56 protein-coding genes and 1 pseudogene (2 of these 57 only partly in view) are annotated in these 57,671 nt (G+C 66.0%); 15 read left to right on the top strand and 42 right to left on the bottom strand.

Annotated features, from left to right (window positions below; all coding sequences use genetic code 11):
* Positions 1-1,322 carry the 5' portion of a PLP-dependent aminotransferase family protein gene (locus tag HYG77_RS28240; RefSeq protein ID WP_208961272.1) on the bottom strand. 124 nt of this gene lie to the left of the window's left edge, so the window shows 1,322 of its 1,446 coding nt (coding positions 1-1,322); it begins with the start codon at positions 1,320-1,322; its stop codon lies off the left edge, out of view.
* Positions 1,323-1,383: 61 nt separating this feature from the next.
* On the opposite strand from HYG77_RS28240, the gene HYG77_RS40755 reads away from it, so the two are divergent.
* Positions 1,384-1,509 carry a hypothetical protein gene (locus HYG77_RS40755; RefSeq protein WP_280123286.1) on the top strand — a complete coding sequence of 42 codons (126 nt, stop codon included), beginning with the start codon at positions 1,384-1,386 and terminating at the stop codon, positions 1,507-1,509.
* 22 nt (positions 1,510-1,531) lie between these two features.
* A complete protein-coding gene (locus tag HYG77_RS28235; RefSeq protein ID WP_208961271.1) occupies positions 1,532-3,280 on the top strand; it encodes an NTP transferase domain-containing protein in 1,749 nt (582 codons plus the stop codon).
* A gap of 4 nt (positions 3,281-3,284) precedes the next feature.
* Here HYG77_RS28235 and HYG77_RS28230 read toward each other — a convergent pair whose 3' ends face one another.
* From HYG77_RS28230 to HYG77_RS28205, 6 genes and pseudogenes are all read right to left on the bottom strand, one after another.
* Entirely contained in the window at positions 3,285-3,989 is a 705-nt protein-coding gene (locus tag HYG77_RS28230) for a sirohydrochlorin chelatase (RefSeq protein WP_109331202.1), read from the bottom strand.
* The gene (locus HYG77_RS28225) at positions 3,986-5,143 is read right to left on the bottom strand and encodes a uroporphyrinogen-III synthase (RefSeq protein ID WP_109331214.1); all 1,158 of its coding nucleotides are present in this window, start codon (positions 5,141-5,143) and stop codon (positions 3,986-3,988) included. Before HYG77_RS28225 ends, HYG77_RS28230 begins: the two co-directional genes overlap by 4 nt.
* A complete protein-coding gene (nirD, locus tag HYG77_RS28220; RefSeq protein WP_109331215.1) occupies positions 5,140-5,595 on the bottom strand; it encodes a nitrite reductase small subunit NirD in 456 nt (151 codons plus the stop codon). Before nirD ends, HYG77_RS28225 begins: the two co-directional genes overlap by 4 nt.
* A gap of 81 nt (positions 5,596-5,676) precedes the next feature.
* Entirely contained in the window at positions 5,677-8,187 is a 2,511-nt protein-coding gene (gene nirB / locus HYG77_RS28215; RefSeq protein ID WP_208961270.1) for a nitrite reductase large subunit NirB, read from the bottom strand.
* Between the two features lie 54 nt (positions 8,188-8,241).
* On the bottom strand, positions 8,242-9,648 hold the full coding sequence (locus tag HYG77_RS28210) for a nitrate/nitrite transporter (RefSeq protein WP_244373290.1): 1,407 nt from the start codon (positions 9,646-9,648) through the stop codon (positions 8,242-8,244).
* Between the two features lie 89 nt (positions 9,649-9,737).
* Positions 9,738-11,020: pseudogene (locus HYG77_RS28205) on the bottom strand (MFS transporter).
* Positions 11,021-11,031: 11 nt separating this feature from the next.
* Here HYG77_RS28205 and HYG77_RS28200 point away from each other — a divergent pair.
* On the top strand, positions 11,032-11,697 hold the full coding sequence (locus tag HYG77_RS28200; protein ID WP_109331218.1) for a FadR/GntR family transcriptional regulator: 666 nt from the start codon (positions 11,032-11,034) through the stop codon (positions 11,695-11,697).
* A gap of 24 nt (positions 11,698-11,721) precedes the next feature.
* On the opposite strand, the gene HYG77_RS28195 is transcribed toward HYG77_RS28200, so the two are convergent.
* The 3 genes from HYG77_RS28195 to HYG77_RS28185 form a co-directional block, all read right to left on the bottom strand.
* Complete coding sequence (locus tag HYG77_RS28195) at positions 11,722-12,576, bottom strand: TIGR02569 family protein (protein ID WP_109331219.1); 855 nt, start codon at positions 12,574-12,576, stop codon at positions 11,722-11,724.
* Positions 12,577-12,642: 66 nt separating this feature from the next.
* The gene (gene moeZ, locus HYG77_RS28190; protein WP_208961268.1) at positions 12,643-13,845 is read right to left on the bottom strand and encodes an adenylyltransferase/sulfurtransferase MoeZ; all 1,203 of its coding nucleotides are present in this window, start codon (positions 13,843-13,845) and stop codon (positions 12,643-12,645) included.
* A 140-nt stretch (positions 13,846-13,985) separates the two neighbouring features.
* Positions 13,986-15,077 (bottom strand): DUF3152 domain-containing protein, encoded by a 1,092-nt coding sequence (locus HYG77_RS28185; RefSeq protein ID WP_109331221.1) that lies wholly within the window; start codon positions 15,075-15,077, stop codon positions 13,986-13,988.
* A 269-nt stretch (positions 15,078-15,346) separates the two neighbouring features.
* On the opposite strand from HYG77_RS28185, the gene HYG77_RS28180 reads away from it, so the two are divergent.
* On the top strand, positions 15,347-16,018 hold the full coding sequence (locus HYG77_RS28180) for a TetR/AcrR family transcriptional regulator (RefSeq protein WP_109331224.1): 672 nt from the start codon (positions 15,347-15,349) through the stop codon (positions 16,016-16,018).
* A 58-nt stretch (positions 16,019-16,076) separates the two neighbouring features.
* Here HYG77_RS28180 and HYG77_RS28175 read toward each other — a convergent pair whose 3' ends face one another.
* Together HYG77_RS28175 and HYG77_RS28170 are read right to left on the bottom strand one after the other, a co-directional pair.
* Positions 16,077-16,307 carry a DUF3107 domain-containing protein gene (locus HYG77_RS28175; RefSeq protein ID WP_109331225.1) on the bottom strand — a complete coding sequence of 77 codons (231 nt, stop codon included), beginning with the start codon at positions 16,305-16,307 and terminating at the stop codon, positions 16,077-16,079.
* A gap of 121 nt (positions 16,308-16,428) precedes the next feature.
* A complete protein-coding gene (locus HYG77_RS28170) occupies positions 16,429-17,109 on the bottom strand; it encodes a ferritin-like fold-containing protein (RefSeq protein ID WP_208961267.1) in 681 nt (226 codons plus the stop codon).
* 324 nt (positions 17,110-17,433) lie between these two features.
* Here HYG77_RS28170 and HYG77_RS28165 point away from each other — a divergent pair, with 324 nt between their 5' ends.
* Positions 17,434-19,026 (top strand): DEAD/DEAH box helicase, encoded by a 1,593-nt coding sequence (locus HYG77_RS28165; protein WP_208961266.1) that lies wholly within the window; start codon positions 17,434-17,436, stop codon positions 19,024-19,026.
* A 9-nt stretch (positions 19,027-19,035) separates the two neighbouring features.
* A complete protein-coding gene (locus HYG77_RS28160; RefSeq protein WP_109331227.1) occupies positions 19,036-20,250 on the top strand; it encodes a hypothetical protein in 1,215 nt (404 codons plus the stop codon).
* Here HYG77_RS28160 and HYG77_RS28155 read toward each other — a convergent pair.
* Positions 20,242-20,655 carry a VOC family protein gene (locus HYG77_RS28155; protein WP_208961265.1) on the bottom strand — a complete coding sequence of 138 codons (414 nt, stop codon included), beginning with the start codon at positions 20,653-20,655 and terminating at the stop codon, positions 20,242-20,244. The two genes, HYG77_RS28160 and HYG77_RS28155, sit on opposite strands and share 9 nt — an antisense overlap.
* A gap of 139 nt (positions 20,656-20,794) precedes the next feature.
* Here HYG77_RS28155 and HYG77_RS28150 point away from each other — a divergent pair, with 139 nt between their 5' ends.
* Positions 20,795-21,625 carry an SDR family oxidoreductase gene (locus tag HYG77_RS28150; protein WP_208961264.1) on the top strand — a complete coding sequence of 277 codons (831 nt, stop codon included), beginning with the start codon at positions 20,795-20,797 and terminating at the stop codon, positions 21,623-21,625.
* Here the strand turns inward: HYG77_RS28150 and HYG77_RS28145 are convergent.
* A complete protein-coding gene (locus tag HYG77_RS28145) occupies positions 21,597-22,394 on the bottom strand; it encodes an AAA family ATPase (protein ID WP_109331233.1) in 798 nt (265 codons plus the stop codon). The genes HYG77_RS28150 and HYG77_RS28145 overlap by 29 nt on opposite strands.
* Before the next feature lie 69 nt (positions 22,395-22,463).
* On the opposite strand from HYG77_RS28145, the gene HYG77_RS28140 reads away from it, so the two are divergent.
* Positions 22,464-23,078 carry an acid phosphatase gene (locus HYG77_RS28140; protein WP_109331234.1) on the top strand — a complete coding sequence of 205 codons (615 nt, stop codon included), beginning with the start codon at positions 22,464-22,466 and terminating at the stop codon, positions 23,076-23,078.
* Positions 23,075-23,554, top strand: coding sequence for a GNAT family N-acetyltransferase (locus tag HYG77_RS28135; RefSeq protein ID WP_208961263.1), 480 nt, complete (start codon positions 23,075-23,077; stop codon positions 23,552-23,554). The genes HYG77_RS28140 and HYG77_RS28135 overlap by 4 nt, the downstream gene beginning before the upstream one ends.
* 3 nt (positions 23,555-23,557) lie before the next feature.
* Here the strand turns inward: HYG77_RS28135 and HYG77_RS28130 are convergent, their stop codons facing one another.
* Positions 23,558-23,971 carry a hypothetical protein gene (locus HYG77_RS28130; RefSeq protein ID WP_109331244.1) on the bottom strand — a complete coding sequence of 138 codons (414 nt, stop codon included), beginning with the start codon at positions 23,969-23,971 and terminating at the stop codon, positions 23,558-23,560.
* A 75-nt stretch (positions 23,972-24,046) separates the two neighbouring features.
* Between HYG77_RS28130 and HYG77_RS28125 the strand changes: the two genes are divergently transcribed.
* Positions 24,047-25,000, top strand: a complete 954-nt coding sequence (locus HYG77_RS28125) for a diacylglycerol kinase family protein (protein ID WP_208961262.1) — start codon at positions 24,047-24,049, stop codon at positions 24,998-25,000.
* Positions 25,001-25,240: 240 nt separating this feature from the next.
* Positions 25,241-25,495, top strand: coding sequence for a WhiB family transcriptional regulator (locus HYG77_RS28120; protein WP_005240099.1), 255 nt, complete (start codon positions 25,241-25,243; stop codon positions 25,493-25,495).
* Between the two features lie 80 nt (positions 25,496-25,575).
* On the opposite strand, the gene HYG77_RS28115 is transcribed toward HYG77_RS28120, so the two are convergent.
* The 4 genes from HYG77_RS28115 to HYG77_RS28100 all read right to left on the bottom strand — a co-directional run bounded on the left by HYG77_RS28115 (position 25,576) and on the right by HYG77_RS28100 (position 28,577).
* On the bottom strand, positions 25,576-27,087 hold the full coding sequence (locus HYG77_RS28115; RefSeq protein ID WP_208961261.1) for a histidine kinase N-terminal domain-containing protein: 1,512 nt from the start codon (positions 27,085-27,087) through the stop codon (positions 25,576-25,578).
* 24 nt (positions 27,088-27,111) lie between these two features.
* Positions 27,112-27,327, bottom strand: a complete 216-nt coding sequence (locus HYG77_RS28110) for a biotin/lipoyl-binding carrier protein (RefSeq protein WP_005240095.1) — start codon at positions 27,325-27,327, stop codon at positions 27,112-27,114.
* A 237-nt stretch (positions 27,328-27,564) separates the two neighbouring features.
* The gene (gene rsrA / locus HYG77_RS28105) at positions 27,565-27,846 is read right to left on the bottom strand and encodes a mycothiol system anti-sigma-R factor (protein WP_109331247.1); all 282 of its coding nucleotides are present in this window, start codon (positions 27,844-27,846) and stop codon (positions 27,565-27,567) included.
* Complete coding sequence (locus HYG77_RS28100; RefSeq protein WP_109335199.1) at positions 27,843-28,577, bottom strand: sigma-70 family RNA polymerase sigma factor; 735 nt, start codon at positions 28,575-28,577, stop codon at positions 27,843-27,845. The genes rsrA and HYG77_RS28100 overlap by 4 nt, the downstream gene beginning before the upstream one ends.
* Before the next feature lie 123 nt (positions 28,578-28,700).
* On the opposite strand from HYG77_RS28100, the gene ybaK reads away from it, so the two are divergent.
* Positions 28,701-29,195, top strand: coding sequence for a Cys-tRNA(Pro) deacylase (ybaK, locus tag HYG77_RS28095; RefSeq protein WP_109331250.1), 495 nt, complete (start codon positions 28,701-28,703; stop codon positions 29,193-29,195).
* Here the strand turns inward: ybaK and HYG77_RS28090 are convergent.
* Positions 29,182-29,934 carry an SOS response-associated peptidase gene (locus HYG77_RS28090; protein ID WP_208961260.1) on the bottom strand — a complete coding sequence of 251 codons (753 nt, stop codon included), beginning with the start codon at positions 29,932-29,934 and terminating at the stop codon, positions 29,182-29,184. The two genes, ybaK and HYG77_RS28090, sit on opposite strands and share 14 nt — an antisense overlap.
* A gap of 101 nt (positions 29,935-30,035) precedes the next feature.
* On the opposite strand from HYG77_RS28090, the gene aroA reads away from it, so the two are divergent.
* Positions 30,036-31,352: a 3-phosphoshikimate 1-carboxyvinyltransferase gene (gene aroA, locus HYG77_RS28085; protein WP_109331252.1), complete on the top strand. Its 1,317-nt coding sequence runs from the start codon at positions 30,036-30,038 to the stop codon at positions 31,350-31,352.
* The gene (gene rsgA, locus HYG77_RS28080; RefSeq protein ID WP_109335200.1) at positions 31,349-32,338 is read left to right on the top strand and encodes a ribosome small subunit-dependent GTPase A; all 990 of its coding nucleotides are present in this window, start codon (positions 31,349-31,351) and stop codon (positions 32,336-32,338) included. The genes aroA and rsgA overlap by 4 nt, the downstream gene beginning before the upstream one ends.
* A gap of 34 nt (positions 32,339-32,372) precedes the next feature.
* Here the strand turns inward: rsgA and HYG77_RS28075 are convergent, their stop codons facing one another.
* The 6 genes from HYG77_RS28075 to HYG77_RS28050 all read right to left on the bottom strand — a co-directional run bounded on the left by HYG77_RS28075 (position 32,373) and on the right by HYG77_RS28050 (position 38,660).
* The gene (locus HYG77_RS28075; protein WP_159925893.1) at positions 32,373-33,611 is read right to left on the bottom strand and encodes a fatty acid desaturase; all 1,239 of its coding nucleotides are present in this window, start codon (positions 33,609-33,611) and stop codon (positions 32,373-32,375) included.
* Positions 33,612-33,722: 111 nt separating this feature from the next.
* The gene (locus tag HYG77_RS28070; RefSeq protein ID WP_109331254.1) at positions 33,723-34,979 is read right to left on the bottom strand and encodes an acyl-CoA desaturase; all 1,257 of its coding nucleotides are present in this window, start codon (positions 34,977-34,979) and stop codon (positions 33,723-33,725) included.
* A 64-nt stretch (positions 34,980-35,043) separates the two neighbouring features.
* Complete coding sequence (locus tag HYG77_RS28065) at positions 35,044-36,159, bottom strand: ferredoxin reductase (RefSeq protein ID WP_109331255.1); 1,116 nt, start codon at positions 36,157-36,159, stop codon at positions 35,044-35,046.
* A 108-nt stretch (positions 36,160-36,267) separates the two neighbouring features.
* On the bottom strand, positions 36,268-36,777 hold the full coding sequence (locus tag HYG77_RS28060; RefSeq protein ID WP_109331256.1) for a hypothetical protein: 510 nt from the start codon (positions 36,775-36,777) through the stop codon (positions 36,268-36,270).
* A 30-nt stretch (positions 36,778-36,807) separates the two neighbouring features.
* Positions 36,808-38,229 (bottom strand): wax ester/triacylglycerol synthase family O-acyltransferase, encoded by a 1,422-nt coding sequence (locus HYG77_RS28055; protein ID WP_208961259.1) that lies wholly within the window; start codon positions 38,227-38,229, stop codon positions 36,808-36,810.
* Entirely contained in the window at positions 38,223-38,660 is a 438-nt protein-coding gene (locus tag HYG77_RS28050) for an HAD-IA family hydrolase (RefSeq protein ID WP_109331258.1), read from the bottom strand. Before HYG77_RS28050 ends, HYG77_RS28055 begins: the two co-directional genes overlap by 7 nt.
* 104 nt (positions 38,661-38,764) lie before the next feature.
* On the opposite strand from HYG77_RS28050, the gene HYG77_RS28045 reads away from it, so the two are divergent.
* Positions 38,765-39,286, top strand: a complete 522-nt coding sequence (locus HYG77_RS28045; protein ID WP_109331259.1) for an Rv3235 family protein — start codon at positions 38,765-38,767, stop codon at positions 39,284-39,286.
* Between the two features lie 9 nt (positions 39,287-39,295).
* On the opposite strand, the gene secA is transcribed toward HYG77_RS28045, so the two are convergent.
* The 16 genes from secA to HYG77_RS27965 all read right to left on the bottom strand — a co-directional run.
* Entirely contained in the window at positions 39,296-42,163 is a 2,868-nt protein-coding gene (gene secA, locus HYG77_RS28040; RefSeq protein ID WP_208963549.1) for a preprotein translocase subunit SecA, read from the bottom strand.
* 151 nt (positions 42,164-42,314) lie between these two features.
* Entirely contained in the window at positions 42,315-42,998 is a 684-nt protein-coding gene (gene raiA, locus HYG77_RS28035; RefSeq protein WP_109331261.1) for a ribosome-associated translation inhibitor RaiA, read from the bottom strand.
* A gap of 212 nt (positions 42,999-43,210) precedes the next feature.
* Positions 43,211-43,909, bottom strand: a complete 699-nt coding sequence (locus HYG77_RS28030) for a ComF family protein (RefSeq protein WP_208961258.1) — start codon at positions 43,907-43,909, stop codon at positions 43,211-43,213.
* A 44-nt stretch (positions 43,910-43,953) separates the two neighbouring features.
* Entirely contained in the window at positions 43,954-45,738 is a 1,785-nt protein-coding gene (lpqB, locus tag HYG77_RS28025) for an MtrAB system accessory lipoprotein LpqB (protein WP_109335202.1), read from the bottom strand.
* Positions 45,738-47,552, bottom strand: coding sequence for an MtrAB system histidine kinase MtrB (gene mtrB, locus HYG77_RS28020; RefSeq protein WP_208961257.1), 1,815 nt, complete (start codon positions 47,550-47,552; stop codon positions 45,738-45,740). Before mtrB ends, lpqB begins: the two co-directional genes overlap by 1 nt.
* Positions 47,549-48,226, bottom strand: a complete 678-nt coding sequence (mtrA, locus tag HYG77_RS28015; protein WP_005240059.1) for an MtrAB system response regulator MtrA — start codon at positions 48,224-48,226, stop codon at positions 47,549-47,551. The genes mtrB and mtrA overlap by 4 nt, the downstream gene beginning before the upstream one ends.
* A 45-nt stretch (positions 48,227-48,271) precedes the next feature.
* Positions 48,272-48,970 (bottom strand): dTMP kinase, encoded by a 699-nt coding sequence (locus HYG77_RS28010; protein WP_244373287.1) that lies wholly within the window; start codon positions 48,968-48,970, stop codon positions 48,272-48,274.
* Between the two features lie 56 nt (positions 48,971-49,026).
* Entirely contained in the window at positions 49,027-50,511 is a 1,485-nt protein-coding gene (gene ahcY / locus HYG77_RS28005; RefSeq protein WP_109331264.1) for an adenosylhomocysteinase, read from the bottom strand.
* An 84-nt stretch (positions 50,512-50,595) separates the two neighbouring features.
* Positions 50,596-51,222: a TetR family transcriptional regulator gene (locus HYG77_RS28000; protein ID WP_109335204.1), complete on the bottom strand. Its 627-nt coding sequence runs from the start codon at positions 51,220-51,222 to the stop codon at positions 50,596-50,598.
* A 76-nt stretch (positions 51,223-51,298) separates the two neighbouring features.
* The gene (locus tag HYG77_RS27995) at positions 51,299-51,481 is read right to left on the bottom strand and encodes a rubredoxin (RefSeq protein ID WP_109331265.1); all 183 of its coding nucleotides are present in this window, start codon (positions 51,479-51,481) and stop codon (positions 51,299-51,301) included.
* Positions 51,478-51,663, bottom strand: a complete 186-nt coding sequence (locus HYG77_RS27990) for a rubredoxin (RefSeq protein WP_208961256.1) — start codon at positions 51,661-51,663, stop codon at positions 51,478-51,480. Before HYG77_RS27990 ends, HYG77_RS27995 begins: the two co-directional genes overlap by 4 nt.
* Positions 51,660-52,883 (bottom strand): alkane 1-monooxygenase, encoded by a 1,224-nt coding sequence (locus HYG77_RS27985; RefSeq protein WP_109331267.1) that lies wholly within the window; start codon positions 52,881-52,883, stop codon positions 51,660-51,662. The genes HYG77_RS27990 and HYG77_RS27985 overlap by 4 nt, the downstream gene beginning before the upstream one ends.
* Positions 52,884-53,079: 196 nt before the next feature.
* Positions 53,080-54,588 (bottom strand): amino acid permease, encoded by a 1,509-nt coding sequence (locus tag HYG77_RS27980; RefSeq protein WP_208961255.1) that lies wholly within the window; start codon positions 54,586-54,588, stop codon positions 53,080-53,082.
* 136 nt (positions 54,589-54,724) lie between these two features.
* On the bottom strand, positions 54,725-55,957 hold the full coding sequence (gene manA, locus HYG77_RS27975; protein ID WP_208961254.1) for a mannose-6-phosphate isomerase, class I: 1,233 nt from the start codon (positions 55,955-55,957) through the stop codon (positions 54,725-54,727).
* The gene (locus HYG77_RS27970; RefSeq protein WP_109331271.1) at positions 55,957-57,030 is read right to left on the bottom strand and encodes a tobH protein; all 1,074 of its coding nucleotides are present in this window, start codon (positions 57,028-57,030) and stop codon (positions 55,957-55,959) included. The genes manA and HYG77_RS27970 overlap by 1 nt, the downstream gene beginning before the upstream one ends.
* A gap of 85 nt (positions 57,031-57,115) precedes the next feature.
* Positions 57,116-57,671 carry the 3' portion of a phosphomannomutase/phosphoglucomutase gene (locus HYG77_RS27965; RefSeq protein ID WP_208961253.1) on the bottom strand. The gene runs 812 nt beyond the window's last position, so only the last 556 of its 1,368 coding nucleotides appear in the window; its start codon lies off the right edge, out of view; its stop codon occupies positions 57,116-57,118.

Raw genomic sequence — 57,671 nt, 5'->3', positions numbered from 1 at the left:
TCGAACAGATGACCCGTACCGAAGCGGGGTCCGGGCGCGAGCAGAAGATTCCTTGCGCGTGCGGCTGCTACGAGTTCGCTCGAACCGATCCCCGCCGGGAGGCGGCACCACAACGACAGCCCGCCGGACGGCAGCTGGAAGCTCCAACCCGGCAACCGCTCGGTGACGGCCGCTGCGAGGGCGTCACGCTGCCCCCGCAACTCATGGCGACGACGTACCACCAGCCCTTCGTGCTGCGCGAACAGCCGCACTGCAGCGAGTTGGTCGAGAACGGAGACCGACAATTGTCTCCGCGCCATGATCTTCGCCATCTGCGCGGTGCGGGCGGCCTCGGCGCGCACCCAGCCGATGCGGATACCTCCCCACACGGTCTTGCTGAGGCTGCCGATCGCCACGGTCGCCGATTCCGGGACCGGGACACCGAACGGCTCGAGGTCGCCCGAACCGTCCAGCACGAGTTCCGCCGCAACCTCGTCCACGACGGTCACCACGCCGTGGTGGGCCATGGTCGCGGCCAGCCGCCGCCTCCCGTCGGGAGTCGCCCTGGCTCCCGACGGATTGGAGAAGTCCGGCATCAGGTACGCCACGGTGGGAGCGCTCTGCCGGGCAGCGCGATCCGCCTCGGCGATGAAGGCGTCGGGATCCCTCGCATCGATCGGCACAGGGACAGGGCGGCCCCCCGCCGCCTGCACGGACTCGACCGCTCCGGGATAGGTCGGATGTTCGACCAGGACCCGGTCGCCCGTCTCGACCAAAGCCTCGAACACCACTTCGGTCGCATCACCCGCGCCGCCGGTGACGAGGATCTGGTCCGGGGTGGTCGGGCGACCCCTGCGGGTGTAGTGGCCTGCTATCGCCGCACGCAGCGTCGTCAGTCCACCGGGGTGGTAACCGTGCTGAGGCATGAAACGGGGCAGCTCGTCGACGGCGTCCAGATAGGCCTCCCTGAGCTCAGGGGCCGCGGCCGGCGCGGCGTTGACGAGGTCGATGACACCGTCGACGGGCGCACCCAGCATGCTTCCCCACGCCGGCGGACCGGAGGGCATCGCCACGTACGTCCCTGATCCGTGTCGCGCCGACGCCCAACCGGCCTCGCGTAGTTCGCGATACGCGGCACTGACGGTCACCCGGCTGAGCCGGAGTTCCTCCGCGAGGGCCCGTTCGGCGGGCAGTCGGACTCCCACGGCCATCGATCCGTCGGCGACCCTCTCGCGGAGGGCGTCGGCTAGTCCGCGGTACAGCGGTTGCCCACCGATGGGCGCCGCGCCGAGCAGTACCGCCAACTCGGCTGCTGAGACGGTTCGGACTGGTTCACCACTCATACAGGCCACTTTCCCACAGAGGACTGGAAATCACGGTCCACTTTGCACCGACAATCGATACATGCTGGTTATTGGAATCCTCTTGGCCCTCAGCCTGGCCTCGGTGGCCTGGCTCTGCGTCAGCACCACGCACGGCGGACGGTCCGGGCTCGCCGGACCTCCGCGCAGCCACCTGCACAGCGATTGAGGGTGTGCGGCAGCATGAAGGAATGAACCCTGCCGCACCCGTTCACGCGATCGTCCTCGCCGGTGGACGAGCCACTCGGATGGGCGGCGTCGACAAGCCTGCCGTGGTGGTCGGCGGACGCCGGATGCTCGACACCGCTCTCGATGCCGTCAATGACTGTGCGCGCATCGTCGTCGTGGGACCGCGGCGCTCCGACCTCGATTCGACGGTGCTCCAAACGCAGGAGACCCCGCCGGGCGCCGGGCCGGTGGCGGGGGTGGCCGCCGGACTGGCGGTGCTCGACGCCGAACCGGGAGACCGGGTGATTCTGCTCGCGTCGGATCTTCCGTTCGCGGAACCCACGATGGTGGAGGCTCTCGCCGCCGCCGTGCAGGACGCCGACACCGTGTTCGCGGTCGACGAGTCGGGCCGCTTGCAGTTCCTGTTGTCCGCGTGGCGCATCGGCGCGTTGACCGACCGTGTCCGCTCGCTCGGGTCGACGGTCAATCAGCCCATGAAGGCGCTCGTTCCCGAAACGTTCGACACGGTCCTGTTCCGCGGCGTCACCGACTGCGACACACCGGAGGACGTCGAGCGGGCCCGCGGCCGGGCCGCTGCGTCGCCGGTCTCGATCGCCGAGGCCAGGCGCGCGATCCTCGAGGTGGTTCCCCCACTTCCGCCGCGGTCTGCGACGCTCGGCACGTCGCTCGGCGCCACACTCGCCGAGCGGCTGCTCGCCGCCGAAGCTCTGCCGCGCATCGCCGTGTCCGCCATGGACGGATACGCCGTTGCTGGCGACGGTCCGTGGGTGCTGCGCGACGACATCCGGTATGCGGGAAGCTCCGACGAACTCGAACTGGCGGACGGCGAGGCGGCCCGGATTGCGACGGGCGCGCACCTCCCCAGCGGCGCCACCGCCGTCGTGCGCGACGAATTCGCCGTGGTGACAAACACTTCCGACGGACCGCAACTGTCCCGCAGCCAGGACGCCCCCGTGCGCGACGACGCGCGGCGGCGCGGCGAGGACTGGCACGAGGGCTACCGGCTCGCGGTGGAGGGCACGGCCGTCACGCCGGCACTCGTCTCCGCAGCCGCGAGCGCGGAGGTGACCACTGCGGGGGTACGCGGCCCCGTCCGCGCGCACGTGGCGGTGACCGGAGACGAGATCAGGCGGGAAGGTCCGCTTCGACGAGGGCAGACGCGCGACGCTCTGGGACCCGTTCTCCCCCAGTTCCTCTCGTGGTGTGGCATCCGGACGGTCGCGGACACACACCTGCGGGACACGTCCGACAGCTTCGACGAATTGTTCCGGGAAGTCCGCCAACCCGATCTGATCGTGATCGTGGGGGCGACCGGTGGCGGCGCGGCCGACCAGTTGCGTGCGGCGCTCAACCGGGCGAAGGCCCGGATCGTGGTGGGGAGGGTGCAGTGCCGCCCCGGTGGTTCGCAGGTGACCGCCCTGTTGCCGGACGGACGGGTGGTGCTCGGGCTGCCCGGAAACCCGTACGCCGCGGTCGCGACGCTGCTCATCACGGTTCCGTCCATCGTGGCCGCACTCACGGGTCGCACCCCGGCGCCACGTCAGCTGGCGCGTATCGCGAATGCATCCGAGGTCAGTGGCGACGCCACCCGGATCCTGCCCGCCGTCCCACAACCCGACGGCACGTGGCGGGTCGACCCCGGAATCCGGACCGCGCATCTCGCGGGCATCATCGACCGCGAAGCGTTGGCGCTGGTCCCGGCGGGCGCAGCCGACGGGGATCTGGCAGAGCTGGTGCCGCTACCCCGCTGACGGGTCAGCGCTGGAACGACAGAGTGTGATGTGCGGCAGGAATGCCACTGCGGTAGCGCTCGGCCACCAACCCCACGACGGCCGGATCGACTCCCAACGGCTCCGCGACACCATCCGCGCCTGCGTCACCGAGTCGGGCGTGAAAGAGTCCGTGTGCGAGGAGGTACGAGGCGATGAACACTCGCTTCTCACCCTGCGCGCGAAGCGACGCGACGACAGCCGGTACGCGAGGCTCGGCGGTAGCCACGAATCCTATGCGGACCCGCGTCGCTGCGAGTTCCGCCAACATCGCGGCGGCGCGGCGCACGTCACGGAGTGCGCGTGGGTCGGACGATCCCGCTGCAGCGAGGACGACGGCATCCCCCGGCTGCCACCCGGCATCGACGAGACGCCGCAGGAGTACTTCGGCGAGTACGGGGTCAGGACCGAGTGCCCGCGTGACGGCGACCGACGGGTGCCCGCTGTCCGCGACTTCCCGGGGAACGTCGGTGTGGACGTGATACCCGGACGCCAGAAACGCCGGAACCACGACCGCGGGGCCGGTGATGTCCCGCAGTACCTCGGACGGCGACGGTCCGAGAACGTCCACGAAGGCGACGCGCGTCGGACCGACCTGCTCGGCGACGGCATCCGCGAGCGTGGCGATCATCTCCACGCCGCGCGAACTCCGCGTGCCGTGTGCCACCAGTACCAGTGCTGTCTCGTTCATCGAACGCCCTCCTCACGAGAGTCGACGCAGTCGACCGGGTCGAGCGCCAGGCGATAACCGCGCTTGACCACCGTCTGCACCGCTTTCGGTGCTCCCAGGGACGCGCGGAGCCGAGCCACAGCCGTCTCCACCGCATGGGTGTCACCGCCGCCGCCAGGCAACGCGGCGAGCAACTCCTCGCGGGGAACGACGCGCCCCGGACGTGCGCCCAGTGTCCGCATCAACGACATCGCTGCGGGCGGCAACTGCCGGACCTCCCCGTCGACCACCACACAACCTCCTCGGATGCTGAGTTCATGGCCCGCAGTCTGGATCTTGTTGGCGCGCCGGGGCAGCTCGTCCGCGATGTGCCGGGCCAGGGCGCCGAGTCGCGAACGTTCCGGCATCGTCGTCGGGACCTCCAACTCACGCAACGGTCCGGCCGTCACGGGTCCCACACACACGGCGAGCACGCGATGGCGGAGCGAGTGCAGCACCATCTCGATCAGTCCGGTTTCCTTGGCTCGCGTCAGGAGCGACGCCACTGCCGGTGCACTGGTGAAGCTCACAGCATCGAGTCCGCCGCTGGCGATGAGATCGATCATCCGGTCCATCGGGGCCTGATCTTCGAGCGGCGTCCACCGATAGACCGGCACGGCGATCACGTCGGCGCCGGCGCACCGAAGCACCTCGCAGAAGTCGGCGACCGGTTCCCATTCGGTGGTGGCGCCGTGCAGCTGCACGGCGATCCGTTTGCCTTCGACGCCCTCACCGAGGAGGTGGTCGAGTACTTCCGCCGACGACTCCGACGCCGGGGACCATTCCTCCCTCAGGTCGGCGGCGCGGATGGCACCCTTGGCCTTGGGACCCCGGGCCAGCAGTCGGCTCTCTGCCAGTGCCCGGCCGAGCTCTTCCGCTTCGCCCCAGCCTTCCGCGGCCTCCATCCAGCCGCGGAAACCGATTCCCGTCGTGGCGACCACGATGTCGGGCGGACTGTCGATGATCTGACGCGTGACGCGCTCGAGCTCGGTGTCATCGGCCAGCGGAATGATCCGGATCGCCGGAGCGTGAACCACGGTGGCGCCGCGCCTCGTCAGAAGTGTCGCGAACTCTTCGGCACGTCGTGACGCAGTGATCCCGACCGTGAACCCACACAGGGGTGTCCCCTCGTTCACGAACTCGAAGCCCCCGCCACGGACACGTCGTCAGCCGGTGCTTCCGCGACATTCCCGTGTGAACTGTGAATCTGGACGACACCGGCCCAGACGCGCACGTCGTACACGGGCAGGCGAACTGATTCATCGTCGAGGCACCGACCGTCGATCAGCGAGAACACCTGCTTGAGCAGGGGCGACGCCACGGTGGGCTCTCCTGCGCGGTCACCGACGAGGCCGCGGGACATCACTGCTGCGCGCCCGTACGGATCGATGTTCCCGACTGCGCGCAGGGATCCGTCCTCGAGAAGAAACAGCGCCACCTGCTCACCGCCGCGCAGCAGAACTGCCACGCCGAGTCCGGGGATCAATCGGCTGAGTGGGCATGCGGACGTCCATTCGAGCCGGCCTGACTGGACGCTCTCACGCCTGTTTCCACTGGCACTGTGCACGCTCACGTCGACGACGGTCATCACAGTCCTCCTTTGGGGCTGGTGCATTTCCGTGTGGGGTACATACTTCGGGTCTGGTGTTTCCTGGGCGTTAAGAAGGGATTACTCCGAGGTAGAAGCTGCGAATTTCGGCATTCCCATCAGCACGGGAACCTTCCGGACACCGGTCTCGTCGAAGGCGACGGTCGGATCGGCCTCCTCCGGCGCGTTGACGAACGACACGAATCGGGACAGCTTCTCCGGATCCTCGAGCACACCCGCCCATTCGTCCCGATATCCCTCGACGTGCTTGTCCATCGCTGCTTCGAGCTCGGCCGCGATGCCCAGGCTGTCCTCGCACACCACTGCCTTGAGGTGCTCGAGCCCGCCCTCCAGGGAATCCACCCACGGCGCCGTGCGCTGGAGGCGGTCCGCAGTGCGGATATAGAACATGAGGTAGCGGTCGATGTAGCGGACCAGCGTCTCGTCGTCGAGTCCACCTGCGAGCAGCTGCGCGTGCTTCGGCGACTGACCGCCGTTACCGCCGACGTACAGGTTCCAGCCGTTCTCGGTGGCGATGACGCCGACGTCCTTACCGCGCGCCTCGGCGCATTCGCGGGCACAACCCGAGACCCCGAACTTGAGCTTGTGCGGCGACCGCAATCCGCGGTAGCGGTTCTCCAGGTCGACCGCCATGCCCACGGAGTCCTGGACTCCGTAGCGGCACCAGGTGGACCCGACACAGCTCTTCACGGTGCGCAGCGACTTGCCGTACGCCTGACCCGACTCCATGCCGGCGTCGACGAGGCGTTTCCAGATGGCAGGTAACTGCTCGACGCGGGCACCGAAGAGGTCGATGCGCTGACCACCGGTGACCTTGGTGTACAGACCGAAGTCGCGGGCCACCTCGCCGATGACGATGAGCTGCTCCGGCGTGCACTCGCCGCCGGGCATCCGCGGCACCACCGAGTAAGTGCCGTTCTTCTGGATGTTCGCCAGGAAGTGGTCGTTGGTGTCCTGCAGGCCGGCCTGGTTGCGGTGCAGGATGTGATCGGAGTCCGTGGACGCGAGGATCGAGGCGACCACCGGCTTGCAGATGTCACATCCGGAACCCTTGCCGTACTTGGAAATCAGCGCGGAGAAGGTGCGGGTGTCGGTGGCCTGCACGATCTCGAAGAGTTCGGCACGCGACTGCTCGAAGTGCTCGCACAGCGCCTTCGACATCACCACGCCCGACGAAGCCAGCAACTGCTTGATGGTGGGAAGGCAACCGCCACAGGTGGTTCCGGCGTTGGTGCAGCTCTTCACCTGCGCGATGTCGCAGGCGCCCTCCGCGATGGCCCCACAGATCGCGCCCTTCGTGACACCGTTGCAGGAGCACACCTCGGCGTCGTCGGGAAGCGACCCGGCACCTGGCTTCTCGCCAGCCGGCGAGATGAGGGACGCCGGATCACCTGGAAGTTCGCGGCCCACCAGCGGACGCAGCGACGCATACGCGGACGCATCGCCGACGAGAATGCCACCCAGCAGGGTTTTGGCGTCGTCCGAGACGACGAGCTTGGCGTACGTGCCCTTCGCGGCGTCGTTGAGGACGACCTCGAGCGCGCCTGGGGTCTGCGCGAGGGCGTCACCGAAGCTGGCGACGTCCACACCCATCAACTTCAATTTGGTCGACAGATCGGCGCCCGGGAATTCGGCGTCTCCTCCGAGCAGGCGGTCCGCGACGATCTCCGCGGTGGTGTAACCGGGAGCGACGAGCCCGTAGCAGCGGCCCTCCACCGCGGCGCACTCCCCGACCGCATAAATGTTCTCGTCGGACGTACGGCACCCGAGGTCGGTGACAATTCCGCCGCGCTCGCCGACGTCGAGCCCCGCGTCGCGGGCCAGCTGATCCTGGGGCCGCACGCCGGCGGAGAAGACCAGAAGCCCTGCCTCGATGGTCGAACCGTCCGACAGTTCGACAGTGATGCCGTCGGGACCTTCGGTGATTCCCGCGGTACCGACACCCGCGTGGACGGTGACGCCGAGGTCGGTGACCAGCTTGGCCAGCAGCGCTCCACCGCCCTCGTCGACCTGTAGCGGCATCAGCCGGGGTGCGAACTCGACGACGTGCGGGGTCATGCCCAGCAGCTTGAGTGCATTCGCTGCCTCGAGACCGAGCAGACCGCCGCCGACCACGACGCCGACAGCGCCGGGACCGGCCGCCTCCGCCCGGGCGCGGATACCGTCGAGGTCGTCGAGCGTGCGGTAGACGAAACACTCCGGCCGATCGTGGCCCGGGATCGGCGGAACGAACGGGTACGACCCCGTCGCCATGACCAGAGCGTCGTAGGCGACGACCTCTCCCGAATCGGTCGTGACCTTGCGCGACTCACGATCGATGGACGCGGCCCTGCGGCCGAGCCGGAGGTCCACCAGGGCATCACCCTGGTAGTCGTTGCCCGCGAGCGCAAGCTCCTTGGGGTCCCACGCACCCACATAGGAGGAGAGGCCCACGCGGTCGTACGCGGGAAGGGGCTCCTCGCAGAGCACCGTCACCGACCAGTCGTCCGACTCGTCGCGTGCGCGGAGCGCCTCGACGAAGCGGTGCCCGACCATTCCGTGCCCGATAACTACTGCTGACTTGCGGCTCATGCCGTCGCTCCTTCTAGCTGAAATACTCGAGTTCTTGCGGTAACTGCTCGTTGGTCACGCCGAGACGGAGACCTTTTCGTCGCCGTCGGTGACGGAGATGCCGCGAGCGATGGACGGGCGGCGCAGGAAGACGACCCAGGTGACGGCGATGCACGCGACATAGAAGGCGAGGAACACCCAGAACGCCATGGTCGCCGACTTGGCAGACCCGCCGTAGGAGGCGCGCAGCACCAGGTTGATGCCGACACCGCCGAGGCCTCCGATAGCGCCCGCGAAACCGATGAGGGCTCCCGACATTGCACGCGACCAGGCCGCCTTGGCCTCCCGGCTAAGCCCGTCGAGGCCCTGCGCCTTGGCCTCGAAGATCGACGGAATCATCTTGTAGACGGAACCGTTGCCGATTCCCGCCAGCAGGATCAGTGCGATGAAGCCGAAGACGAAGGCCACCATCACGCCTGCAGTGGCGGCGCCGGGCGTGCCGTCGTCGATGGTGCCGGCGGTCACGAGCACGGAGGCGGCGAGCGCCATGACAACGAAGGTGTACAGCGTGATCTTCCCGCCACCGATCCGGTCGGCGAGCTTGCCGCCCATCGGTCGCGCGATGGAGCCGAGCAGCGGACCGATGAAGGCGATCTGCGCCGCGTGCAGTGCAGCCTGTGCGGGAGTCTCACCACCGGCGAGGAAGTTGATCTGCAGAACCTGGCCGAACGCAAAGCTGAACCCGATGAAGGATCCGAAGGTGCCGATGTAGAGGAAGCTGATGACCCACGAATCGGAGAACTTCAGCGCCTTGGCCATCGAGCGGAGATCGGACTTCTGGTTGCCGAGGTTGTCCATGAACAGGGCGGCGCCGACCGCTGCCACCGCAATGAACACCAGGTAGACCGCACAGACGATCCACGGTTCCGTGTTGCCCACGGTGGCGATCACGAGAAGACCGACCAGCTGGATCATCGGGACACCGATGTTGCCGCCGCCCGCGTTGAGGCCGAGGGCCCAGCCCTTGAGCCGCTGCGGGTAGAAGGCGTTGATGTTGGTCATCGACGAAGCGAAGTTTCCGCCGCCGACTCCGGCGAGCGCGGCCACGAGCATGAAGGTCGTGTACGAGGCCCCGGGGTTCATCATCAGGTACAGGGTGAACAGTGTCGGGATCAGCAACACCAGGGCACTGAAGATCGTCCAGTTACGGCCGCCGAAGCGGGCCGTTGCCACGGTGTAGGGAATCCGGAGCACCGAGCCGACCAAAGTGGGAACGGCGACGAGGAAGAACTTGCCCGCTGCGTCGATGCCGTAGATATCGGTGGGCATGAAGAGAACCATGACCGACCAGATCGACCAGACGGAGAAGCCGACGTGTTCGGCGACGACCGACCAGATCAGGTTCCGCTTGGCAATGTTCTTGTTGCCCGCCTCCCAGGCGGCGACGTCTTCCGCGTCCCAGTGCTCGATGTAATGCTTCACCCGGGCCTCCTCGTTGTGTGGGAGACCCAAAGGTAGAAAACGGGTGTTGCGGCGGTGCTGCGGTCGGTGACCGCAACGTCAACTGATCCTCACTTCCCGACTGAGTCGATGTGAGGTTTCGCGGACGTTTCCGCAGCGTGTCGACGAGCGTCCGAAATGCCGTTCCAGCTGTCCTCGAGCATCCGCGGCTTACAGGCCTGAGCTCCCGCTATGACGAGGATCACTACCGCGACGGTCAAGAATCCGAACGACAGCGCCCAGCCGTCGGTGGAATCGTGGAACACGCCGAACAGTAGCGGACCGAGACACGCGACGGCGTACCCCACACCCTGCGTGAAACCCGACAACGTCGCCGAGCCGAGGTGTGTGCGGGTGCGCAGATTGATGAGCGTCAGCGACATCGGGAAGGTACTGGGCCCGAGCCCGAGCAGCACCACCCACAGGACCGGGGCCGCCATCGGCGCGAACAGCAGGCCGGAGAAGGCCACGAGGTAACAGAGCGCGCAGCCGATCACCACCGGGAAGGGATTACGCATTCGTGCGCACAGAGTAGGAGCACCGAACGCGGACACGAGCCCCATGAAGGAGAAGAGACCCACCATTGCGCCACCGAAGGCCTCGCTCGCGCCGGCATCGGCGAGGACGTCCGGAATCCAGGTGAACATCGAATACGTGATCATCGACGTCATCCCGAACATTCCCGCCATCCCCAGCCGACGGGCGACCGCCACGCCTTGCCGTGTGGCGTTCCCGGGGGAGCACCGACAGCCGGTCCCGCCGGCGTGGAGGCTGCCCGGCGACGCGCCCGCGCCAGCACCACGGTCCACGGAAGTGCTGCCGCGAAACCGACCACGGCCCACACACCGATCGAAGTACGCCAGCCGAACGCCTCCGCGAGGGGGACCGCAACGAAGGCCGGGACGATGGTCCCGATCTGCACGCCGACGATATACACCGAACTCATCGCCGCCAGTGAGTCGGAGAAATAGCGCTTGACGAGCGGGGGAATGACAACATTGCCGATACCCATTCCCGCGAGCGCGAGCGCCGACAGCGCCAGCAACGACCACGTGTCGTTCACCAGCGCCCGGGTGAGCATTCCGACCCCGGCCATCAGCATTGCCACGAGCGCCGTCCGTTCCAGTCCCCACCGCTTGGCGACGAGCGGGGTGGTCAGGCCGAACAGCGCGAACATCGCCGTCGGCACCATCCCGAACACTCCGACGACGGTGGGTGAGAAGCCGATGTCCTCACGAATCTGAGACGCGAGAGGGCTGAACGACGTGACCGCCAGCCTGAGGACGAGCGCAGACATGGCGATCGCGCAGAAGACGAGTAGGCGACCGCGCAGAAGTTTCACCTGAGAAATCATAGGATGACCGGATGACCTTTGGAAAACCGATTCGGCGTGCGAGCCTCATCTCGCAGGTCACCGAGCAGTTGCGGGAAGAGATCTGCAGCGGACGCTGGGCGGTCGGCGAGAAGATTCCGACCGAGACGGCGCTGTCGGAACTGACCGGAACGGGACGCAACACCGTCCGGGAAGCCGTCCAGGCGCTGGTCCATACCGGGCTGCTCGAACGGAGGCAGGGGTCGGGGACCTACGTCGTCGCCACCTCCGATGTCGGCGGAACCCTCGGAAAGTACTTCGCCGGGGCCCACGAGCGCGACGTCCTGGAACTGCGCCAGGCCCTCGACGTGACCGCCGCCACGCTCGCTGCCCGGCGGCGCACGCCCGAGGACGTCGCCCGCCTCGAGGACCTGCAGCGCGAACGCCGACGCCTGTGGGAGGAGTCGGCGACGGATGCGGCGATCACGGCCGATGTCGCCCTTCACCGCGCGATAGTGGAAGCCAGTCACAACGCGGTGTATCTGGAGTTCTACGACTCGCTGCTCCCCGCTATCGAACACACCGTGGATCAGCACGTGCACGCCACCGGTGAGGGATTTCACGAGGAGCACGAACGCCTCGTGCGGGCCGTCATCGACGGCGACGAGCATCGCGCATCGCTCGCCGCGCGGGACCTCTTCGCCGAACTTCTCGACTAGCGGGGCTTCCTTCGGCACGTCCACTCAGAGCAGCAGGCGCACCACGTCGGCGGTACGGGCGAGTCCGGGGAAGGCTTCGGCCGTGGATCGGGGATGCAGCACATGGACGGCAAGACGGAACAGAACGGCACGTAACAGCATCTGCGGCCACTCGGGAAGGTCTTCCCAACGTCCGATCAGGGCCTCGTCCGCCCCACCCCAGGAGATGGCGTCCACGACGGCCACCGCGGCCGCCCACGCCGCGGGCCGCCAGTACGGGGTGATGTCGGTGATGCCGGGTGCCAGGGCACCCGAGAACAGCACGGTGCCGAACAGGTCCCCGTGCACGAGCTGATCAGGGCTGATCACGGGTTTGCGCAGAGTCGCCAGGCCGGTGATCAGTTCCAGGCTCTTGCGCCCGTCCGGCGACGGCGTTTCGAGTTGCTCGGCACCCTTCGCGCCGCGCAGGGGAATCTTCTCCCAAGCGGCCCGATCGGCGGCCACGAAGACGTCGACCTCCGCCCACGGGGCGACCGGAGGCTGCACCAGGAATCGGGGACGCTCCAACTGGGACGTCGCGGCGTGCAGCCGGCCCGACATCGACACCACCTCGTCGTGCCGGGGTTCGGGCGTGCCCTCGATGAACGTGTCCGCACGCCACCCCGACACCACGTACCTGCCGTCGGTGGAACGCACCGGACGAGCAAGCCGCACCCCGTCCACTTCGAGGGTTTCCCGGACCTTGGCCGACCAGGCGGCACGGGCGTGGTCGGCGACGGCTGAGAGGACTACGTCTCCACAGAGCCACCCGCCGTCCCAGTCCGCACCGAGTGGAATGGGCTCGACTTCCCGGAGGCCGAACGTGGAGCACACGTGCTGGGGGGGTTGTCCTGTGCTCACGCTGTCAACGCTACCGCCGGGTGGCCCGGCGACCCCGGAAGGCGCGCTGACCAGGTGCCGCCGAAGTCAGTAGACGGGCAGGCTGGTGTCCACCTGCCTCGCCCACGCGATGACTCCGCCCTGTAGATGAGTCGCGTCGGAGAAGCCCGCCTTCTTGAGGGCGGCCAGCGCTTCGGCCGACCGCACGCCGGTCTTGCAGTGCAGCACGATCGGCTTGTTCTGCGGCAGCTCGGCGAGAGCCTCCCCCGACAGGATGCGGTCCTTCGGGATCAGCACCGCGCCGGGCAGATGGACGATGTCCCATTCGACGGGTTCACGCACATCGACGATCTGGATGTCCTTCCCGGCGTCGAGAAGGTCCCGCAGCTCCGTCGCAGTGATGGTCGACCCGGCCGCTGCCGCCTGACCCTCGTCGGAGACGACGCCACAGAAGGCGTCGTAGTCGATCAGTTCGGTGATCAGCGTGCGTGCCGGGTCACGGCGAAGGGTGATGGTGCGATACGTCATGTCGAGCGCGTCGTAGACCATGAGCCTGCCGAGCAGCGATTCACCGATACCGGTGATCAGCTTCACCGCCTCGGTGGCCATGATCGACCCGATCGAGGCGCACAGCACCCCCAGCACTCCCCCTTCGGCGCACGACGGGACCATTCCGGGCGGCGGCGCCTCCGGGTACAAGTCGCGGTAATTGAGTCCGCGCCCATCCGGTGCGTCCTCCCAGAACACCGACGCCTGTCCCTCGAAACGGTAGATGGAACCCCACACGTACGGCTTGTGTGCCAGGACCGCGGCATCGTTGACCAGGTAGCGGGTGGCGAAGTTGTCGGTACCGTCGAGGATCAGGTCGTACTGACCGAACAGCTCCACGGCGTTGTCGGGTTCGAGCCGGAACTCGTGCAACCGGACGTCGACGTGTTCGTTGATTTCCTTGATGGAGTCGCGGGCGCTTTCCGCCTTCGGCCTACCCACGTCCGAGCGGCCGTGGATGACCTGACGTTGCAAATTGGACATGTCGACCTCGTCGAACTCCACGATCCCGAGGGTTCCGACACCCGCAGCGGCGAGATAGAGCAACGCCGGCGAGCCCAGGCCGCCCGCACCGATGACGAGGACCTTGGCATTCTTCAGCCGCTTCTGCCCCGCCATTCCGACGTCGGGGATGATCAGGTGCCTGCTGTAGCGAGCCACCTCGTCACGCGAGAGTTCGGCGTCCGGCTCCACCAGCGGTGGCAGTGGCTGCGGGGTTCTTCCAGAACGGTCAAGCGACACGATCCACTCCTGACGATTGCACGACTGCTTCCGGCTCCGTCGAGGCGTCTCCTTGTCGACACTCTCGACGATGTCACTGTCAACACCCCGGCAACCCCCATTCTTCCCCCCGCCACGCCGGCGGGACACATGGGCTCAACTCAGCCACGCGGGAACGGCCAAGGATTGAAATGGCACGTCAGGCCATTCTTGGGCACTATCCCTTCGGGGTCGAGTTCGGCGATGTCGTTGTTGGAGGTGCCGAACGACTGCTGCATCATCACCGGGGCGAGACCGCCCTCCGTTTCGCAGGGTTGGTGATCCTGGTAGCCGATGGCGTGACCGACCTCGTGGTTAATCTGGTACTGCCGATACGAACCGATGTCACCTTGGAAGGCGATTGCTCCGCGCACCCAGCGGGGTTCGTTGAGGAGGACGCGGTCGATCCCGGGGTTGTAGCAGGACACCTCCAGCTGGATGTCGTATCCGCAGGCCTCCCGGATGGTCATCTGGGAGGTCAGCGAGACACGGAAGTCAGGGTCGCCCTGGTCTACCCGCCGGAACGCGAACCGTGGGTCCTTGGTCCAGCTCTTCGGGTTGGACAGGGTCTGGTCGACCATGCGCCCGAAGGATTCGTCGCCCCCGAATCCCGAGGTGTCGACGCCGTCCTCGATTTCGACGGAGTAGGTGAACTCCCGCTCGGTACCCTGTCCGACCTTGGGACCCGAGCCGGGCACCACCCGCCACGTGCGGGCCCCCGCAGTGGTGAACGGGCCGCCTTCCGGCAACGCTCCGGACGGCAGATCCGCCGCGAAGTTTCCATCCGCCTCGGGAGGCACTCCGATGACGCTCGAGCCGTCCGTGTCCCGGGACAGCGTCCCGAATCCGGGAGTGTCGGTGCTCGCTGCCGGGTCTCCGGTGCCAGTGCCGCGCACCGCGTCGACGACGACGAAGATCGTGACCACGAACAGGATCGGTATCGCATAGGCGCGCCATCCATAGGTGGAGACGAATCGGCCCACCCTGCTCTGTTTCCGAACCTGCCGTTCCGGCCGCGGGGTCCGGGGTTTGGTGACGTCCCCGGTGATCGGATCCCACTGCGCACGGAGAGGTTGATGGGATTGCGCCCGGGAAGTGGACCGAGAGGCACCGGGTGCGGCGACACGCTGATTCAGGCTGCGCGATTGCCACTCCCCGTGATCGGAGCTCTCGGGAGCCCTGCCGCGCACGCGCGGTCCTCCTCGGTCAGTCACGACGCCAGAATCTCACAGTCCGGCATCAGCTCGTCCCAGCCGTCCACCGATGTCCTCTTCGGCGTGTCCGCCGCGGACCGCCCGCAACACTGAGGCAACCCGTGCCAGCTGGTATGGCCGCAAGCGGGATCCTGGCAGTTACCGGTCAGGCAATATTGCAGTCGGACATCGACCTGTGAGTCCACCATGAACCGATTCCTACGCGCGGGTATCGTTCACACAGTTACACAGAATGTGACGCGGAATACTTGTGCAGATTGGAAAGCGCTATGACTGAACTCGCAGATCGGACGAACTCCGATCGCGACGCCACCACCGGAAAGGGTAACGGGCCGCGGCGCAGTACGCGCCTCCCCCGCGACGCCCGGCGACTGCAGCTACTCGCTGCAGCCAGCGAGGTCTTCGTCACGCGCGGGTACCACGCTGCCGGTATGGACGAGATCGCCGAGTGCGCCGGTGTCAGCAAGCCCGTCCTCTACCAGCACTTTCCCGGCAAGCTCGAGTTGTATGTCGCCGTTCTGCAGAGCTATGTCGACAGCCTGATCTCGGGTGTCCGTCAGGCATTGCGATCGACCACCGACAACAAGCAGCGCGTCCGTGCGGCGGTCCAGGCGTTCTTCGACTTCGTCGACAACGATTCGCAGGGCTTCCGGTTGGTGTTCGAGTCGGACCTGATGGGAGAACCTCAGGTTCAGAGCCGTGTCGAGCAGGCCACCGAGGCGTGCGTCGACGCCGTCTTCGACCTCGTCAGTCACGACTCCGGTCTCGATCCCTATCGCGCCCGCATCCTGGCCGTGGGATTGGTCGGCGCAAGTCAGTTCACGGCGCGCTACTGGCTCGAAGCAGCGCGTCCCATTCCCAAGGAAGAAGCGGTCGACACCACCGTCACCCTGGCGTGGGGTGGTCTGTCCCGCGTGCCGCTGCATCCTGAGCAGCGCTAGAGCCTCGGTGTACGAGAAGGGCCCGCAGCCGAACCGGCTGCGGGCCCTTCGCACACCGTCACGCAGTGGGAGCGAACCCGACCTTGCGGATATCCGACGGACCGATCTCCACGTACGCAATCTTCGCCGCCTGGATGAGGAACTTGCGTCCCTTGTCGTCCTGCAGAGACAGGATCCCGTCACCGCCGCCGAGGGCGCCCGAGACCAATGTCTCGACCTCGTCCGGGGTCTGCTCGCTGCTGACGATGAGCTCACGTGGGCTGTCGATTACACCGATCTTGACCTCCACGGTCAACCTCCGAACTCTCCGAGAAACATCAGCTGTCCCGGCCAGGCTAATGCAGTCGGCCCCGCCGGGGCGCGCAGGTGCGCTGTGCCCTGAGCGAACAGGGCGCCCGCACGGGGCGATGTCACACGAGACCGAGCACCGCCATGCGCTCGGCGTGCATCTTCTGCATGCGGTCGAACAAGGCGACGACACCATTGAGGTCTCCCGACGCGGAGATCACGAGATCGGTCAGCGCCTCGCGCTGCGCCAACACGAATTGCGCCTGCGTGATCGCTTCACCGAGCAGACGCCGGCCCCACAGCATGAGGCGGTCCTTGTCCCGGTTGCTGGCGGCGATCGCCCGCTGCACCTCGTGTACGACGAACTCCGAGTGGCCCGTCTGTGACAGCACTTCTTCGACCGTTCCGGCCGCCTCGGCGGGCAGGGAATGGCCGATCTCGCGGTAGAAGTCGGCGGCGATTCCGTCACCGACATAGGCCTTGACGAGCGCCTCGAGCCAGGTGGAGGGCGTCGTCGAGGCGTGGTAGTTGTCCAACGCGCGCACGAACGGGTCCATGGCCTCGTAGATGTCGAATCCGCGCGCGGTCAACGCGCGCTCGAGCATTTCGAAATGGCCCATTTCGGCGGCTGCCATGCTGGCGAGCGCGACCTTGCCCTCGAGGGTTCGCGCCATCTGCGCGTCCTCGGACAACCGGTAGAAGGCGGAGATCTCGCCGTATGCAAGGACCGCGAAGAGTTCGCTGACACCGGGGTGATCAGCGGGAATGGTCGAGTTCGACGAGGCAGGCGTGTTGGGCTCCATGGCGCCCCAGCCTAGTGCGTCGGGGAGTGACATTCCCCATGAGCAACCGGCGAGCGGGCGTTGTCCGGCTACAATGATGGTGGATAACCGCTCGTCGCCACGTTCGTCACCATCGAACGCCGGTCCGGCACTGATCGCGTTCACGATGTGGTCAGCGGTTCTCCACCGATAATGTGCGCGCACCTGATCGACGGTCCCAGCCGCGCCTCGCCGAAATTCTTCGAATTTCCGCGCTGAGGCAGAGGCAGGATCACTCGGAAGAGGACCTCGACAAGCGTCGACTGGGAAATCGGGCCGAACAGCGGCCTGGCCCTTACCTCGTGCGTGCGTGCAGCTACGAGGAAGGCTAGTCCCCTGAGCAAGATCACTGTCGACCATGAAGACGACGCGACCGAGACCACGCTGTCTGCGCAGCTCGACTCCACTCACGTTGCTCCCACCTTTGCCGAACTCGGTGTTCGTGACGAAATCGTCCGGGCTCTCGACGAGCAGGGCATCGAGCGCACATTCGCCATCCAGGAACTGACCCTGCCGCTCGCCCTCGCAGGCGACGACCTGATCGGTCAGGCCCGCACGGGCATGGGAAAGACCTTCGGTTTCGGTGTCCCGCTGCTCCACCGCATCTCCAGTGGCACCACCGGAACGGCCAAGCTCGACGGCACCCCCCGGGCACTGGTCATCGTGCCGACCCGCGAGCTGTGCATCCAGGTCACCAAGGACCTCGACAACGCGGCGAAGTACCTGAAGGGCGAGAAGAACAAGCTCGAGGTTCTCGCCATCTACGGTGGCCGCCCCTACGAAACGCAGATCGCAACGCTCCAGAGGGGCGCCGACGTCGTCGTGGGCACCCCGGGCCGCCTGCTCGACCTCGCCAACCAGGGTCATCTGATCCTGGGCAAGGTCGAGGTCCTCGTTCTCGACGAGGCCGACGAGATGCTCGACCTGGGCTTTCTGCCCGACATCGAGCGCATCCTCGGGATGGTGCCGGACAAGCGTCAGACGATGCTGTTCTCGGCGACCATGCCGGGTCCGATCATCACGCTGGCCCGCACGTTCCTCACCCAGCCGACGCACATCCGCGCCGAGCAGGCCGACGACTCTGCGGTGCACGACCGGACCAGCCAGCACATCTACCGGGCGCACGCGCTCGACAAGGCAGAGATGGTGGCCCGCGTGCTGCAGGCTGAGGGCCGCGGCGCGACGATGATCTTCACCCGCACCAAGCGCACCGCCCAGAAGGTCGCCGACGATCTCGCCGAGCGCGGTTTCTCCGTGGGCTCCGTCCACGGCGATCTCAATCAGGTCGCTCGTGAGAAGGCGCTGAAGGCGTTCCGCACAGGCAAGATCGACGTACTGGTCGCAACGGACGTCGCGGCCCGCGGCATCGACATCGACGACGTCACCCACGTCATCAACTACCAGTGCCCGGAGGACGAGAAGACGTACGTCCACCGGATCGGCCGCACCGGCCGGGCGGGCCGCACCGGCATCGCGGTCACGCTGGTGGACTGGGACGACATTCCGCGGTGGCAGCTCATCGACAAAGCCCTGGGCCTCGACATCCCCGACCCCGTCGAGACCTACTCCAGCTCACCCCACCTGTACGAAGAGCTGTCGATCCCGGCGGAGGCGACCGGCTCGGTGAAGGCGGCTCCGGTGGCGAAAGCCGAGAAGCCTGCGCCCGTCGAGGACGACGAAATCACCGAGCGGGCTCCTCGCCCGACTCGCACCCGTACCCGGCGCCGCACACGGGGTGGGCATCCTGCCGACAGCGTCGGCCCCAAGTCGGTCACAGCTGAGACGACGGCCCCCGAATCCGCTGCTTCCGGCGACACCGAGGGTGACGGCGCATCCACGCCGCGCCGTCGTCGTCGCCGCCGGACCTCGAAGGTCGGCGCCACGACGAACGCGGAGTAAATTACTACCGTGCTCGCACCTGAGCGGCGCTCGCGCGCCGATCTCGCCGTCGCGGCCGGAATCGCACTGATCGTGACGGTCGCCCTGGTCGTCGTGTGGTTCCGTAGCGACGCCCGGGGCACCACTTCGGTGACGGCGGCCGGGCCGCCCTCTGCACTCGTCACGGCTCTGGCCGTGCCCGAGAATCTCGATCCGCTGTGGGAAGCGTCGAGCGCCGTCACCACTGCACCTCTCGTCGTCGCCGGCGCCGTGGTGACCGCGGACGGTGGTGACGTCGTCGGACGTGACCGTACGTCCGGTGACGAGCTGTGGCGGTACTCCCGGGATCGTGAGCTGTGCGGTGTGACCGCCTCGTGGGACAAAGTCGTGGCGGTCTACCGCGACGAGCGAGGGTGCTCTCAGGTGACGGAACTCGACGGCGGCACCGGTGCCCGGGTAGCGCAGCGTTCCAGTGACGCCGACCCCGAGGTGATGTTGTCGGCGGATGGAACCTATGTCACCGCGCGTGGGAACAGCCGCCTCGAGCTGTGGCGCTCCGATTTAGTGCGCACCGTCGAATACGGCCACGTCGGCGCACCCGTCAACCCCGGTAAACAGCCTCGCAGCGGATGCACGTTGCTCGACGCCGGTTCCAGCAGTAGCCGGCTCGCCGTGCTCGAGCGTTGCCCCGGCGAGGAGGGTGACCGACTGACCGTCATGAACCCGTCACCGAAGGACAATCAAGAGCCCGAAGAGTACGGGTCCAGGGTCCTCGCCGGCGTCGAGGCAGGGGTCGAGGGTGCTCGGGTTCTCGGCGTGTCCGGTGAAACCATTGCCGCTTATCTACCCGGCGGGAAGTCCACCGGTCCGCGGATCGGTCTGTTCGACGGCACCGGCAACGCAGTCTCCGAGTACTCTCTCACCACTGCAGTCGGGCCCGATTCGGTCACTGCGGCAAGCAGTTCCGTCATCACGTGGTGGACGGGTTCCGATGTCGTGTCTTTGGGCGCAGCCGATCTTGCGCCACGGTGGAGCTTTCCTGGCGCCCTGGGTCCCGGGGCCGTCATGGCGGGCAGCCTCCTCGTCCCGGTCGACAACGGGATCGCTGTTCTCGACCTGTCGACGGGTGCGCGGCTGAGAACCATTCCGGTCGAACGCGATCCCGGTACGGGACCGATCACCCCCGCTGTGGCGGGCGACCTCGTCATCGAGCAACGTGGCGACCGGATCACCGTCCTACGCTGACGGGGTGGAGGATTCCGCGATCACAACAAGGTAGCCGTCGAGGTCACGCAACCAGATCTCCCGGTGGCCCGCATTGGGATTGAAGTGAACGTCGGTGACGACGTCGACCTCCGAATCTCGTATTCGCGTCAGCACATCGTCGAAGTCACCGGCCTCGAACCAGATCGCCACCCCGTTACCCCTCGGCAACGCCGGGTCACACAGCGCGCCATGATGGTGGCCGAGGTCGATCCTGTGCAATTGCAGGATCAGAACTCCGTCGACGAGAAGTTGCTCGTACTCGCTTCCCCCGTGGCCGCTCACCGCTCCGAGGACGTGGCAATACCAGTCGGCGGCCCGTTCGACGTCGGATACGGAGACGAGCGGTTGCGCCCGTATTTTCGGGATTGTGCTCGGTGGCGTCATGCCTGCGACGGTAGCGTGGCCGAACCCCAGGGGCTTGGACGAATGAGCACACACACGACGCGTCCGGTCAGCGGGAAGTGGCCCGCTTCCAAGCAGAACTCCCGCCCGCGCGAGAGCTGTAACATGTTCTAATTCCCTCATGGCAACCTATGTGATCACGGGCGCCGCGTCAGGCATCGGCGCCGCCACCGATCAGCTACTCACCTCTGCCGGTCACACCGTCATCGGTGTCGACCTCGCGAACACCGACGTCGTCGCCGACCTGTCGACCCCGGAAGGCCGGTCCGCGGCGGTGGCGGCAGTTACCGAGGTCAGCGACGGAGTGGTGCACGGGCTCGTGTGCTGTGCGGGACTCGGACCGCTCTCCCACGCTCCCGGCGGGACACTCGTCGCTGTCAACTACTTCGGCGCTGTCGAATTCGCCACCGGACTGCGGCCGGCGCTCGAGCGGGCCGAGGGTGCGTCGGTGGTCGTGATCTCGTCGAGCAGCACTACCACCCAGCCGGGCATCTCGGAACACCTCGTAGCCGCATGCCTCAATGGCGACGAGGCCAGAGCTCTGGAACTCGGGAACGAGGCCACCGCCATTCCGGCATACCCGGCGTCCAAGCTGGCGCTGGCCTGGTGGGTCCGGCGCGAAGCCGTCCGCGCCGAATGGATCGGGCGGAAAATCCGCCTCAACGCCGTCGCACCCGGGATGATCGACACACCGATGACGAACGGACCCGACCTCGACCCCGAGTTGGCGAAAGCCCTGGATTTCTACCCCGTACCACTGGGACGCCGCGGCCGGCCCGAGGAGATCGCAGCCGTGGTCGAGTTCCTGGTGGGACCGGGGTCCACGCTGCTCTGCGGAAGTGTCGTTTTCGCCGACGGCGGCACCGATGCACTACTCCGGCAACAGGATTGGCCCGCGGCCTGGACCCCGACCCCTGAGGACCTTACTCGACACTTCCAGTCGAGAACGTGACCAGCTCGGACCCGGCCCAGTGCTTCGCCAGGTTGTCCGCCAGGTCACGATAGGCCTGCGCACCCTTGTTCTTGCGCCCTGCCAGAACGGTGGCGCCGGACGCCGTCGCCTCCGCGAATCGGACGGTCCGCGGAATCGGCGGCGACAGGACCGGCAGATCGTATCTGTCGGACACATCGGACAGTACGTCGCGGCTGTGCGTCGTCCGGGCGTCGTAGAGCGTGGGCAGCGCACCGAGCAGCACGAGGTCGGGGTTGGTGATCTGCTGGACCTCCCGGACCGTCCGCAGCAGCTGGCCCACACCGCGATGAGCAAGCGTTTCACATTGCAGCGGGACCAGCACCGATTGTGAAGCAGTGAGACCGTTGAGCGTGAGCACCCCGAGCGACGGCGGGCAGTCGATGATGACGGTGTCGTAGTCGTCCAGAAGCGATGCCAGAGCGCGCTTGAGGGCGAACTCGCGGCCGGGCCGCATCAGGAGCAACGCTTCCGCACCGGCCAGGTCGATCGTGGCAGGAAGCAGATCGACACCGTCCTCGGTGGGGATCACGGCATCCTTCGCAGCGAGGTCGCCGGTCAGCACCTCGTGGACCGAGGCCTCGAGACGGTCAGGATTGTGCCCCAGGGAGAAGGTCAGACATCCCTGCGGATCGAGATCGACCACCAAAACCTTGTTGCCCAGCGCAACGAGCGCCGCACCCAGAGAGGCGACGGTGGTGGTCTTGGCGACCCCACCCTTCTGATTTGCCACTGCAAGAACCGTTGTCACGGCTCGATCCTGTCCTACTTCGCCTCTCGAGGCGAGCCTTACACGCGATTCGACTGACATGATGGATGGATGCCACCGAGTGATTCGCCGTCAGAACGTCGGATCGTCCTCCTCCGGCACGGCGAGACAGAATGGGCGCGTTCCGGTAAACACACAGGTCGCACGGATATCCCGCTCACCGACGTGGGCGAACGGCAGGCCCGGACGCTGGGCACCGCACTCGACGCTCTGGGACTGCGCAATCCACTCGTGATCGTCAGCCCCCGCCGCCGCGCCCAGGACACCGCTCAGCTCGCTGGACTGAAGATCCACCGCACGTGGGACGCGCTCGTCGAATGGGACTACGGCGCCTACGAGGGTCTGACGACGCCGGACATACGCACGAAGGTGCCCGACTGGACGGTGTGGACTCATCCCTGTCCGCGCGGAGAACAGGCGGAGCAGATTCATGCCCGGTGCGATCTCGTCCTCTCGGTTGCCCATTCGCAGCTTCCCGACCGCGACGTGATCCTTGTCGGGCACGGCCACTTCTCTCGCGCCCTCATCGCGCGGTGGGCGGATCTGCCGGTAAGCGAGGGGCGCCGATTCGCACTGTCGCCCGGCGCCTACTCGATACTGGGTTTCGAGCACGGCGCACAACAACTGGTCACTCACAACGTGACGATCGAGGAAGGTTCCCGATGATCAGACGCGCACGACCCGAGGACGTCCCTGCCATCACGGCCATGATCTACGAGCTCGCCGAACACCAGAAGGCGCGCGACGCGTGCACCGTCACGGCAGAGCAAATGCAGGATGCGCTCTTCGGACCGCAGCCGTCCACCTTTGCGCACGTCGCCGAGAGCGACGACGGGCGCGTGGTCGGCATCGCAGTCTGGTTCCGCAACTTCTCCACGTGGGACGGCACCCACGGTATCTACCTCGAGGACCTGTTCGTCAGCCCCTCCGAACGAGGCGCCGGGCACGGCAAAGCGCTGCTCGCCACACTCGCCAAGGAGTGCATCGACAACGGCTACACGCGACTGTCGTGGTCGGTGATCAATTGGAATACTCCGTCGATCGAGTTCTACGAATCGCTCGACGCTCATCCTCAGGACGAGTGGACCACCTACCGGCTCACCGGGGACCCATTGGGCAAGCTGGCATCCGAGGTGAGCTGACTGTTATTCGTCCTGACCGTATTCGGCGGCCATCCACTTCGACGTGGGGCTGCTGAACAGGCAGCCGAGAGCACCGATCACCACGACCCCGAGCAGGACACCGAACACGGGCTGGTGTGAATCGGTGAGAAGCGACCACGCCACCGGCAGCAGGAGCAACTGCGCGACGATCGCGATGGCCCGACCCCAGCGCCTGCCGAAGATCAACGCCACGCCCGCGGCGAGCACTGCGCCACCGAGGATGGCGAACCATGCCGCGGTTCCGTAGCCGCTGCTCACACTCTGATCGTGGCCGAGCAGCCCACGCACGACCAGCACGACGGCCACCCCGACGGCGACGGCACCCTCGAGGGACACCAGTGCACCCGCGGAGCGGACCGTTGCGGGCGTGGACTGGCTGAGAGGCGGCTTCGGCACGCGGCAAGCCTAGAACACCGAGACACCGGCAGGCTCGGGACGGTGACGCACAACGCCCCACTAGTCTTGGTCCCTGTGCGCGCGCTGCTGATCGTCAATCCGAATGCCACCTCGACGACCCCCGCCGGGCGCGACCTCCTTGCCCATGCACTGTCGAGCAGAGTGCGATTGACGGTGGCGCACACGACGCACCGCGGCCACGCCGCCGAACTTGCGCAGCAGGCCTGTGTGGACGGAATGGGGTTGATCATCGTCCACGGCGGCGACGGCACCGTCAACGAAGTCGTCAACGGCCTCCTGGGTACTCCCCCGCCGGGGTCGACACGAGTCGAGTCGGTGGGACTGGTTCCGCCGATCGCCGTCGTACCTGGAGGTTCGGCGAACGTGTTCGCCCGGTCACTCGGCATCGCCGCCGATCCTGTCGATGCCACCAACCAGCTCATCGACCTGCTGGCGCGCGGCGAGCTGCGCAGGATCGGTCTGGCCCACTGCGACAACCGCTGGTTTACGTTCAACGCGGGTCTCGGGTGGGACGCCGCCGTCTGTGAGGCCGTGGACGCCCACCGCAAGAACGGCCGACCGGCCACACCCGCCCAGTACGTGCGGGCGGCGGTCCGGGTCTTCTTCCGGTCGAAGAACGCCGAGCCGACGCTCACGGTGCACGTTCCCGGGCAGGAACGGGTCGAGGGCGTCCACTACGCATTCGTGTCGAATGCCAGTCCGTGGACGTATCTGAACAAACGGGAGGTCCACACCAACCCGGACACGAATTACGACAGTGGGCTCGGCGTCTTCGCCATGACCTCCACGTCGATCGTCACCACACTTCGTGTTGCCCGCCAGTTGTTGACCCCCGGCGTCAGTCCGCGCGCGAAGAAGCTCATCAGGGTCGACGACGTGCCGTCGGTGCACATCTCGGCGTCCCGGCCGATCGGACTCCAAATGGACGGCGATTACATCGGCCTGTGCAACGACGTCGAGTTCGTGTCGGTGCCGGAGGCCCTGGACGTGGTTGCGCCCAAATCCTGAGCAGACCTCGAGAAATCGGGTTTTCCACCTCGCGGGCCGGGCTGCCATGGGGTACAAAGGACGGCGCGCCTCATAGGGTGACCTTAGTAAGTGAGTTCCCCCACGGTGCGGCGGATTTCTATTGACATCCCGCCAGTTCGTGAAAGCATTCACAAGCAACAGTGCGGAAACATTCTCTACGCACAGATGAACTCACCAAGACAAAACGGTGCATTACGCACCCAGTTAAGGAGCAGAAGGATGGACTGGCGCCACAAGGCAATCTGTCGCGACGAAGACCCCGAGTTGTTCTTTCCCGTAGGCAACAGCGGTCCGGCTCTCGCGCAGATCGCCGATGCCAAGGTTGTCTGCAACCGTTGCCCGGTCACCGCCGAATGCCTCTCCTGGGCTCTCGAGTCGGGCCAGGACGCCGGTGTCTGGGGCGGCATGAGCGAAGACGAGCGACGCGCACTCAAGCGCCGTAACGCGCGCACGCGGGCCCGCACGACCGTATAGAAGTACTTCGAGGAAGACGGGCCCGGCACCACATGGTGCCGGGCCTCTTGCTTTGTGCACCGTCCCGCTTTTGTGCGCCGTCACGTCGCGTTCCAGTACCGAGGCCCGCGGCGGCCGAGCGGAACCCTCAGCACTGCGTCCGTTCCGCCGTCCGTTCCCGGGTGCAGGCCCAGGGAACCGTTCAGTTCGGCGGCCACGAGCGTCCGCACGATCTGCAGGCCGAGACGATCGGAACGTTCGAGGCTGAAACCGGGCGGCAGGCCTTTCCCATCGTCGTGGATAACCACGTCGAGCCAGCGTGCGGACCTCTCGGCGCGCATCGTGACCGTTCCGGGCGCACCGGGCTCGAAGGCGTGCTCGATGGCGTTCTGCACGAGTTCGGTCAGGACCATCACGAGTGGTGTGGCCCGTTCCGCGGAGAACACCCCCAAACTTCCCTCACGCCGGACCTTGATGGGTGTGCTCACGGTTGCCACGTCGGACAGGATCGGCACCAGCCGGTCGACGACCTCGTCGAGGTCCACTTCCTCGTCCACGGACATCGACAACGTGTCGTGCACGAGCGCGATCGAGGTGACCCGGCGCACGGATTCCGTCAGCGCCTGGCGCGCTTCCTCGTTGTTGGTGCGCCGCGCCTGCAATCGGAGCAGGGCGGCGACAGTTTGCAGATTGTTCTTGACCCGGTGATGAATCTCACGGATCGTCGCATCCTTGCTGAGGAGCGCTCGATCGCGCCTCTTGACTTCCGTGACGTCGCGTACGACGACGGCCGCGCCCACCCTTTTACCACCGGGCTTGAGGACCAGCGCACGCAGCAGCACCGTCGCTCCCCGCGCCTCGATCTCCATCCGCCTGCCGGGGATATCTGCAAGAGTGTCGCGGATATAGCCCGCAACCTCCTGCGACTCGAACGGGTCGGTGACCAGTGACCGCGTGGTGGCCGCCAGGTTGCGTCCCACCAGGTCGGAGCTCAGACCCATGCGGTGATAGGCGGACAAGGCGTTGGGGCTGGCATAGACGACGCGACCCTCGGTGTCGAGTCGGATGAAGCCGTCGCCGGCGCGGGGACTGGAATTGGTGTCCGACCGCGACTCCCGGATCGGGAAGGTGCCGTCGCTGATCATCTGGCACAGGTCTTCGGCGCAGTCGAGGTAGGCCACTTCGAGCGGGCTCTGCGCCCGCTGATGCGACAGGTTCGTGTCCCGGCTGAGTACCGCGATCACCTCGCTGCCCCAGCGGACCGGGACGGCCTCGCCCCGCGGCGGCAGTCCGGCATGCGTGCCACCATCCGTCGGCCGCACCACCCGCTCCTCGACGAGGGCCTGCAACACCTGCGGATGCTGGGACTCCGAGGCCACCGTTCCGACGACGTCCTCGGGATACGCGGTCGACGCGGTGGTGGGCCGGCAGTGGGCGACGCAGATCACCGTCCGCGTTTCTTTCGGGGACGCAGAATCCTCGACCCACAGCAGCACGTCGGCGAACGACAGATCGGCAAGGAGCTGCCACTCCCCGACCACTCTCTGCAGGTGATCGACGGCGGACCCGGGAAGATCGGTGTGCTCGGCGAGCAGATCGCTCAGGGTGGACATCGGCTGAGGGGACTTCGGGTCAGCTCACGAGATGACGGCGATGAGGTCGCCCTGCTGGATCACGTCGCCGACCTTGACGTCCACGGAGGTGACCGTGCCGGGCTCCTCGGCGATGACGGGAATTTCCATCTTCATGGATTCCAGAATGACGAGGGTGTCGCCTTCCTTCACCTCGTCACCCGCACTGACCACAACCTGATACACCGTCGACACCATCTCGGCGCGCACGTCTTCTGCCATCGTGATCCTTACTCCCGGGGTCGAGAAAGCCCTGTTGCACAGACACCCAACCACACGTGGAACACTGTAGTGAAAAGAAGGGAGATCTACTCATGGGTAAGCGTGGTCGCAAGAAGCGCAGTCGCAAGGGCAATGCCGCCAACCACGGCAAGCGTCCCAACGCCTGACGCGCCGTAGAACGCACATCAGGGGCCGGAAAGCAGCACGCTTTCCGGCCCCTGATTGCTTGTCTGAAGCCTAAGCCTCGCGTTCGGTCTCTGTGATCAGGATGGTCCGCCGTAACTCGACGGAGAGCCGTTGGCGCAGGCTTTCGGGGGCGTGCTCGCCACCGCATTTGCGGCTCACCAAGCTCTTGACCTTCTCCTCGATTCCGTAGGCCTCGAGGCAGGAGCCACACTCGTCGAGATGCCGCTGCAGCCGCGCGCGCGAGGCCGCATCACATTCGCGGTCCAGCATCAGCCAGACGTCGGCGATCACCGCGGAGCAGTCGAGCTGCTCGAATTCGTCCTGCTCGCTCACCGGGAAACCTCCTGATCCGCACCTACGGCCGCCTCGGCCGGCAGCTCTCCGTCACCCCGGTTGAAGCCGCGTTCACGTGCGACGTCACTCAGCAGGCCGCGCAGCTGCTTACGTCCGCGGTGCAGACGCGACATCACGGTCCCGATGGGGGTACCCATGATGTCGGCGATCTCCTTGTACGGGAATCCCTCGACATCGGCGTAGTAGACGGCCATCCGGAACTCCTCCGGCAGCGCCTGCAGCGCCTCCTTGATGTCGTCGTCGGGAAGGGCATCGAGCGCCTCCACCTCGGCGGACCGCAAACCGGTGGACGAATGCTCTGCCGTCGCGGCCAGCTGCCAGTCCGTGATCTCGTCGGTGGGGTATTGCGCGGGCTGCCGCTGCTTCTTCCGGTACGAGTTGATGTAGGTGTTGGTCAGGATCCGGTACAGCCAGGCCTTGAGATTGGTGCCCTCACGGAACGACCGGAATGCCGTGTATGCCTTCACGTACGTTTCCTGCACCAGATCTTCGGCATCCGCAGGGTTGCGCGTCATCCGCAGCGCAGCACCGTACAACTGATCCAGAAGTGGAAGCGCGTCCCTTTCGAAACGCGCGATCAACTCGTCCTGGGGCTCGGGTCGGTCTGCCTTCGGACGGTCATGTTCGTGCACGCTGATCCCTTCGGTCGCCGTGGGCGTCAAGGTTACCGCCAACTGCAGACGCGACGTGGGCTCCGCTACCGTGGCCATCACGAGTAGGACCACTCCCTTCACTGGACGCTTGCTTCTGCCCGTACCAACACGGCTGCCCCCGACTGTGTTCCCGGGACGTACTCCTGAGGCCGCCGGGACGAGATGGCACAGTGTTCATCCATGGCCGGAACTGCGACCCCCGCGACCACCCTGCTCGGTAAACAGCGCGTCGCGCACCGGGTACACAGCTATGCGCACGACGCGCGCGCCGAGTCGTACGGCTCCGAGGCCGTCGACGCGCTCGCCGAAACGGTAGGGGTCGCGGCCCATCAGATTCTGAAGACCCTCGTGATCAAACTCGACACCGGCAAGCTCGCCGTCGCGGTCGTGCCGGTGCCGGACATGCTGTCGCTGAAGGCCGCAGCGGCGGCACTCGGGGCGGGTAGAGCCGTGATGGCCGAGCGGAGCGAGGCGGAGCGGTCGACCGGTTACGTTTTCGGGGGCATCTCGCCACTCGGGCAGCGGAAGATCCTTCCCACCGTGATCGACGCCTCCGCCATGAACTGGGATCGGGTGCTGTGCAGTGCGGGACGCCGGGGTGTGGAGATCGAACTCGCGCCGGCCGACCTGGTGCGGCTGAGCGGAGCGGTGGTCGCCGCCGTCACAGCAGGCTGAGCTGCTCTCCTGTCCGTGCTTCGTCGGGCGTGCCCGGATCGTGCTCGAGTAGCTCGGGTCCGTTGTTCCGGACGCTGTTCACTCGCGTCGACACCCGGACGATCCCGATGTCGGCGATGGCCTCGGTCGAGACCGTGAGTAGATCGGCCGATGCGGGTTGCCGAGGATCGAGCCAGGCGTCCCACCGATCGCGCGGCAACACGAGCGGCATCCGGTCGTGCACATCCGCCAACTGGGCAGCGGAGTCGACCGTGACGATGGCGCAACTCAGGACGGGTGCGGGGTCGCGCACCGACCGGTCGTGCCATACGGACCACAGCCCTGCCACGTACAGACGGGACCCGTCCTGCGGCGACAGATAGTACGGAATCTTCTCGGTTCGGCCCGACGCTCGTCCCTGGCCACCCGTGGGTTCGTTCTTCCACTCGAACCACCCGTCCATCGGCACCAGACACCGCGTGTGGGTGAACGCGTTCCGGAACGCGGGTTTGTCGATGGAGTCGGCGCGGGCGTTGAACAGGACGGGTCCGCCGCCGACTTTCCTCGACCACGGCGGGACGAGCCCCCACCTCATCCGCCGGACACGACGCGCGTCGTGACGGTGGAGGACAGTGAGTACCTCGGTGGTCGGGGCGACGTTGAAATCCGGTCGACCCGGCTCCTCCCCCACCTCGTCGATGGCATCGAGGTCGGTCGCCAGCGTTGCCGGATCCGCAGTGGTCGCATACCTGCCACACATACCCACCAGAGTGGCACGGACCACCGACACCGGGCCGAGCCGGCCATCCACCCACCCGACACGCCGCCCAGCCGTGTCCCTCACCCCTCGCGTAGGCGAAGATGGAGACCGTGAGCCTGAGCCTGTGGAAAGCCCCCCGCGCCGAAGAGCCCGTCGTTGCGACGGTTGTCCTGCCCGGATCGAAATCCATCACCAACCGTGCACTGATCCTCGCCGCGCTCGCGCAGGGCCCCTCGACTTTGCGCGGTGCGCTCCGCAGTCGCGACACCGACCTCATGATCGACGCTCTCCGCACTCTCGGAACCACTGTCGAAGAGCAGGACGACACCACGACGCTCGAGGTCACCCCCGGACCCCTCCGCGGCGGATCGGTGGAGTGCGGTCTGGCGGGCACGGTCATGCGCTTCCTGCCACCGGTGGCGGCACTCGCGTCGGGCACGGTCCGGTTCGACGGGGACGAACAGGCCCGCACACGCCCCTTGGGCACCATTCTCGACGCGCTGCGCAGCCTGGGCGCGGACATCGACGGGAACGCACTGCCGTTCACGGTCGAAGGCCGCGGCTCGCTCCGAGGCGGACACGTCACGATCGACGCGTCCGGTTCCTCACAATTCGTCTCGGGCCTGCTGCTGTCTGCGGCTGCGTTCGACGAAGGTGTCACCGTGCACCACGACGGCAAGTCCGTTCCCTCGATGCCCCACATCGAGATGACCGTCGAGATGCTGCGCGCAGCCGGTGTCGCGGTGTCCACGCCGGCAAGCGGCGGTGACGCCGACACGTGGCGGGTGAGCCCAGGCGTGATCCGGGCCGTCGATTGGGCGATCGAACCGGACCTGTCGAACGCCACGGCCTTCCTCGCGGCCGCCGCGGTCACCTCCGGAGAGGTGACGGTGCCACGATGGCCCGGCCGCACAACGCAGCCCGGTGATGCGATACGCGAGATTCTCCTCGCCATGGGTGCGCAGGTGCGCCTCGACGGCGACGAGTTGACGGTCACCGGACCGGGCACACTGACCGGAATCGACATCGATCTGCACGACGTCGGCGAACTCACTCCCACCGTCGCCGCCCTGGCGGCCCTCGCCGAAGGGCCCTCCCATCTGCGGGGAATCGCGCATCTGCGCGGTCATGAGACCGACCGGCTGGCAGCGCTCTCCACCGAGATCAACGCGCTCGGCGGGAATGTCACCGAAACAGAGGACGGTCTCACCATCGCTCCCACGACGCTGCACGGCGGGACGTGGCACTCCTACGCCGATCATCGGATGGCGACGGCAGGCGCCATCATCGGACTCGTCGTCGACGACATGACGATCGAGGACGTGGGCACCACGGCCAAGACGCTGCCGGGCTTCGAAAACCTCTGGGCCGCAATGGTGACCGCAGCTGCGGGCACCGGTCGGAAGGCGAGCTTCTGAGCCGCCGCGAGTACGACGAGTCCGATGTGCGGGTCCGTCCGGGTAGGGGGACGCGGCCGCGGACCAAGACCCGACCGGAGCACCTGAGCGCGGAGTCGGCGATGGTCGTGTCCGTGGACCGGGGACGGTGGGGCTGCGTACTGGGCGGCGATCCAGAGCGCCTGATCGTCACCATGCGCGCCCGGGAATTGGGCCGCACCCCCATCGTGGTGGGAGACCAGGTCAGTGTTGTGGGCGATCTCTCCGGCAAGCCCGACACTCTCGCCAGGATCGTGCGGGTGGCCGAGCGCTCCACCGTTCTGCGCCGGACGGCCGACGACACCGATCCGTACGAGCGGATCGTCGTCGCCAACGCCCAGCAGTTGCTGATCGTGGTCGCGCTCGCCGATCCCCCACCGCGCACCGGTTTCGTCGAGCGCGCGCTGGTCGCCGCCTACGTCGGCGGGTTGAACCCCATCATCTGCCTCACCAAGAGTGATCTCGAGCCGCCCGAGGAATTTGCGAGTGCATTCGCGGATCTCGATGTTCCCGTGGTGGTCGCCGGACGAGACGATCCCGTCGACGACGTCATGACCATGTTGTCGGGAAAGCTCACCGCATTGATCGGTCATTCCGGTGTGGGCAAGTCCACGCTGGTCAACCGGCTCGTTCCGGACGCCGATCGGGCGGTGGGTGTGGTGTCCGGGGTCGGGAAGGGGCGGCACACCTCGACACAATCCGTCGCGCTGTCCCTCCCGACGAGTGGTTGGGTGATCGACACCCCCGGAATCCGGTCGTTCGGGCTTGCCCACATCTCCCCCGAGAATGTGGTGGCCGCCTTCTCCGACCTGGCTGCGGCGATCGAAGACTGCCCGCGCGGGTGCACCCATCTGGGCCCGCCCGCCGATCCGGAGTGCGCGCTCGATCAGCTCGAAGGGAAAGCGGCCCGACGCGTCGACGCGGTCCGCCACCTCCTCACCGCGATCGCTTCCAACGAAGCGTGGTGACGAAGGGGCGAACCGCGCCCGGTGAAAACTTCTTCTAGCGCGACAACAGCGCACGCAGGCCGCGGCGCCCGCGTGAGCGCTGGATCGCGCTGCGGAGCCCCTGCCGACGGCCGGTCACGGGATCGATTGTGGCTGTTGTCTTTCCACCGAACTTGCGCTCCGACGCGGTTTCCGGTGCGTCGTCCGCCGTGGCCTTGAGGTACTTGTTCGGCAGCGACAACTTGGCGATGGTGCGCCACGACTTCGCGTACTGCACGAGGAACGGTCCCGTCGTATAGGGCAGGTCGTACTTGTCGCACAGCTCACGCACGCGCACCGCGATCTCGGCGTAACGGTTGCTCGGCAGATCGGGGAACAGGTGATGCTCGATCTGGTAGCTGAGGTTGCCGGACATGAAGTCCATGACCTTGCCGCCCTCGATGTTTGCGCTACCGAGCATCTGGCGCAGATACCACTCGGCGGGCGTTTCCTTGTCGATATCCGCCTTGGTGAACTTCTCGGCACCGTCCGGGAAGTGCCCGCAGAAGATGATGGCGTTGGTCCACACATTGCGGATCATGTTGGCGCTGACGTTGGCCGTCAGCGTGCTCTTCCACGCCGGGCCGGTGATCGCCGGGTGCACGACATAGTCCTTGAGGAGCTGCTTGCCGATCTTTTCGCCGACCTCGCGGAGCTTGCGCTGAGTCTCCTCCTTCGGCACGCGCCCCTTGGCGACCTTGCCGAGCTCGAGGTGCTGGGCCGCAATGCCGTATTCGAAGAACAGTGCCAGCAAGGTGTTGTACACGAGGTTGCCGGTGTTGAACGGCTTCCACCGCTGATCACGGGTGACGCGCAGCAGCCCGTATCCCACGTCGTCGTCCATACCGAGGACGTTGGTGTACTTGTGGTGAATGTAGTTGTGGGTCTGCTTCCAATGGGCGGACGGCCCCGTAACGTCCCACTCCCACGACGTGGAGTGGATCTCCGGGTCGTTCATCCAGTCCCACTGGCCGTGCATCACGTTGTGGCCGAGTTCCATGTTCTCGATAATCTTCGAGAGGGCGAGCATGGCGGTGCCCGCCAACCAGGCCGGGCGGCGCTTGCTCGCGAAGAGAACGGCCCGGCCACCGATTTCGAGCGACCGCTGCAACCGAATGGTATTGCGGACGTACCGTGCGTCACGTTCACCGCGAGATTCCTCGATATCGCGCCTGATCGCATCCAGCTCGCGTCCGAGCGCCTCGATGTCGGCTTCGGTGAGATGTGCGTATTCCTTGACGTCTGCAATCGCCATGGGGAACCTCCTCCTGGCTGGGTCGACAGTTCACACCCGTAGGCGCTGACATGACCTACCGTACCGTAAGTTACGACACCGTAGGTTACCTCAGCGTAGGTGTGAGGGAAATCACCGTCGGCGGCGAGGAATCTTGGCCTGAGCACGGGCCCGGAGGGCCGACAGCAGACCTCGACGCTGCCCCGTCACAGGGTCCGTACGCATCGTTTCGACCATGGCGGCACCAGCGTCGCGAGCGTCGCGGAACTTGCGCTCCGAGGAGGTCTCCGGAGCGTCGTCCGCCGTCGCCTTGAGCATCCAGTCGGGTAGCGCAAGTTTGTGGATGGTGCGCAGCGCCAGCAGGTACTGCTTGGCCAGCGAGCCCGTCGTGTAGGGCAGGTCGTACTTCTCACACAGCGCCCGCACCTTCACCGCAATCTCGGGGTAGCGGTTGCTGGGCAGATCCGGGAACAGGTGATGCTCGATCTGGTAGCTGAGGTTCCCGCTCATGAAACCCATGACCTTGCCGGAATCGAAATTGGCGCTGCCGAGCATCTGTCGCAGATACCACTCGTGCCGGGTTTCGTTCTCGTACTCCTTCACGGTGAACTTTTCGGCACCGTCCGGGAAATGGCCACAGAAGATCACCACGTACGCCCACAGGTTGCGGACCAGATTGGCGGTGGTGTTCGCCGACAACGTCGATTTCCATGCGGGTCCCGCGAGCACCGGGAAGAGAAGGAAATCCTTGCCGACCTGACGGAAGATCTTGCGAGCAAAATCCTTGTTCGCCTGCGAGTTGAGCTGACCCTTCTCCACACCCTCGAGCTCGGCCGCGAACGTGAGGTCGTGCAGCGCGATACCCCATTCGAAGGTAGCTGCCAGAACGATATTCGCGATCGGCTGCAGCAGATTGATCGGCCGCCACTCCTCGTCGCGGGTCATCCTGAGAATGCCGAAACCCACATCGGAGTCCATTCCCACGATGTTGGTGAACGTGTGGTGAGAGTAGTTGTGGGCGCGCTTCCAATGCTCCGACGGACCCGTCTGGTCCCACTCCCACGACATCGAGTGGATCTCCGGATCGTTCATCCAGTCCCACTGGCCGTGCATCACGTTGTGGCCGAGCTCCATGTTCTCGATGATCTTCGAGAGGGACAGCATGGCGGTGCCGGCGAGCCAGGCCGGGCGGTACTTGCTTCCGAACAACGCGAGCCGGCCACCGAGCTCCAGCAGCCGCTGGGTCCGGATCGCTCGGCGAATGTAGCGGGCGTCGCGAACGCCTCGCGAATCCTCCACATCGAGCCGAATCGCGTCCAGCTCCCGCCCGAGCGATTCGATGTCCGCTTCGGTGAGGTGTGAGAATTCTTTGATGTCGGTGATTGCCACCGTGCTCCTCCGTCTGGTCAGAGACTCCGAGAATAGCCGAGACAGATGAACAACACGCCGACGCTCACGCGTCGAGTGTGCAGTCACCCGCCGCGGAAGAGATGCACGTCTGGACGCGGTCTCCCTCGGCGTGCTGCTTCCCGGACCTCAGATCGATGGCGTGTCCCGACAGAATCGGCACGACGCAGGTCTGGCAGATACCCATCCGGCACCCGAAGGGCAGCAGTGCCCCGGCCTTCTCGCCGGCCTCGAGCAGGGTGGTGGCGCCGTCGATCGTCATCACTTTGTCCGCTTTGGCGAAGGTCACGGTGCCGCCTTGACCCGAAGTGTCCGCCCGGGAGACCGCGAACCGTTCGAGGTGCAAGCGATCCTCGATGTCCTCGTCCCGCCACAACGTCTCGATTTCGTCCAGCATCGGCAGCGGCCCGCAGGCCCACGTCTGCCGCTCCCGCCAGTCCGGACACACGTCGTCGAGGGAGGACAGCGCGAACTTGCCTTCGGTGCGGGTGAGCTGGATCTTGCACCGGAAGTCGTCGTGTTCGTCGTGCAGGCGGGTCAGTTCGTCCGCGAACATCACGTCGGCATCGGTGGGCGCCGAGTGGACGTGGAACACGTCGGGAAGCTGCCCGCGCCGGTTCATCGTGCGCAGCATGGCCATGACCGGAGTGATCCCGCTGCCGGCAGTGAGGAACAGGATGCGCTCCGGCGGGGGGTCGGGCAGGGCGAAGTTCCCTGTAGGCGTCGCGAGTCGCACGATCGTCCCGGACGGCACGCCGTTGACGAGGTGACTCGACAGGAATCCCTCGGGCATCGCCTTGACCGCAATGGAGATGAGCTTGTCGTCCCAGTTGGGCGGGGAGGTGAGGGAATACGAACGCCAGTGCCATCGGCCGTCGACGTGAAGTCCGATGCCGATGTACTGACCGGGCTCGTAGTTGAAGTCGAATCCCCAGCCGGGCTTGATGACGATCGTGGCGGAATCGGCCGTCTCGGCGCGCACGTCGACGATCTGGCCGCGCAGCTCCCTGGCCGACCACAGCGGATTGGCCAGATGTAGATAATCGTCCGGGAGCAACGGCGTCGTGAGCCGTGCGGCCGCACCGCGCAACCAATTGAGTTTGGACCGCTTGGCGGGCACCACCGCTGCTGCGGGCGCCTCGATCCAGTCCTTCAGACCCATCAGACCTCCACCTGTCTCGTCGTGACCTACGCTACCGTAGGTTACCGACTTACGGTACCGTAGGTTACCTCGAGGTAGGGATGCGGTCCTCCTGGGACGACCCAGAGGTCAGAGCAATTCCAGAAGAAAAGAAATCTCCTGGGTGGCATACCACGCGAGCACGTGATCCTCGGCGTCACCGAGCACGAATTCCGCATCCGGGTCGCCGAGGTCCGCCTCGTCGATCGCCGCGACAGCCCGCTCGATGTCCGGTTCGGCCTCCGCCAGATCCACATGGACCGACGCCACCTGCGAAAGAGTCACCGGTCCCGGCAACCGCACCACGGCATCGTCGAGATCGGGGCGCGGCGTGACGTCGTCCACGTCTGCTGCGACGACCACCCGCCGGAAACGGACGCCGTCGCCGCCCTCTGCCAACCGGCCCGCGATCAGCCGGAGCGAAGCCCGCGCGGCCTCACCCATCGCCACCTCGGCCAGCTCCTCGTCGTCGCCCGACGAGTAAGCCTCACGCAGGGTGGCGGTGACAGCGAACGCGGTCCGGCTCATCGGATCGAACTTCGACTCGGTCACCAGCTCGTGCAGGATTTCGATGGTCGCGGGAACGTACACCCTCGTCATGTGTCACCCGTCATTCGCAACGCGGACTTCTCACCGGCTGGCATCCAACAACTCCTCGAGAGATTGGTACAGCAGCGCCGCCACCACGTCCACATCGGCCATCGCATCACGGTCTGCATTCAAACCGTAGTAGACGTTGCCGTCGTAAGAGGTCAAGGCAATGCTCAATGTCTGATTTTTCAGGAGCGGCGACACCGGGTACATCTCGAGCATGCGCGCTCCGCCGACGTACAGCGGCATCTGCGGACCGGGCGCATTGGTGATCATCAGATTGAACATCCGCTGCGAGAAGCTGCTCGCCACACGGGCACTCATCGCGTGCAGGGTGGCAGGCGCGAACCCGGACAGCCGCACGAGCGTCTGAGCCGTCACGCGCCGACTCTGCTTCGCGTGCGCCTCCATCGCATGCGCCACGTGTGAGAGTCGCACCACCGCATTCGGTTCCCCCACGGGCAGGTCGATGAGAAACGACGACACCATGCTCCGCGGATCCGACCACTCACCACGCTGACCCAGGTCGACGTCCGTGTCGGGGTCGACGTACACCGACATCGGTACCATGGCGCGCACCGTGGTTGATTCGGCGACCGGCTCGCCGCGCGAGAGCAACCAGTTTCGCAGGGCACCCGACACCACGGCGAGGATGACGTCGTTGACCTCGCACCCATACCGAGCGCGGATCTTCCGGTAATCCCCCAGTTCGGTCTTGACCACGGCGAAGCGCCGGTTACGGGAGATGGTCGCATTCAACGGGGTCGCGGGCGCGACCTGTGTCGCCGTACGCACCACAGCGGCCAACTTCCCCACCGCGCGCACGGTCTCGCCGAGCGCAGACGCCATGCCGCTCAGGGTCATTCGCAACGACGCCAGTCCTTCCCCGGGCCGCGCCAGGATGTCGGCGAGGGCGCCGGCGACGAGGGTGGTCTCGCTCGGCTCCGGGCTGGGCATCCACAATTCCTCCGCCATGGGTCTGCGTGTCTTCGCCGAATCGAGAATGACCTGACCGATTTCGGGTGCCGTCTCCCCGTCGACGAGGGAGGAATGCGACTTGGTGAAGATCGCAAAGCGGTTGTTCGACAAGCCCTCCACCAAGTACATCTCCCACAGGGGGCGCGTGTTGTCGAGCGGCCGCGACGTGAGGCGCGCGACCAGATCATGCAGCTGCGCGTCCGAACCTGGCTTCGGCAGCGCCGATCGCCGGACGTGGTACTCGATGTCGAAATCCTGATCGTCCACCCACACCGGACGTGACAATCCCAGCGCCACCTCCCGCACCTTCTGCCGGTACCGCGGCACCAGACTCAGGCGTTCCTCGACGAGACGGAGTAATTCCTCGTAGGACAACCCACTTCGGGGCTTGCGGAAGATGGCAAGCGAACCGACGTGCATCGGCGTGCTACTTGCCTCGAGAAAATAGAACGACGCGTCCTGCGTTGTCAGTCTCGTCACCATGTCGACGCCTGTTCCCCTTGCATTCCGTCTCGATCCACGTCGAGAAGCACCGCCAGCTCGCTCGCGGTCACCACGCCGTCGACGTGGTGCACACCCACCATCCCGACAGCCACCGCACCGCGAACGTTGACCGCCAGGTCGTCGACGAAGATACAGTCCCGCGGTTCCAGGCCGAGCACTTCGGCCGTCAACCGGTAGATGCGCGGATCGGGCTTGGCCACACCGACATCGCCGGACAGCACCACCCGGTCGACCAGCCGGCCGTCACCGAGTTCCCGCAACCACTCACCCCCGGGACCGCCGGGGTCGTTACTCAGGATCGCGGTCCGGACGCCGCGACGCCGCGCGTCGGCGAGGACCGCCGACAGCCCATCGAAGTCCGAACCGGGGCCCACGAGCACACCGCCGACGTCCACAATCAATCCCCGCACGACCCCACCCTAGGGTTCCCTGCGGGGTTCGGCGACACGACCGCTGAATCCGTGCAAGGATGGCCGCTACGACGGCCGTCTCATGCCGAAACCGGGGGGAAGAAATGAGTGAGTCCTACACGTTCCTGTCACGCGTGCCCAGCTACGAACCGCCGACCGGTGAGGCGCTGGGCGCGGCCGGTCCGGCCGTGTCGTCCGGCACCCGGCGAGCCCTGGGTCGGGGCCGTCACTCGTCACCGGCGCGTAGCTCGGCGCACTCCGGCACCTCGCCGCGCTCCTCGCCCGACGTCACTCGTCCTCGCGCCGCTCCCGATGCACAGCGCTTCACCGAACACGCGTTCCGGCTGGTGCTGGAAGTACTGGATCGGCGGCGCAACGTGCGGCAGCTGCGGCCCGTGGTCGTTCCCTCACTGCTGGACGTGGCACGGACTCTCGCGCTTGCCGAGTCACCGTCGAGACGGCTCGGAGTCGCGACCCTGCTCCGTGTCCACCTTCGGGTACTCGACGACAACACACTCGAGGCCTTCGGCACCTACGGACGGGGACCGCGGGTGTTCGTGATCGCAGCCCGTGTCGAACGGAAATCCGACACGGGCTGGATCGTCACCTCGATGGTGGTCGGCTGACGAAGCGGCTCAGCGCTTGCGCTTGGACCGCGGCGCCTTCTTGCCCTTCGACTGCGACCGTGCAGCATCGCGCCGCTGGCGCCGGGTTCCCGGGTCCGAGTTGGTGTCGCTGCCGGTGCCGCGGCGGCTGAGCTGGGCGTTGCCGTCCTCCGCCGGACCCGAATAGGTCAGGCCACGCGGCTCCGCCTCGTCCAGTCCCTTCGCGCGCAGGGCGGACGGTGCAGCGGTGCCCTGAGCCTGGCGTGCCGCCTCCTGGGTGGGCAGCGGCCGGGCAGGAGCGGGCGTCGGCGAGCCAGACGCCGTCGCGGCCGCCGAGGACGCCGTCACATTGACGCCGGGGGCGGCCGCCTGCTGCGGCGCAGCGGCCTCGACCTGCAGATTGAACAGGAATCCGACCGACTCCTCCTTCAGGCCCTCGAGCATGCCGGTGAACATGTCGAAACCCTCGCGCTGGTACTCGACCAGCGGGTCGCGCTGCGCCATCGCACGCAGACCGATTCCCTCCTTGAGGTAATCCATTTCGTACAGGTGCTCGCGCCACTTGCGGTCGAGCACACTCAGCAGCACCCGCCGCTCGAGTTCGCGCATGGCACCCGCACCGGCGGCGGCGTCGATTTCTGCTTCCCGACGTGCATACGCCTGGTGTGCATCCTCGAGCAGCATCTCGCGGAGTTCGTCGCTGGTGACGTCCTTCACCTCACCGTCGGAGCCGTCTCCGACGAATTCCTTGAAGTCGAGGCCGATCGGGTAGAGCGTCTTCAGCGCGGTCCACAGCTGTTCGAGATCCCAGTCCTCGACGTACCCCTCGGAAGTGGCACCGTCGACGTACGCGGTGACCACGTCCGTGATCATCTTCTCGACCTGGCCCTCCATGTCCTCGCCTTCGAGGATCTGGCGGCGCTCCTTGTAGATGACCGTGCGCTGCTGATTCATCACCTCGTCGTACTTGAGAACGTTCTTCCTGATCTCGAAGTTCTGCTGTTCCACCTGCGTCTGCGCGCTCTTGATGGCCTTCGAGACCATCTTCGCCTCGATCGGAACGTCGTCGGGAAGGTTGAGCCGGGTCATGATCGACTCGAGCGCCGCGCCGTTGAACCGTCGCATCAACTCGTCACCGAGCGAGAGGTAGAACCGGGACTCGCCCGGATCGCCCTGACGTCCGGAGCGACCACGAAGCTGGTTGTCGATTCGCCGGGACTCGTGCCGCTCGGTACCGAGTACGTACAGTCCGCCCGCTTCCCGGACCTTGTCCGCATCGGCTTTCACCTCGGCCTTGACCTGCTCGAGAACCTCGTCCCACGCCGCCTCGTATTCCTCGGGTGTGTGGACGGGATCGAGTCCCCGCTTGCGCAGGGCGATGTCCGCGATGATGTCGGGGTTGCCGCCGAGCACCACGTCGGTTCCACGACCGGCCATGTTGGTTGCCACGGTGACAGCCCCCGACCGGCCTGCCTCGGCGATGATGGTGGCTTCCTGCTCGTGGAACTTCGCGTTCAGCACGTTGTGCGGCACGCCCCGCTTGGTGAACTGTTTCGACAGATACTCGGACCGCTCGACGCTCGTGGTGCCGATCAGGACGGGCTGCCCCTTCTCGTGCCGCTCCACCACATCGTCGACGACGGCGTCGAACTTGGCCTCTTCGGTCTTGTAGATGAGGTCACCGTTGTCGACGCGGACCATCGGCCGGTTGGTGGGGATCGGGATGACACCGAGGTTGTAGATCTGGTGCAGCTCGGCGGCCTCGGTTTCCGCGGTACCCGTCATGCCCGACAGCTTGTCGTACAGCCGGAAGTAATTCTGCAGCGTGATCGTTGCGAGCGTCTGATTCTCGGCCTTGATCTCCACCTTCTCCTTGGCTTCGATCGCCTGGTGCATGCCCTCGTTGTAGCGGCGACCGACGAGGACACGACCGGTGAACTCGTCGACGATGATCACTTCGCCGTCGCGAACGATGTAGTCCTTGTCCTTCGTGTAGAGCTCTTTCGCCTTGATGGCGTTGTTGAGGTAGCTCACGAGCGGCGAGTTGGCAGCCTCGTACAGGTTGTCGATGCCGAGCTGGTCCTCGACGAGCTCGACGCCCGCTTCGTGCACACCGATCGTGCGCTTGCGGATGTCGACTTCGTAGTGGACGTCTCGCTTCAGCATCGGCGCGATACGCGCGAACTCCGCATACCACTTGCTCGACGCATCGGCGGGACCGGAGATGATGAGGGGGGTTCTGGCCTCGTCGATCAGGATGGAGTCGACCTCGTCGACGACGGCGAAGGCATGACCACGCTGAACGAGATCGTCCAGCGAGTGCGTCATGTTGTCGCGCAGGTAGTCGAATCCGAACTCGTTGTTCGTGCCGTAGGTGATGTCTGCGGCATAGGCCGCGCGGCGCTCGGCGGGAGACATTCCGGACAGGATCACGCTCGTCTCCATACCCAGGAAACGGTGAACTCGTCCCATCCACTCGGAGTCGCGCTTGGCGAGGTAGTCGTTGACCGTCACGACGTGGACGCCGTCGCCGGCGATGGCATTGAGATAGGCGGGCAGAACGCAGGTGAGAGTCTTGCCTTCACCGGTCTTCATCTCGGCGATGTTGCCGAAGTGCAGCGCAGCCCCACCCATGATCTGCACATGGAAGTGCCGCTGGTCGATGACGCGCCACGACGCCTCGCGGGCCACCGCGAACGCCTCGGGGAGCAACTCGTCGAGCGATTCACCGTCGCGGTACCGCGAGCGGAACTCGTCGGTCTTCGCCCGCAACTGCTCGTCGGTCAGGTCTTCGACCTCGGACGACAGCGAGGAAACGTGGTCGGCGATGTGCTTGAGCCGCTTGACCATGCGACCTTCACCAACACGGAGCAGCTTGGATAGCGACAGCGACGGCACAGTCTTGTTCGTCCTCAATCTTCGGCGGTGGGTGGGTGACACACAAAATCCGGCCGGAGGTCCGAGAACCCCGGCCGGATTCCATGGTAGGCGCTCTTCGGTGCGGACGAGTAGACCGACCGCTCACACCGTCACGTGGGACGAGTGCAGATCACGCCAGGCGGATGAGTCCGTAGTCGAACGCGTGCCGCCGGTAGACGACGGAAGGCTTGTCCGACTCCTTGTCGTGGAACAGGAAAAAATCGTGTCCTACCAGCTCCATCTCGTACAGAGCATCGTCGATGGTCATCGGTGTGGCCTTGTGTTCCTTGGTCCGCACCACCTGGCCCGGCCTGTGCTCGTGCGACTGCGATTCCTGGCCGTCGAGGGAGATGTCTGGGTTGATACCGAGACTCTCGTCTTCGGCGAGTGCAGCAGTGGCCTCTGCCACCGATACCGGGGTCTTCTCCCCGTAATGGACCTTCTTTCGGTCCTTGGTGCGGCGGAGCCTGCTCTCGAGCTTCGCGGTGACCGACTCAAATGCTGCATAGAAACTGTCGGCCGACGCTTCGGCTCGGGCTACCGGCCCTTTGCCTCGGGCAGTGATCTCGACGCGCTGGGCGCTCTTCCTCTGGCGTCGATTGCGTTCGTGTTGAAGTTCGACATCGAACAGGAAAATGGAGGGGTCGAAGCGCTCGAGGCGCGATAGCTTCTCGGAGACGTACACACGAAAGTGGTCGGGAACCTCGACGTTGCGTCCCTTGACGACAATTTCGGCGCTAGGGGCATCGGTCTTCTCTTGTGCATCCGTGGTGCGTTCGTCGATGAAAACCGAAGCTTGCGAAGGGGTCGTCACTCGTACCTCCCGATTACGGCCCCGCCCCGAAATGGGCGGCGGCGGATTTGAGCAATGCCGGGAAGGGGTCCGCCCGGCACCAGGTTCGAAGTACCACCTCCTACCTGTGTTTCGGGTGTGTCCGCGACGCTAGTACGTAACTCGCGCGAGTGCCACTGTTCGGCGCAATTTCATCCGGCCGACACCGAGATTGTCGCGGCCTCGCCGCGACTTCAGCCGACACCGGCCAGGACGACCACCGAGGCAACCTGAATGCCGGCGCCGGACAGCACCCGGATCGACTCGGCCACGGTCGCCCCCGTGGTCGAGACGTCATCGATCAGGACTACCGTCTTACGTTGCGCCGCAGACCTTTCCGAACACACGTGCTGCGCGAATCGGTGGCCGCGCGGGGTGAGGAGAACACCACCCTCGAGGTTTACTCTACGTTGATCCGCGGACAGTCCGACGGAATCACGCACCCCTCTGCGCATGGCCAGCGCCGGACACACCCGGGACGCTCCCACCGCGGCAACAGCGATCCGGGTTACGGGATCGCCACCCCGCATCCTGGCCGCCCGCGAACGCGTGGGAGCGGGCACGAGGACCACCGGCGCGACCTCGGGCGGCGCCAGTTCACCCCACTGGTGCAGCCGCGCGAGAGCGCCCGCGACAGCGGAACCGAGCGGCACCGCGAGGTCGCGCCTGCCCCGTTCCTTCGCAGCGATCACCACCCGGCGACGTGGACCCGAATACGGTCCCAGCGCCCACACCGCGACTCCCGGATCGACCCGCGGCTGCAGGAGAATCGGATCGTCCGCCAACTCGGCGGCACAGCCCTGGCACCACTGCGTGCCCGGCTCTGCGCACCCACCGCATTCTGCCGGCAGAATCAGATCGAGCAGCGTCCGTGAGCCGGGCAGTATGCGCATGCCGTCATCTTCCGCACCCCCACCGACAGACTCGCCCGCCGGAATCAGCCCGGCAGAATCGGTATCGCTTTCACGCCCGTCAGCCCGGGAACCTCGCGCCAGTACCGATCCCCCGCCGGATCGTTGTTGTTCAACTGGAAGACGGCTCGGGAATCGGCGACGAACTCCGTCGTCGTCGAAGCGTCCACAGCCACCACCGGGGCCGTGAGGTTACGGCTCGGCAGGGCGTCCATCCGTGAGCCGTCGACCGCGATCTGCACCACCGGAATATCCGAGGCCGCACGCGCGACGACGATCGTGTCACTCGTGCTCCAGTCGAGCGACAGAGCCGGACTTCCGAGGCCGATCGCCACGGCGCGGGGGTTGGTGAGGGCGTACCCGCCACCGGGCTTCTGCGCCACGATGGCCAAATACACCTTGCCGTCCACGATGAGCGCCGCACGCACACCGTCGCGAGAGAGCCGAAGCTCGGTGATGGTAGCCCCCAGCGCCGTGACGGCACCCACATCTACGTTCTCGACCGAGGTCCGCCCTGTTCCGGGCTCGCGCAGCACCCGAATCACGGCATTGCCGTTGACCGCCGCCCAGATCGCCGAGTTGTCGGGCGCCCACGTCGGACGGGTTATCGCGCCGCCCTCGAGCACGGACGCCGCCCCGTCCTCATAGGCACCGACCATCAGGGCGCTCGCCGGCTCGGGCGGTGGACGTCCGGTGTCCGCGACGGCGGCCACGAGTTTGCCGTCCTGCGACAGCGCGAGGGAACGCATATTCCGCGCCGAACCGAAGTATCCCGGCACCGGGGTCACCCCGGTCTCGGTGACACTCACCATCGACCCGTCTCGGAGGGCATGCAGTCCCACTGTGGCACTCGAGGTCGCGAACGGATTCATCGACGCGACGTCGGCGGTGGTCCAGCCGTTGGGGAATCGATCATCGAAGGGCTCACCGTCGGCGAGCAGCACGTAGGGACCGGAGATTTCCGCGTTCGCGAGGGTCCAGATCACCTGCGCCGCAAACAAATCCTTCGCTTGCTGATCCATCGGCCGTACACCGGAGAAATCGATCCGGATGCCCCCGAGCCCCACACCCACCTGCGCGGTGCGCCCGTCCGCCTTCGTGATCGGTCCCCGGACCGACACACCCTCGCCGAGCTCGTTACGCACGGCCGGGGCGAGTGCCGACTTCGGCCCGTCGATCAGCAGACCCATCAATTGGGCCGCCATCTGATCCTGCGCGCCCGACACCCAGCGTGGATCCGGCACGACTGTCGTCCCGGCAGGGTCGAGGAAGTACAGCGATTTCCGTTGATAGGTGTTGAGGAACTGGGCCCGGTCGAGAATCACTCCGGACGGCAGCTCCGAGATCCGCCACTCACCGCCCTGCATCTCCAGACTGATCTTCGTCTCGAAACTTCCCTCTTCTGCGACGTACAGTCCGCCCGGTTCCAGTTGCCCCACCTTGTTGGCACGGATGGTGTAGGTCGCGCGATCGGTAGACCGGGCCTCGGGCAGAACGTCGACCTTGTCGACAATGGTGGCGCTCGCCGCATCGTCCCACCTGCCGGACACCCCGGGGGTGAGGAACTGCCGTGCAGCAAGGTGGCGGCTCGACGGATCTGTGCTGGCCTTGAAGAAGTCGCGCAGGAGCAGGTCCGGTTCCCGGCCCGGTGCGGGCGCGGCCACACTCGATCCCGGCGAATCGCGGTTGATCGTGCCGATCGCCTGGGGTGTCGACGAATCCGGCAGGCTGGCGCATCCACCGACCGTGACGAGTACGGCTCCGACCACAGCAGCCCAGATCGATCGGATCACGGGCGACGACGAGCGCATCATCCGTCCCGCTCCGTTGTATGCGACCCTTCCCGGTCGCCGACGTGGGCGCTCTCGCGCTCGCGTAGCTCGGGGGGCCCGGAGTGTTCAGGCAACTCGCGCTTCTGCGGCACGGTCCGGGATTCGTCGACGGCGGTTTCGGGGCTGTCGTTACGCAGCGGCATCGACGTGTCCCCCGGGAAAGGCTGTCCCTGAACGTATTTGCCGGTGCCGGGTTTGAGCGGCAGCGGACTCGAGACCACCTTCCGGCCCCGCACCCTCGGCAACGTCAACCGGAAGCAAGCACCCTGACCGGGCTCACCCCACGCCTCGAGCCGGCCGTCGTGCAGGTTCGCGTCCTCGACGCTGATGGCCAGTCCGAGTCCGGTGCCGCCCGAGCGGCGCACTCGCGAGGGGTCCGACCGCCAGAACCGATTGAACACAAGTTTCTCCTCGCCCGGCCGCAACCCGACACCTTGGTCACGCACGATGAACGCTGCGGCACTGTCGTCGGCACGCAGACGCAGGAGCACCGGTTTGCCCTCCCCGTGGTCGATGGCATTGGCGAGGAGGTTGCGCAGTATCCGTTCGACGCGGCGCGGATCCACCTCCGCCATGACAGCCTGGTCCGGCAGGTCGACGATCAGTTCCGTCCCGCTCTCGCGCGCAAGGTGCCGCACGGTGGACACGGCGGCTCGCGCGCACATCCGCAGGTCTAGTTGTTCGGCCGCCAGCTCGGCGACACCGGCGTCGTGGCGGCTGATCTCGAGCAGATCGACCAACAGACCCTCGAACCGGTCCAGTTCGGCGACAAGTAGCTCGGAGGAGCGCCGGAGCACGGGGTCGAGGTCGTCGCTGCCGTCGTGGATGAGATCGGCCGCCATCCGCACTGTGGTGAGCGGCGTACGCAGCTCGTGGCTGATGTCCGAGGTGAAACGCTTCTGCAGGTTGCCGAACTCCTCCAGCTGGGTGATCTGCTTGGACAGACTTTCTGCCATCTCGTTGAACGACATCGCCAGCCGGGCCATGTCGTCCTCACCGCGCACGGGCATGCGCTCCTTCAGACGGCCGTCTGCGAACCGCACCGCGATCCGGGAGGCGGACCGAATCGGGAGGACCACCTGCCGGGCCACGAGGAGCGCGATGGCAGCCAGGAGCACGGCAAGCACCGCGCCACCGACGAGCAGAGTCCCGCGTACCAGCGACAGGCTGCGGTCCTCGCTCGCCAACGGGAAGATGAGATACAGCTCGAGTGTCGAGATGGCCGAGGCCGTCGGGCTTCCGACGATCAGCGCGGGGCCGGAGTATCCCTCGGGGTCGTTCACGGTGGCGAACTGGTAGCTCACCTGACCGGCCTGCACGAACGCCCGCAGCGACTCCGGTATCTGATCCGCAGGACCACTCGAAGTCGGCGCGCGCGACCCGTCACCGGGCACGATCAGCACCGGGTCGAAGGTGCCTGCCGATCCGGAATCCTGACCGGCGTCCGGCTCCCTGTTGGTGAGTGCAGCGCGGGCACCGTCGAGCTGTGTGGTGGGCGAACTGGTGTCTTCCGCCCCGGCCAGCTGTCCTTCCACCGTGCTCCGAGCGCGGTCCATCTCCTCGGTCGCGGCGTTGATCTTCGTCTCGAGCAGCCGATCGGTGATCTGGCTGGTGAGCACGACTCCGAGGACGACGATGACGATGAGCGACAACGTCAGCGTCGACACGACCACCCTCAACTGCAGCGAGCGACGCCACGTGTGCGCGAGGGTATTACTCAGTGAGTGACCCCACCGAAGGATCGGCGATACGCGTCGGTTGACACGACGCCGCCATCGGGAAACACCTGTCACGGCGGTCCGGCCTTGTAGCCGACCCCCCTGACCGTCAAAACCACTTCGGGATTCTCGGGATCAGTCTCGACTTTCGCGCGCAGACGCTGAACGTGCACGTTGACCAGTCGGGTATCGGCTGCATGACGGTAACCCCACACCTGCTCGAGCAGAACCTCACGGGTGAACACTTGCCGCGGCTTGCGGGCCAGCGCAACCAGGAGGTCGAATTCGAGGGGTGTGAGGGAGATCAGTTCTTCGCCCCGGCTCACCTTGTGAGCGGGAACATCGATGACGATGTCGGCGATGCTGAGCAGTTCGGCGGGTTCGTCCTCGGTCCGGCGAAGCCGCGCGCGAACTCTCGCCACCAGCTCCTTCGGCTTGAACGGTTTCATGATGTAGTCGTCCGCGCCGGATTCCAATCCCAGAACCACGTCGACGGTGTCCGTCTTCGCCGTCAGCATCACGATCGGCACACCGGAGTCGGCGCGGAGCACCCGGCACACGTCGATCCCGTTCATCCCGGGCAGCATCAGGTCGAGTAACACCAGGTCCGGGCGAGTCTCCCGGACTGCGGTGAGCGCCTGGGTCCCGTCCCCCACCACGTACGGGTCGAAACCTTCGCCGCGGAGAACGATCGTGAGCATCTCCGCGAGCGCAGTGTCGTCGTCGACAACCAGAATCCTTGGCTTCATGTCCCTATCGTTGCATCTTCGGAGCCCGTAACAGCCCGTTCGCCGTTACGGCGTGCCGTGTTCTTTCTCGCCACGGCGTCCCGTGCCGTCATTCAAGAGTGCCAGGTTTTCGGCGAGCGTGAGCGGATCGGTGTCCGGGGACAGCACCCACCACGGCGACATCCAGTCGGCCGCGGCCAGTTGTCGGTACACCTCACCGGTGCGTTCCTGCAGCCCGCGGTCGCGCTCGTAGGCGTCGAGCGCCCGGCTCGCGTCTTCCGACTCACGTCCGCGCGCACGTTGTTCGGCCAAAGCGACGGGCACATCGAGGTACAGCTGGAGGTTGGGCCGGGGCAGCCCCAGGCGACCGTATTCGAGCTCCCGTACCCAGTCCACGAATTCGCCGTCGGCGCCCTGATGCAACCGAGCGGCCCCGTAGGCGGCGTTGGACGCCACGTAGCGATCGAGGAGGACGATGTCGCAGCCGGCGAGCAGTTCGGACATCTCCGCGATCGCGCCGGACCGGTCGAGGGCGAACATCACCGCCATCGCGTGCACCGATCCGCTGAGATCACCGTGTGCCCCCTTCAGCGCCTCCGATGCCAGATCGGCATGGACGGAGCGACCGTATCGAGGGAAGTCGAGGGTGCCGACCCGGAGCCCCGCCTCGTCAAGTCGCTTCCGGACGGCCGTGACCAGTGTTCGCTTGCCTGCGCCGTCGAGGCCTTCGAGCGCTACGAGCGTTCCGACAGAAGTGGTTCCCACGGGGAAGAAGGCTATCCCCCGGCCCGCACGCAGCGGACCGGGGGACGCCATCATCTCTAGTAGCGGTAGTGCTCGGGCTTGTACGGTCCCTCGACATCGACGCCGATGTACTCCGCCTGCTCCTTGGTGAGCTTGGTGAGCGTGCCGCCGAGTGCCTCGACGTGGATCTTTGCGACCTTCTCGTCGAGGTGCTTGGGCAGCCGGTACACCTCGTTGTCGTACTCGTCCGGCTTGGTCCACAGCTCGATCTGAGCGATGACCTGGTTGGAGAAGCTGTTGCTCATCACGAACGACGGGTGGCCGGTGGCGTTGCCGAGGTTCAGGAGTCGTCCCTCGGACAGCACGATGATGGAGTGACCGTCCCCGAAGCGGAACTCGTCCACCTGGGGCTTGATGTTGATACGGGTCACCTCGCCGGACCGCTCGAGACCGGCCATGTCGATCTCGTTGTCGAAGTGACCGATGTTGCCCAGGATGGCCTGGTGCTTCATCTGCTTCATGTGCTCGAAGGTGATGATGTCCTTGTTGCCGGTGGACGTGATCACGATGTCCGCCCAGCCGATGGCCTGCTCGACCGTCTTCACCTCGAAGCCGTCCATGAGCGCCTGGAGCGCGTTGATCGGGTCGACCTCGGTCACTGCGACGCGCGCACCCTGTCCGCGGAGCGCCTCGGCGCAGCCCTTGCCGACATCGCCGTAGCCACAGACCAGCGCGGCCTTGCCACCGATCAGGACGTCGGTACCGCGGTTGATGCCGTCGAGCAGCGAGTGGCGGGTGCCGTACTTGTTGTCGAACTTGCTCTTGGTGACCGAGTCGTTGACGTTGATCGCCGGGAAGGTGAGCTCACCGGCAGCCGCGACCTGGTACAGGCGCAGAACTCCGGTAGTGGTCTCCTCGGTGACACCCTGCACGGATTCAGCGATCTTCGACCACTTGCCCTTGTCGGCCTCGAGGGAGCGGCGCAGCAGGTTGAGGAAGACTTTGTACTCGTCGGAATCCTGGTCGTCGTCGGTGGGGGGTACGACGCCGGCCTTCTCGAACTGCGCACCCTTGAGGACGAGCATCGTGGCGTCGCCGCCGTCGTCGAGGATCATGTTCGCCGGCTTGTCGGTGTCCGGCCAGGTGAGCATCTGCTCGGCGGCCCACCAGTACTCCTCGAGTGTTTCGCCCTTCCACGCGAAGACCGGGGTTCCCTTCGGCTCCTCCGGCGTCCCGTGTGGACCGACCACGATGGCGGCAGCGGCGTGATCCTGGGTGGAGAAGATGTTGCACGATGCCCAGCGGACCTCGGCGCCCAGCGCGGTGAGCGTCTCGATGAGTACTGCGGTCTGAATCGTCATGTGCAGCGATCCGGAGATCCGTGCGCCCTTCAGTGGGAGCACCTCCGCGTACTCGCGGCGAAGCGCCATCAGTCCCGGCATCTCGTGCTCGGCGAGCCGGATCTCCTTGCGGCCGAACTCCGCGAGCGAAAGGTCCGCCACCTTGAAATCGATCCCGTTACGGCTCTCGGCCACGGGCGTGGTTGAAACTGAGGTCGTCATCTGCCTCTCCTGGTTGGCTGCTGTTTCGATCAAGGCTATCGGTACGGCCGCCGAAGGGTGACACTCAGACGACCGTCCGCGCACTCAGCCTTCCAACCGATCGGCCCCGTCGACTGCCCTGTCCACGAAAGGTCCGAGAAGAGCACCGAGATCCTCGGCAACGTTGGCCTCCGACTCGGGGGGCATCGAGATGTAACTCATAGCCAGCCGCACGATGGCGCGACTCAGAATTCCCGCGTCCACCACACTCGCTCGTACCCAGCTACGGTGGAAAACTTCTGCCAACCGCGTCGATGCACGCTCGATGATGGGTGCACTCTCGGTCGTGATCAACCGCAGGAGGTCCGGTTTGGTCTCACCGCGTAGCAGCGACTGCACCAGCGGATCGGAGAGACTCGCGGCGAAGAACGCGGTGAAGCCCGACAGCAGTGCGGCTCGCCCCTGTCCGACGTGGGCGACGAGCGCCTCGTCGACCGCATCGACCAATTCGTCCGCCAACCGAAGGGCGTATGCCTCCGCAAGCCCCTGACGGGACTTGAACTCGTTGTACAGGGTCTGCCTGCTTACCCCGGCACCGGCCGCGACGTCCGACATCGTGATGTCGGACCAGTCCTTCTCGAACAACAGATCGCGCATGGCGTCGAGTACCGACTGACGCAGCAGCAGCCGCGTGGCCTCCTGGTAGGTCACTCTGACACGCGACGAAGTCATGTTCACGACATTAGTGCCCGGCACCGCACGCCGGTGCGTCCGGTACGTGGCCACACCGGGCACTGTCATCCGGAAGTCAGCTCCGCTCGATCTCGACCATGAAGAAGTCCGCTTTCGCGGCGCCGCAATCCGGGCAACTCCAGTCTTCCGGTATGTCGTCCCAACGAGTTCCGGGTTCGATGCCGTCTTCCGGCCAACCCAGCGCCTCGTCGTATTCGAACCCGCACTGTACACACTGGTAGAGCTTGTACTCGGTCATGTCGTGCCTCCTGCTGTGGTCGCCGTCTTCTCGAAGTCGAGCTTCTCCCGCACCCCGCAGTCGGGGCAGCACCAGTCCTCGGGGATCGAATCCCACTGCGTGCCAGCGGGGAATCCTTCCCGGGGTGCGCCGGTCGCCTCGTCGTAGACGTACTCACAGACCGGACACTGGTACGCGCTCATGCCCGGGCTCCGTACTTCGCGAGAACCTCGGCGCGCTTCGCAGGGTGAATGTTGACGCGGGTGACGTCCCCGTCGTAGTGAGCGAGGACCCGGGGATCCATCACCTTGCGCCACAGCGGCGGGAAGTAGGCGAGCGTAATCATGCTCGCGTAACCGCTCGGCAGGTTGGGGGCGCCGTCCATGCTCCGCAGCGTCTGGTATCGCCGGGTCGGGTTGGCGTGGTGATCGCTGTGTCGCTGCAGGTGGTACAGGAAGATGTTGGTGCAGATGTGGTCGCTGTTCCAACTGTGCTCGGGAGTGCAACGTTCGTAGCGACCACTAGCTGTCTTCTGCCTGCGCAGCCCATAGTGCTCGAGATAGTTGACCGTCTCGAGCAGGCAGAAACCGAAGACGGCCTGGATCACCAGATACGGTGCGATGCCGAGGCCGAACGTTGCCAGCAGAGCACCGAACAGCACCACCGACATCGCCCAGGCGTTGAGGACGTCGTTGTGAATCGTCCACGGTCCCTTGCCCAGGCGATCCAGCCGGGCCTTCTCGAGTCGCCAGGACGACGTCAGGCTCCCCCACACGCTGCGCGGCAGGAAAGCCCACAACGTCTCGCCCATGCGGGAACTCGCGGGATCCTCGGGCGTGGCTACCCGGACGTGGTGACCGCGGTTGTGCTCGATGTAGAAATGGCCGTAGAACGATTGCGCCAAGGTCACCTTCGACAGCCACCGTTCGAGCTCGTCCTTCTTGTGGCCCAGCTCGTGTGCGGTATTGATCCCGATTCCTGCCACACAGCCGATGCTGATCGCGAGGCCGATCTTCGAGAGCACCCCGAGGCCACCCTCGATACCCAGCCACCCGAGATCGGATGCGGACCATAGGTAGCAGGCTGTCACGAGACTGAGAATCTGGAAGGGAATATAGGCGTAGGTGCAGTACCGGTAGTACTTGTCGTTCTCGAGCCGGTCCATCACCTCGTCGGGCGGGTTCTCGCCGTCCGGGCCGAAGAACACGTCCAGAATCGGCAGCAGGACGTAGACGAGCAGTGGGCCGATCCACCACCACACGGGCGCCACCGCGTCGAGACCGATTCGTCCCGAGGCCCACACGAGGCCGATCGCGAGAAACACCGCAGTGGGCGGTATCAGCCCCAGTAGCCATAAATAGCGCTTTTTGTCCCGCCACTGTTCGGTCGGTATCGCCGGTTCCGCCTGTGGACGTGTTGCCATGTCCGCTCCTTCGCTTTCACCCCTACGTGAGGCAGGTCACCAATGAGATAGACAATATCCGGCTTTTCGTTCTTGATCTATACAAATTGGAAATTTTGTAAACTTGATCGATCAAGAAGGTCGCGGCAAGAGAAATCCGCCGGGAAAGCACAGTGGTGCTTTCCCGGCGGACCGGATACCCGAGGCGGGTTGCGGGTCAGATCACCTCGCCGCGACTGCGCCTGCCCATCATGGAATGTCTGCGGCCGTACGCGAAGTAGATGATCACGCCGAGCAGCATCCACACGACGAACCGGATCCATGTTTCGACGGAGAGGTTGAACATCAACCACAGGCAGGCCAGTACCGCGAGAATCGGCACCAGCGGCACCAGCGGGACGCGGAACCCACGGGGTAGGTCGGGCCGGGTCCGGCGTAGCACGATGACGCCGACCGAGACCAGGACGAAAGCGAACAACGTTCCGATGTTCACCATCTCTTCGAGGGTGCCGATCGGGAAGAAGCCGGCGAGAACAGCTACCACGACACCGACGAGCACGGTAATGCGGACCGGCGTGCCGTGCTTGCCGGTGGGCGCGAGACGCCTCGGCATCAGGCCGTCACGCGACATGGCGAACAACACCCGGGTCTGGCCCAGCATAAGCACCATTACTACCGTCGTCAGACCGGCCAGTGCACCGAAGGAGATGAGATTCTTCGCCCACGTGATGCCGTGAATGTCGAAGGCGGTGGCCAGATTGGACGTGTCGCCGGCCAACTCCTTGTAGTCGACCATCCCGGTGAGAACCAGGGTGACCGCGACGTAGAGAACGGTGACGATCGCGAGTGAGCCCAGGATGCCGCGGGGCAGAGCCTTCTGCGGATCCTTGGTCTCCTCGGCGGTGGTGGCAACGATGTCGAAACCGATGAATGCGAAGAACACGAGACTGGCCGCGGCGAGGAGCCCGTACCAACCGAACGTGCTGCCACCAGCGCCCGTCACATAGGAGAACAGCGACTGGTGGATACCCTCACCGGTCTCGGCGGGCTCGGACGGCGGGATGTACGGCGAATAGTTGTCACTCTCGATATAGAACGCGCCCACGACCACCACCATGAGCACGACCGCCACCTTGATCGTCGTAATGACGAGCGACACGCGTGACGACAGCTTGGTACCGGTGACGAGCAGAACGGTGATGACCGCGACGATCAGCACCGCGCCCCAGTCGAATTTCCACGACCCGAACTGGGCGATCGGCGTGTGATTGCCGATCACCTCGCCGAGATAGAGGGACCACCCCTTGGCGACGACCGAGGCGGCGAGGGCGAACTCGAGGATGAGGTCCCAGCCGATGATCCAGGCGACGAACTCACCGAACGTCGCGTACGAGAAGGTGTATGCACTGCCTGCCACCGGAACGGTCGACGCGAACTCGGCATAGCACAGCGCCGCGAGACCACACGCGATTGCGGCAATCACGAACGCCGCCGACACGGCAGGTCCCGCGACGTTCCCGGCGGTCCGGGCGGTGAGGGTGAAGATGCCGGCACCGATGACGACGGCGACACCGAACACCGTGAGGTCCCACGCCGTGAGATCTTTCCGGAGCTTGGTCTCGGGCTCGTCCGTGTCGCGGATCGACTGCTCGATCGACTTGGTCCGGAACAGTCCGTTGGCGCGACCGCTCACCTCCGGTCCACTGCCTTTGTCCTGGATGGCCACATCAGCCTCCTCATTCGAAAGTTGCGGTTCAGCCTATGCTTCGGCGGCCCGGAACAGGTCGGCTTCGAGGTAGATGGCACGGCCGCCGGAACCTCTCGTCGCACCCGGACCTCGGTCCGCAAAGGCGGCTCACAGGCTACGCGATGGGTGCGCCGACTCTCGCATTGAACAGCTGGACCCGGTCCGATGTCGCGGTCACCGACACGTCGGGGTCCTCCGCGGCGATCCAGACTGCACTGCCCTGTTCCACATCGAGGCGCTCGCTACCGCACGCCACCTGAACCGAACCCGCGGTGCAGAGCAGAATCTGCGGACCTTCCGTCCGGAAGCGATGTTCGACAGCACCGTTCGACGCCAGATCGATCCTCGTCAAACAGAATTCGGGAGCGGGCGAGACGTACATGCGCTCGGCGCTGCCGGGCAACTCCTCGGCCTCGAGGACAGGGATGTCGACGGAATCGAAGTCGAGCACCCGGAGGAGTTCGGGAACGTCGACGTGCTTGGGAGTGAGTCCACCGCGGAGAACGTTGTCGGAGTTCGCCATGATCTCCACAGCCATCCCGTGCAGGTACGCGTGGAGATTCCCCGCGTCGAGATAGAGCGCCTGCCCAGGCTCGAGGGTGACCCTGTTCAGCAGGAGAGCGGCGAGGACGCCCGCATCACCGGGATACACCTCACTCAACTCGAGTGCGGTTCGGACCTCGGCAACGAAGTCACCGTCCTTGGCTCCTGACAGATACTCGACGCACCCGTCGAGCACACGCGGCATCAGCGCACTGAGGACGGGCTGGGGCAGAGTGATCCAGGTGGTGAACAGGGCACGCAACCCGTCCGAGTCGGGTTGCCCCGCAATGAGCCCCGCGTAGGGCTGGAGTTCGGGCACCGCGATCGCGTCGAGCAGCTCCACCGTCCGCTTCGGATCCCGGAAACCGGCCAGAGCATCGAACCGGCTCAGCGCGACCACGAGCTCCGGTTTGTGGCTGTCGTCCTTGTAGTTGCGGATCGAGGATCCGAGCGGGATGCCCAGCTCGTTCTCGCGCGCGAAACCTTCGCGGGCCTGTTCCGCACTCGGGTGCGCCTGCAGCGACAGCGGTTCCTCGGCGGCAAGCAGTTTGAGGAGGAACGGAAGGCGTTCGCCGAAGGTGTCGACGCTGCGGCGACCGAGTTGGCGCTCCGGCTCGGTGCGCACCAGGTCCAGGAGCGACCGCTCCCCTTCGTCGGTGACGACGCGTGCGGGATCCGCCGGATGAGCACCGAGCCACAGTTCCGCCTCCGGATGTGCCGTCGGAACGGGCAGTCCGCGCAGCTCAGCGATAGCGGTGCGCGATCCCCATGCATAGGATCGGAGCGCACCTTCGAGTCGGTGCACTAGATACCGCCGATCAGCTGCAGGTATGCGGCAGTCATGTCGAGCCGCCCTACGAGGACCGCTGCCTGCTCGAGTTCCGACCGTTGCGACGGCGAGGGGCCCTCGTCGGAAGCTGCGACGACGATGTCGGCGTCCCCCAGCACCGCGGTCTTGCGTTCGGTCAGCATCAGCTCGGCCTCGGCCGAGAAGACAAAGGTGCGGACAGGACTGGCGGAGGGCGGGCCGTCGAGTTCCGGATCGTGGAAGATCGAATCGGGAACGGCCGCCGGCGCACGGAAGGTGTTCGCCGCACTCAGGACGTCCGACAGTTCGGACGCGGTTGCCACCCGGCCCGCATGCAGTAGCGCCTCGGCGCCGTGACGCGCCAGTTCCATCGCGCTTTCCGTGTCGCCCGTGAGAACGACCCGTCGTCCCTGCATCCGCGAGGCGAGAGACTTCGCCGGATTGTGGAATACCTCGCTCGTCGGTCGATCGCGGAGGGCTTCGCTGTCGACGGCGTCGGCGAGCTGCGCGAGATCGGGCACCTCGTCGCCCCACCGCTCGGATCCCACCACGCGCAGGACCGCGAGGAGGACCGCGAAGTACCGCAGCAGACCATGACGGGTCAGAGCCCGAACCCTGGGCGCGAACATCAGCACGCGCCCCGCCGCGGCCGCCTGCAGAGGCCCCTCATCGGGTGCAGCCACCACCACCTCGGCGCCCCGGCGCACCGCCGCATCGATGGCCTGCACGAGTCGAGGATCACCGGCGTCGTCGCCGGCCACCACGACCACGTCGAGGGGTCCGACCCATACCGGCGTACTGGCGGCACGCACGAGGGGAAACCCGATCCGTTCGGCGAGGACCGCCGTGAGGATCGCCGCGCCACGGCTTGCCCGTCCCGAGCCGGTCACCACCACCACACTGCGCGGCCGAAGACCGTGCAGGCGTTCGAGAACCCCCTCCTCAACGGCGGCTCTGGTGGCCCGGATCTGGGCGCCGCCCATCGCCGCGGACCGAAGGACTCCCACGGTGTCCGCGGCAACCAGTGCGTCGCCGTCGTCGAGATCCAACAGGGGCGTCGGCGCTGTCATGACACCGCACCCCCTTTCTCTTTTCTCGGAACAAGCCTCATCGAAACTTGTGTGCGTGCAAAACCTGTTATTCCAACTATGGCAGTCAGGATCGGACGATGCCCAGTATCTCGGTAACGAGTGCGTCTACGTCTTCCGCCGTGGGCGCTTCCACGTTGAGCCGTAGCAGCGGTTCGGTATTGGACGCCCGCAAATTGAACCAGGCGCGGCCGGCCAGATCGACGGTCACGCCATCGAGCCGGTCGACACCCGTGGTGCGATCGGCGAACGCAGACACGACTGCAGCGGTGCGCTCCGCAGCGTCGGCGACGGTGGAGTTGATTTCCCCGGAGGCCGCGTACCGCTCGTACTTGGCCATCAGCTCGGACAACGGACGCTCCTGCTCCCCCAGCGCAGCGAGTACGTGCAGTCCCGCCAGCATCCCCGAGTCGGCGCCCCAGAACGAGCGGAAGTAATAGTGCGCGGAGTGCTCACCACCGAAGACCGCACCGGTTTCCGCCATCTGTTGCTTGATGAAGGAATGGCCGACCCTTGTGCGCACCGGCGACCCGCCCAGCTCGGTGACCAGTTCCGGGACCGCCCGCGACGTGATGAGGTTGTGGATGATGGTGGCGCCGGGCTCCTTTGCCAGCTCCCGCTCG

This window comes from Rhodococcus sp. ZPP (assembly GCF_017656075.1).
Lineage (GTDB): Bacteria > Actinomycetota > Actinomycetes > Mycobacteriales > Mycobacteriaceae > Rhodococcus_F > Rhodococcus_F oxybenzonivorans.
This window is presented reverse-complemented; position numbering and strand designations above follow the sequence as displayed.

Coding starts and splice junctions, on each gene's coding strand:
- HYG77_RS28235 (WP_208961271.1), top strand. CDS start 1,532: ATGAACCCTGCCGCACCCGTTCACGCGATCGTCCTCGCCGGTGGACGA.
- HYG77_RS28200 (WP_109331218.1), top strand. CDS start 11,032: ATGACCTTTGGAAAACCGATTCGGCGTGCGAGCCTCATCTCGCAGGTC.
- nirD (WP_109331215.1), bottom strand. CDS start 5,595: ATGACCGTCGTCGACGTGAGCGTGCACAGTGCCAGTGGAAACAGGCGT.
- HYG77_RS28100 (WP_109335199.1), bottom strand. CDS start 28,577: ATGGCCACGGTAGCGGAGCCCACGTCGCGTCTGCAGTTGGCGGTAACC.
- HYG77_RS28155 (WP_208961265.1), bottom strand. CDS start 20,655: ATGACGCCACCGAGCACAATCCCGAAAATACGGGCGCAACCGCTCGTC.
- HYG77_RS28030 (WP_208961258.1), bottom strand. CDS start 43,909: ATGCGCATACTGCCCGGCTCACGGACGCTGCTCGATCTGATTCTGCCG.
- HYG77_RS28230 (WP_109331202.1), bottom strand. CDS start 3,989: ATGAACGAGACAGCACTGGTACTGGTGGCACACGGCACGCGGAGTTCG.
- HYG77_RS28090 (WP_208961260.1), bottom strand. CDS start 29,934: ATGTGTGGCAGGTATGCGACCACTGCGGATCCGGCAACGCTGGCGACC.
- nirB (WP_208961270.1), bottom strand. CDS start 8,187: ATGAGCCGCAAGTCAGCAGTAGTTATCGGGCACGGAATGGTCGGGCAC.
- HYG77_RS27990 (WP_208961256.1), bottom strand. CDS start 51,663: ATGAGCGCGTACCAGTGTCCGGTCTGTGAGTACGTCTACGACGAGGCG.
- HYG77_RS28150 (WP_208961264.1), top strand. CDS start 20,795: ATGGCAACCTATGTGATCACGGGCGCCGCGTCAGGCATCGGCGCCGCC.
- ybaK (WP_109331250.1), top strand. CDS start 28,701: ATGGCCGGAACTGCGACCCCCGCGACCACCCTGCTCGGTAAACAGCGC.
- HYG77_RS28140 (WP_109331234.1), top strand. CDS start 22,464: ATGCCACCGAGTGATTCGCCGTCAGAACGTCGGATCGTCCTCCTCCGG.
- HYG77_RS27995 (WP_109331265.1), bottom strand. CDS start 51,481: ATGACCGAGTACAAGCTCTACCAGTGTGTACAGTGCGGGTTCGAATAC.
- HYG77_RS28135 (WP_208961263.1), top strand. CDS start 23,075: ATGATCAGACGCGCACGACCCGAGGACGTCCCTGCCATCACGGCCATG.
- HYG77_RS28065 (WP_109331255.1), bottom strand. CDS start 36,159: ATGGGTCTGAAGGACTGGATCGAGGCGCCCGCAGCAGCGGTGGTGCCC.
- HYG77_RS28000 (WP_109335204.1), bottom strand. CDS start 51,222: ATGACTTCGTCGCGTGTCAGAGTGACCTACCAGGAGGCCACGCGGCTG.
- HYG77_RS28170 (WP_208961267.1), bottom strand. CDS start 17,109: ATGGAGCCCAACACGCCTGCCTCGTCGAACTCGACCATTCCCGCTGAT.
- HYG77_RS40755 (WP_280123286.1), top strand. CDS start 1,384: ATGCTGGTTATTGGAATCCTCTTGGCCCTCAGCCTGGCCTCGGTGGCC.
- aroA (WP_109331252.1), top strand. CDS start 30,036: ATGGAGACCGTGAGCCTGAGCCTGTGGAAAGCCCCCCGCGCCGAAGAG.
- HYG77_RS28120 (WP_005240099.1), top strand. CDS start 25,241: ATGGACTGGCGCCACAAGGCAATCTGTCGCGACGAAGACCCCGAGTTG.
- HYG77_RS27985 (WP_109331267.1), bottom strand. CDS start 52,883: ATGGCAACACGTCCACAGGCGGAACCGGCGATACCGACCGAACAGTGG.
- HYG77_RS28115 (WP_208961261.1), bottom strand. CDS start 27,087: ATGTCCACCCTGAGCGATCTGCTCGCCGAGCACACCGATCTTCCCGGG.
- HYG77_RS28055 (WP_208961259.1), bottom strand. CDS start 38,229: ATGGTGACGAGACTGACAACGCAGGACGCGTCGTTCTATTTTCTCGAG.
- lpqB (WP_109335202.1), bottom strand. CDS start 45,738: ATGCGCTCGTCGTCGCCCGTGATCCGATCGATCTGGGCTGCTGTGGTC.
- ahcY (WP_109331264.1), bottom strand. CDS start 50,511: ATGACGACCTCAGTTTCAACCACGCCCGTGGCCGAGAGCCGTAACGGG.
- HYG77_RS28045 (WP_109331259.1), top strand. CDS start 38,765: ATGAGTGAGTCCTACACGTTCCTGTCACGCGTGCCCAGCTACGAACCG.
- HYG77_RS28180 (WP_109331224.1), top strand. CDS start 15,347: ATGACTGAACTCGCAGATCGGACGAACTCCGATCGCGACGCCACCACC.
- mtrA (WP_005240059.1), bottom strand. CDS start 48,226: ATGAAGCCAAGGATTCTGGTTGTCGACGACGACACTGCGCTCGCGGAG.
- HYG77_RS27970 (WP_109331271.1), bottom strand. CDS start 57,030: ATGACAGCGCCGACGCCCCTGTTGGATCTCGACGACGGCGACGCACTG.
- HYG77_RS28075 (WP_159925893.1), bottom strand. CDS start 33,611: ATGGCGATTGCAGACGTCAAGGAATACGCACATCTCACCGAAGCCGAC.
- HYG77_RS28060 (WP_109331256.1), bottom strand. CDS start 36,777: ATGACGAGGGTGTACGTTCCCGCGACCATCGAAATCCTGCACGAGCTG.
- HYG77_RS28110 (WP_005240095.1), bottom strand. CDS start 27,327: ATGGCAGAAGACGTGCGCGCCGAGATGGTGTCGACGGTGTATCAGGTT.